The organism is Arthrobacter sp. 147(2020), assembly GCF_013116715.1.
Classification (GTDB): domain Bacteria; phylum Actinomycetota; class Actinomycetes; order Actinomycetales; family Micrococcaceae; genus Arthrobacter_D.
The window spans coordinates 1-56,762 of the sequence record NZ_JABFOM010000024.1; the positions used below are offsets into that span (position 1 = coordinate 1).

Sequence of the window (56,762 nt, forward strand, 5' to 3'; positions counted from 1 at the left end):
CCAATCAATAAAACAATCGGTATCAACAAACATGGCACACTATTGAGTTCTCAAACAACAGACACACCCGGCACCAAACAGAACCAAACAGTTCCATCATCGCTCCGGAGCAACTTTTCAAACTTACCGGCTAATCATCTTCGGGTCAAATCGGCTGATCCTTCCAATCTCTGAGCTGTACTGCACTCTGAGACGAACCGAAGTTCTGGGGGTTGTCAGCCGGTCAATTCCCTCGACCAGCGCGGATATAAACTCTAGCACCCTTCGGCCGAGGTTGTAAATCGGCATCGGGGCCGGGCTGAAAAAGCCCGGCCCCACGCGGATCTAGGCCCTTTTCGGTGCCAGGTAGACGACACCGAGAGGTGGGACACGGAGATCGGCGTAAGCCGGCTGGCCGCTCCACGGTCCTTCGACGGAAGTCACTCCGCCGAAGTTGGTCACACCCGAACCACCGAATTCCTCGGAGTCGGTGTTGAGCACTTCCTCCCAATCGCCGGACCATGGGAGTCCCACCCTGAATCCTTCGTGCGGCGCACCGGCAAAGTTCGCGATACAGACCAACGGATTGCCCTGGCCATCCCAACGGATGAAGGACAGCGTGTTGCGTGCGCCGTCGTTCTCGTCAATCCACTGGAAGCCGGACGGATCATTATCCCGCAGGTAAAGCGCCGGCGTATTCCGGTAGATGCCGTTCAGCGACCGCACCAAATGCTGCACGCCCTTGTGGGCGGGAGTGTCGGAGAGCCACCAATCAAGACCGTGCTGCTCCGACCATTCGGATTCCTGCGCATACTCGGTGCCCATGAAGATCAGCTGCTTGCCGGGGTGCGCCCACTGGAACGCCAGGTAGGCGCGCACGCTTGCGAGCTGCTGCCACCGGTCGCCCGGCATCTTGCGCAACAGGGACCCCTTGCCGTGCACAACCTCGTCGTGGCTGATTGGCAGGAGGAAGTTCTCCGTGTAGGCGTAGACCATCGAGAACGTGGCCTTGCCGTGGTGGTAGCCACGGTTGATCGGATCTTCAGCCATGTACTCGAGCGAGTCGTGCATCCAGCCCATGTTCCACTTCAACCCGAATCCGAGCCCGCCGCCGCTGGTGGCACGGGTGACTCCGGGGAACGAGGTGGATTCCTCAGCGATCATCACAATGCCCGGTACCCGCTTGTAGGCTGTCGCGTTGACCTCCTGCAGGAAACCGATTGCCTCAAGGTTTTCCCTCCCGCCGAGGCGGTTCGGGGTCCACTGGCCCTCCTCACGGGAGTAGTCCAGGTAGAGCATCGAGGCGACAGCGTCCACGCGCAACCCGTCGATATGGAATTCTTCCAGCCAGTACAGCGCGTTGGCGACGAGGAAGTTCCTCACTTCACGACGACCAAAGTCGAAGATCAGCGTTCCCCAGTCGGGGTGTTCCCCAAGGAAGGGGTCGCCGTGCTCGTAGAGGGTACCGCCGTCGAACTTGGCCAAGGCGAAGTCGTCCTTGGGGAAGTGGGCTGGCACCCAGTCCATGATGACGCCGATGCCCGCCTGGTGCAGCTTGTCCACCAGATACTTGAAGTCATCCGGGTGACCGAACCGCGAGGTGGGGGCGTAGTACGAGGTCACCTGGTAACCCCAGGAGCCACCGAAGGGATGTTCAGCGACAGGCATCAACTCGACGTGGGTGAAGCCCTGCCACTGGACGTACTCGGTGAGCTGCTCGGCAAGCTCCCTGTAGTTCAGTCCAAGCCGCCAGGAGCCGAGGTGCACCTCGTAGACGCTCATGGGCCCGTTGTGGGGATCGGCGGCAGCGCGCGCCGTCATCCACTCGTCGTCCTGGAACGTGTATCGGGATTCGACGACGCGCGAACCGGTGAGCGGTGGGATCTCGGTCCCACGCGCCATCGGGTCGGCCTTCTCGCGCCACTGGCCGTCGCTGCCGAGGATCTCGAACTTGTAGCGGGATCCTGCCTCGGCGCCGGGAATGAAGATTTCCCAGAAACCTGAACTGCCCAGCGCGCGCATCGCGTTGATCGAGCCGTCCCAGCCGTTGAAATCCGCCTTGACGCGCACAGCCTGGGCGTTGGGCGCCCAGACAGCGAAGCTGACGCCGTCGATATCGCCGAGCACTGATGCGTAGTGACGGACATGGGCGCCGAGAGCCGTCCAGAGGGTCTCGTGCCGCCCTTCCGCCAGCAGGTGCATGTCGATTTCACCCAGGGTGGGCAGGAACCGGTACGGGTCGTCGACCAGCTGTGGGCTGCCGTCATAGGTCACTTCAAGCCGGTAGTCGGGCACGTGCCCGGGGGTCTCCGCTTCGACGGTTCCCACCCAGATGCCGTTGTGTTCATGCTCCAGCTCGACCCGGCCACTGGCGGTCACCACTGTGACCCGTTGTGCCAGACGTCGCAGGGTCCGGATCGTCACCTGGGTTTGACCCTCAAGGTGCGCACCCAGGACAGCGTGCGGCTGGTGGTAGCGCCCTTCGGAAACAGCCTGGAGGACATCCTCCGGGTGGTTGATCCGGCCGCTGACGGCCGAACCACCACTGGTCGCTGCGACTGCTGCTGAGGTTGCCACGGGGTCGACGGCGATCACCGGATCGATCGGGCCCGCGGACGCGGGAACAGCAGCCGGAGTCTCAGTTGAGGCGGACTCCGCCTGCCCGGTGAGGGCACGGCGCACATCCCTGACGGGGATGTCCACCCACTCCGGACGATTGCGCAGCTCGTACACGACTTCATACAGCGCCTTGTCCAGCCAGAGGGCAAGGAACAGGGGGTCCGCCCGGTCGATGGGGGTGCCGGTCTGCTCCTGGTAGCCGGCAGCGAAGGCGGCGGCGGACGCTGCTGTCCACTGGTCGGCAGCCGGGATGGCTGCGTCGTTGCCGTGGGCTGCCGCCGCGCCGGCGTACTCGAGCGAACGGGTCATGCCGACGACGTCGCGCAGCACCACATCGGGCACAGAGCGCTCGGCCGCTGGGCGTAGTGGCTCACCCTCGAAGTCCAGGACCAGCCACGATCCGTCAGGCGCGTTGAGGACCTGCCCCAGGTGGTAATCGGAGTGGATGCGCTGTAGCTCGGGCAGAGTCGTGACGGCGCGGACGCGCTCCACCACTGTCGCCACTTCGGCTTCAAGCGGTCCGACGACTCCGCGGGCTTCTTCCCAGGCCCACTCGATGCGCTGGACGAGGGTTTCGATGAACTCGGCACGTTCGGCGTCGCTTGCCGCACGGCTGCCGAAGGCCTCCCCCAGCTGGGAGTGGATGCGTCCAGTCACCCGGCCCAGCTCGGCTGCCTCGGCAGTGAAATCGGTGTTGCTTGCCGCCGCGGCTGAGGCGGTCCGCCAGGCGTCGGTGCTGTCGTCGATGAAGTCGCGCAGCACACTGAGGTGGCCGGTCAGCCACTTCCCCTTGGCGGTGGTGTCTTCCCAGCTGCCGGTGACCCAGCCATATGTGGCCGGGACATCAACGGATCCAGCGTCGGCCAGCTTGGCGCTGACCTGGACGTCGGGGCTCTCGCCCGGGGCCAGCACGCGGAAGAACTTGACGATCATTGATCCGGCTGGGGTCTTGACTACCACTGAGGTGTTGGACTGCTCACCCTTGAGGACCGTCAACTTGAGAGACCTGACAAACCGCTTCTGATCGCCGAAGGACCCTTGCGGAACACCATGCGTGCGTCCGTCCTCGGTCACCCCTCCGGAGCGCATCAACTCCACCCACGCGGTGACAAACACCGGGTCGTGGGTGGCGTCGTAGATCCAGCGGTGACCAAGTTCGGAGTGCTCGGCCTCACCGATCAGTGCGGCCTTGGCACCCCGCAGGGGCGCCTTCCGGTAGCTCAGCGGAACCTGCACAATGTCCTGGCGGGTGCCAGTGTCGACGGCGATCAGGTGGACATCGAGCCCTACCTCGCCTTTAGGGTCCTCCAGCCGGATGCCACCGACCCGGCGAAGTTCAAACTCGCGGCCTGTGGCGGGGAACCACCGCTGACCAGGAAGCCAGGTTTCAAGAAGTTCTGGAAAGGTCGGCGTCATTTTGGGCATTACTTTGCGGCCTCCGGGGCTTGGATGACGGGCAGTGCTTCGGTGTGCGGCGAAGCCGTGTTTGAGCTGGCCGAGCGCAGGCGCAGCCAGTAGAAGTCGTGGCTGCCCAGTGTCAGGGTAAGGGAACCGTCGCTACCGAACGCGGGGAAGGGAGTACCGCCGAAGAGGTCCCGCAGACCCCGGTCGGCGTATTCGGGCAGGTGGAGTTCGGCGGCCACCGGGTGCTGCGAGAGGTTGAACACGCAGAGCACCACCTCGGGCTGCTCGCCCTCGTCATTGCCGGGCGCCACTTCGCGGATGAAGGCCAGGACCGATTCCGCCTCGGTGGGTACGTTGCGGTAGGACCCCAGGCCGAACGCGGGGTGAGTACGCCGGACGGCGAGCATCTGCCGCATCCAGTGCAGCAGGGAGCTGGAGCTGGCCAACTGGGCTTCCACGTTGACGTGGTTGTAGTGGTAGACCAGCGACTGCACAACCGGCAGATACAGCTTTCCCGGGTCGGCCGTGGAGAAGCCGGCGTTGCGATCAGGGTTCCACTGCATCGGGGTACGCGACGCGTCGCGGTCGTCGAGCCAGATGTTGTCACCCATCCCGATTTCGTCCCCGTAGTACAGGAACGGGCTGCCCGGCAGGGAGAGCAGCAGGGCGTGGATGAGTTCCACTTCGGCACGTGAGTTATCGAGCAGCGGGGACAGCCGCCGGCGGATACCCACATTGGCGCGCATCCTCGAATCCGGGGCGTACCAGCCGAGCATCGCTTCGCGTTCCTCGTTGGTGACCATTTCGAGGGTGAGCTCATCGTGGTTCCTGAGGAAGGTGCCCCACTGGGCGCCCGCGGGAATGTCGGGAGTTTCGGCCATCGTTTCGATGATCGGACCGGCCTTCTGGTCACGCAGTGCGTAGAAGAGCTTCGGCATGATCGGGAAGTGGAAGCACATGTGGCATTCAGGGCCGTCGGCGTCGCCGAAGTATTCGACCACCTCGTCCGGGAGCTGGTTGGCTTCCGCGACGATGATGCGGCCGGGGTAGTTCTCGTCCACCATGGTGCGCAGGTCCTTGAGGAACGCGTGCGTCTGGGGAAGGTTCTCGCTGTTGGTCCCTTCCTCTTCGAACAGGTAGGGGATGGCGTCCGCACGGAAACCGTCGATGCCCTGGTCGAGCCAGAATTTCACGACGTCGAACAATGCCTCGATCACCTTGGGGTTCTCGAAGTTCAGGTCCGGCTGGTGGGAGAAGAAGCGGTGCCAGAAGAACTGCCGGCGGACCGGGTCGAAGGTCCAGTTGGACTCCTCGGTGTCAACGAAGATAATCCGGGCGTCCTCGTACTTCTCGTCGGTGTCGCTCCAGACGTAGAAATCGCCGTAGGGACCGTCGGGATCGTTACGGGATTCCTCGAACCAGTGGTGCTTGTCCGATGTGTGGTTCAACGGCAGGTCGATGATGACCCGCACGCCGCGGGCGTGCGCCTCGGCGACCAGCCGCTTGAAGTCACTGATGGTGCCGAACTCGTCGAGGACGTTGTAGTAGTCGGCGATGTCGTAGCCGCCGTCGCGCAGCGGCGACTTGAAGAAGGGCGGCAGCCACAGGCAGTCCACCCCGAGCCACTGCAGGTAGTCCAGTTTGTCGATCAGGCCGGAGAAATCGCCTGAGCCATCGCCGTTCGCGTCTGCGAATCCGCGCACCAGAACTTCGTAGAATACGGCCTTGCGGTACCAGTGTGGGTCATGCGCGAGACCTGGTGCGTTGAGTTGAAACGGGTTGGCCACTAGGGCTTCCTCCTGAGGTAAAGGATGTGTGCTGGTTCCACATGCGGGTCCAGCCTGACGTAGTTGTGGGTGCCCCAGACCCAGCTCTGGCCGGTAATGAGATCGTCCACCCAGAAGGTGCCGTCCTCATTGCAGTCCTCGGGGTCAAGGGCGAGGGCATCGAGGTTCAGCGAAACGGTGCTTTCCCTGGCCCCGTGCGGATCGAGGTTGACCACCACGATGATCGTGTCCTTGGCGGAGCTGTCACCGCCGACGTTGTCCTTGTGCTTGGAGAACACGAGGGTTTCCGAGTCGGAGCTGTGGTGCAGGGTCAGGTTTTCCAGATCGCCCAGCGCCGGGTGGTCCCGGCGGATGTGGTTGAGCCTGGTCAGGTACGGCGCCAGGCTGCGCCCCTCGGCCTCGGCACGCTTGAAGTCACGGGGACGATACTCGAACTTCTCGTTGTCGATCGATTCCTCGGCGCCGGGGCGGGCGACGTGCTCGTACAGCTCGTAGCCCGAATAGACTCCCCAGAGCGGGCTGGCCATGGCGGCGAGCACCGCCCGGATCTTGAATCCCGCCGGTCCACCGTACTGGAGGAACTCGGTGAGAATGTCGGGGGTGTTGACGAAGAAGTTGGGGCGGAAGTAGGGCGCGCTGACCTTGCTGACCTCGGTGAAGTACTCCTCGAGCTCGGTCTTGGTGTTGCGCCAGGTGAAGTAGGTGTAGGACTGCTGGAATCCGGCACGGCCCAGCGCGTGCATCATCGGCGGCCTGGTGAAAGCTTCGGCCAGGAAGACCACCTCGGGGTGTTTGCGGTTGACCTCGCGGATGAGCCATTCCCAGAACACCACCGGTTTGGTGTGCGGGTTATCCACCCGGAAAATCTTCACCCCGTGGCTGATCCACAGCAGAACGATGCGCAGTACCTCGTTCGAGAGGCCGTCGGGATCGTTGTCGAAGTTGATCGGGTAAATGTCCTGGTACTTCTTCGGCGGATTCTCCGCGTAGGCGATGGACCCGTCCACCCGGGTGGTGAACCACTCGGGATGGGAAGTGACCCAGGGGTGGTCCGGGGACGCCTGCAGGGCGAGGTCCAGGGCGATTTCCAGGTTCAGCTCGTTGGCGCGGGCCACGAAGGCGTCGAAGTCGTCGAAGGTGCCCAAGTCGGGGTGGATCGCGTCATGGCCACCCTCCGCAGCGCCGATGGCCCAGGGTGATCCGGGATCGCCGGGGCCGGCGATGAGCGTGTTGTTGGGTCCCTTGCGATGGGTGCGCCCGATCGGGTGGATCGGCGGGAGGTAGACGACGTCGAACGCCATATCCGCGACGGCGGGCAGCCGCTCGGCGGCGGTAACAAAGGTACCCGAGGTCCACTGCGCGGCGGCCGGGTCGTAGGTAGCCCCCTCGGAGCGGGGGAAGAACTCGTACCAGGCCGCACGCCCGGCGAGCTCGCGTTCCACCAGGATGCGGTAGGGCTGGGATACGGTCACCAGGTCGCGCAGCGGTTCGCGGTCGATGGCGGCCAGGATGTCGGCTGACTCGCCGGCGGCCAACCGCTCACCGACTGGGAGTTCAGTGTCGGCGAGGATGCTGGCGGCAGCGATGAAGGCCTCTGCGTCCTGGCCCGGGCGGGACTTCGCCGCATTGGTGAACAGGGCTGCGCCTTCCGCGAGCATCAATTCAACGTCCACCCCGGCGGCGATCTTCACTTCGGCGTTGTGGTGCCAGGTCCCGTACAGGTCCCCCCACCCTTCGATGACGAAGGTGTAGTTACCGACCGACGGCGGGCGTAGCTGCCCCTCGTACCGGTCGAGGCCCAGGCCCACCGGTTTCAGGCGCACCCGCTGAACCTCAACCCCTGCCCCGGAGAGCAGGACCGCTGAGACGCCCAGCTGGTCGTGCCCCTCACGGAACACCGTCGCGCCGACCGTGATGTCCGATCCGGGGATCGCTTTGGACGGGAAGGCACCGCAGTCCACCACTGGCGCAATGTTGGTAATTGGAATTCGTCCGAACCGCAGATCTTTGCCGTCTATCGGCTTCCTGGCGGTACGTCCCTTACGTGGTGGCTCTATTGAAGTCGTCACAGGTTAGACGTTAGCGAGTATTTGCCGAGATTGCTAAGGCGCGCGGACGTAACATGGGCGCATTTAACTGTTGAGTAGACCGATAACGCAAACGTTTACTCCCAGTTGCTCTCATCGGCGGTCACACGCCCACCTACGCCCGGGAAAGTACGCTAGCCTTTCCCGGGTGAAGGCAATCCGCAGATTTACAGTCCGTACCGTTCTCCCCGAAAGCATCGCCCCGCTGGGCAAGCTGGCAGGCAACCTGCGGTGGTCGTGGCATTTGCCGACCACCCGTCTGTTCCGGGACCTCGACCCTGTGGCGTGGGAGGCGAGCGGTCAGGACCCCGTCGCATTCCTCGGCTCGGTCACCCGCGAGCAGCTCAGCCAGCTCGCCGATAACGAGCGCTTGGTCGCCCGGATCGCTGAACTGGGCAGCGACCTGGACCGGTACCTGACCGAACCCCGCTGGTACCAGTCCCTTGGCGACGACGCACCTCGCTCCATTGCCTACTTCTCCCCTGAATACGGCATCAGCGCCGTCCTCCCCCAGTACTCGGGCGGCCTCGGCATCCTTGCCGGCGACCACCTCAAGGCGGCTTCCGATCTGGGTGTCCCGCTTATCGGTGTCGGCCTGCTCTACCAGGCCGGGTACTTTAAGCAGTCGCTCTCCCGTGACGCCTGGCAGCAGGAAACCTACCCGGTCCTCGATCCTGACGGCCTGCCCCTGACGCTCCTCCGCGAGGAGGACGGCAGCCCAGCGAAGGTGGTCCTCCCCCTGCCCGCCGGACGGCAGCTGATCGCACACATCTGGCGCGCCGACGTCGGCCGTGTCCCCCTCCTGCTCCTGGACTCCAACGTGGCCGGCAACGACGAGGCCGCCCGCAACGTGACCGACCGCCTCTACGGCGGCGGCGGCGACCAGCGCCTGCAGCAGGAGCTGCTGCTGGGCATGGGCGGCGTGAAGGCGCTACGCATCTTCGAACGGCTGACCGGCACCCCGGCACCCGAGGTGTTCCACACCAACGAGGGTCACGCCGGATTCCTCGGCATCGAACGGATCCGGGAACTGATGGACCCGTCCAACCCGTCCCCGATGAGCTGGGAAGAGGCGCTGACCGCGGGGCGCTCCTGCACCGTGTTCACCACCCACACCCCTGTGCCTGCAGGGATCGACCGGTTCGAAAAGTCCCAGATCGAGCACTTCTTCGACGCCGGTCTGGCCCCGTCGGTCCCGACGGCGAAGATTCTCACCCTCGGCGCCGAGAACTACGAGGGCGGCGACCCCAACAAGTTCAACATGGCGGTGATGGGCCTGCGCCTGGCCCAGCGTGCGAACGGTGTGGCCAAGCTGCACGGCGTGGTGTCCCGCGGTATGTTCTCCGGGCTGTGGCCGGGCTTCGACACCAGCGAGGTCCCCATCTCCTCGGTCACCAACGGCGTCCATGTCCCCACCTGGGTTGACCCGCTGATCGCCGACTTCGCCCGGGAACGCTTCGGCGCCGAGTCGGTGCTCGACCCGCAGTGGTCCAACGTGTACGACGTCGAGGACTCGGACATCTGGGCCCTGCGCCGCCGGATGCGGTCCAACCTGATCGACGACGTCCGGCAGCGCCTGCGGTCCTCGTGGAAGAAGCGGGGCGCGGCTGACGCCGAGCTGGCGTGGACGAACAACGTCCTTGACCCGGACATCCTCACCATCGGGTTCGCCCGCCGGGTGCCCACCTACAAGCGGCTGACCCTCATGCTCAGGGATCCAGCCCGCCTGAAGGCGCTGCTGCTGCACCCCGACAACCCGATCCAGCTGGTCATTGCCGGCAAGTCGCACCCGGCCGACGAGCAGGGCAAGCGGATGATCCAGGACCTGGTCCGGTTCACCGACGACCCGGAGGTACGCCACCGGATCGTGTTCCTGCCGAACTACGACATCGCCATGGCGCGTACCCTGTTCCCCGGCTGCGATGTCTGGCTGAACAACCCGCTGCGCCCCCTCGAGGCCTGCGGCACGTCGGGCATGAAGTCGGCCATCAACGGCGGACTCAACCTGTCGGTGCTCGACGGCTGGTGGGACGAAATGTACGACGGCGACAACGGCTGGGCCATCCCGACGGCGAACAATGACGCCTCCCCCGAGGAGCGCGACGACATTGAGGCCTCGGCGCTGTATGACCTGCTCGAGGAGCAGGTGGCACCACGGTTCTACAGCACTGTGCGCTCGGAAGGCGCCGGCGCTGCCGGACCGTCGGAGCTCTCCCACGACGGCGTCCCGCACCAGTGGGTCGCCATGATCAAGCACACCATGGCGAACCTGGGGCCGGCGGTGTCCGCCGAGCGGATGCTGCAGGACTACGTCAGCCACCTGTACCAGCCCGCCTGGCGGGCCGGTCGCCTGGCCGCCGAGTCGGACTACACGGCAGCAAAGCACACCGCCGCCTGGCGTTCGCGCATCAACGACGGCTGGTCAGCCGTCCAGGTGGAACACGTGGACTCGATCGGCGTCGCCGAGGATCCCCAGATCGGTGACTCGCTGACCGTCAACGCGTACGTGTCACTCGGGGCCCTGTCCCCGGACGACGTCGCCGTTGAGGTGGCCTACGGACGGGCTTCCGAGAACGACGAGCTCAGCGAGGTGGCCCTGGCCAACCTCGAGGTCTCCGAGAACCTCGGCGCGGGCCGGTACCTGTTCTCCGGAAGTATCAGGATCGACCACTCAGGGTCCTTCGGGTACACCGTCCGGGTGCTGCCGAAGCACGTCAGCCTGGCCTCGAAGTCCGAACTCGGACTGGTCGCCAACGCGTAGGACACTAACTTGCAGGCCCAGCGCCTGTTCAGCATGAGCGGCAGTCGCGCCAGAGTTTCCTGGTGTTGCTGCCGCTTTTGCGTGCCCGCGAAACCGCACGCCAGCGAGGGCAGCGCACCAACAGGGGACTGAGCCTTATGAAGGGGCTGCGCACGGGGAAGCTCCTGCGCGGCCGAAAGCCCGGGGACCGTTGAGGTGCCGGGCTTAGACCCGGTACACGCTGATGGAGTTGGCGGGGACGACGTCGGTCTCGCCCGAGCCCACCCTCGCACCGCGGCGGCGGTCCTGGTCGCCAGCAGTGGTGTAGCGCAGCTCGAACCGTTTGATCGACGGCAGGCCACTGTCTTCCAGCGCGGTGCGGGCGGGCAGCGTGATCCGGGCGTCGTCCATGCTGCCGTTGATGACCACCAGCCCGTCGAGGATGCCGTCCGGGGAGCCGAGGAGCAGCTGCACCGTCCGCGATCCGGGGTCGGTCCACTGCTCCTGCGTCATGGCGGTGCCGGCCGGGTTGAACCAGTGCAGGTAGGAACTGTCGTCCCGCGCCGGATAGCCGTGCGGCTGGTGCGCCAGGAACTCCCGCCGGATCCGCAGCAGGGAGCGGGTGTGCTCCAGGAGGTGGCGGGCGTCGTCGTCGTGATCCCAGTGCAGCCAGGCGAGCTCGTTGTCCTGGCAGTAGGCGTTGTTGTTGCCGCGCTGCGACCTGCCGAACTCGTCCCCGGCGGTGAGCATGGGAACGCCGAGGGAGAGCAGCAAGGTAGCCATCAGGTTGCGGGCGGTCTGGGACCGCGCCGCGGAGATGGCCTCCTGGTCGGTGGGGCCCTCCATGCCGTGGTTGTAGCTGCGGTTGTCGTTGTGACCATCACGGTTCTGCTCGCCGTTGTTCTCGTTGTGCTTGCGGCTGTAGGAGGTCAGGTCGGCGAGCGTGAACCCGTCGTGGGCGGTGATGAGGTTGATGCTCGCGACTGAGGTCCTCCCCGAGGGGGCGAAAAGGTCGGTGGAACCGCTCAGGCACCCCGCCAGCCGGGCCACTGACCCCGCACCGCCGCCCGCTGCGAGGCTCGCCTGATCGGTCAGCCAGAAGTCGCGCACGGTGTCGCGGAAGCGGTCGTTCCAGTCTGCCCAGCCCTGCGGGAAGTTACCGGTCTGCCAGCCGCCCATCCCGATATCCCAGGGTTCGGCGATCATTTTGACGCCGCGCAGGGCGCGGTCGGCTCCGGCGGCAACCAGGAAAGGGTGGCGCGGTGTGAAGGTGTTGGTCTCGTCCCTGGCCATTGACACGGCGAGGTCGAAGCGGAAGCCGTCGATGTGGAATTCCTCCACCCAGTACCGCAGGGAATCCAGGGCAAGGGCGACGACGCGGGGGTGGGCAAAGTTCAGGGTGTTACCGCAGCCGGTGGTGTCCAGGTAGCGTCCGTTGTCACCGTGCCGGTAGTACTGCTGCTCGGCCAGCCCGCGCCAGCTCAGCGCGGGCAGATCCGGTGGACCCTCGGCGGTGTGGTTGTACACCACATCCAGGATCACCTCGAGGCCCGCCTCGTGGAGGAGTTTCACCATCCCCTTGAATTCGTCCTGCACGGCCCGGGGCCCCGCGGCGCGGGCGGCCTCGGTGGCGTAGCCGGGGTGCGGGGCGAAGTACCCGAGGGTGTTGTAGCCCCAGTAGTTGGTCAGTCCCAGCGGCCCGAGGTGCGGTTCGTCGATGTGGAAGTGGACCGGCAACAGTTCCACCGCCGTGACACCCAGCTCCTTGAGGTACCGGATCATGACCGGGTGCGCGAGCCCTGCGTAGGTGCCCCGCAGGTCCGCCGGGATGTCCGGATGCAGCTGGGTGAGTCCCTTGACGTGCGCCTCGTAGACCACTGTGTCGCGCCAGTGGGTCCGGGGTGGTGCGGAGGTTCCCCAGTCGAAGCCGCCGTCCTCCACGTAGACCGACCAGTAGACCGGCCCGGATTCGGTATCTACCGTGTCGATGGCCCGCGCATACGGGTCGAGCAGCAGCTGGGAGGTGTCCGGCAGGGTGGTTTCGACCGGCCAGAACGCGTAGCGCACCGAGTCGGCGAGCCCCTCCACCACGCCGTGGTGCACCCCGTGGGTGTAGTCAGCCAGGGCGGTGGAGTGCCAGGAGCCGTCCCGCCCCTGATAGTGCACGGCCAGGGCCGACACTCCTGGCGCATAGACGGCGACGTTCACGCCGTCCGCCGCGGTGGTGCGCGCGTGGGAGCGGTGCACTCCCAGCGGGAATTCGCTGGAGGGAGGGCTCAGTTCGAGGGAGACGCTCATGGCTGGTGGTCGGCTGCGGTCAGGCGGAACGCTGGCGCGAGATCTCGTACAGGCTGATCCCTACTGCCATCGACGCGTTCAACGACTCCATCGCTGAGTCGATGGGGATCGAGACGATCTGGTCGCAGTTCTCGCGGACCAGGCGGGACAGGCCCTTTCCTTCGGAACCCACGACCAGGCAGACAGGTTCGCGGCCGAGCGTCAGGTCAGGGAGGGATACGTCGCCGTCGCCGTCGAGGCCCAGCACAAAGATGCCCTTGTCCTTGAAGGCTTTCAGGGTGGAGTTCAGGTTGCCGGCCTTGGCGACGGGGACCCGCACGGCAGCGCCGGCACTGGTCTTCCACGCCGAGGCGGTCATCCCGACGGACCGTCGCTCGGGAACGATGACGCCGTGGCCGCTGAACGCGGACAGTGACCTGATGATGGCGCCGAGGTTGCGCGGGTCGGTGATGCCGTCCAGGGCGACGAACAACGGTGCGTTGTTGATGTGGCCCTTCTTCCATTTCTGGATGGTCTCGGTGGCGAGGTCCACGGCGTCGACGTACTCGTAGGGCGGGATCTGCAGCATGATGCCCTGGTGCACCGAGCCGTCCGCCATCCGGTCCAGCTCGGTCTTGCCGGTTTCCATCAGCGGGATGCCCCGCTCGGTGGCGAGCTTCAGCGATTCGCGGATCCGCTCGTCCATTTCGATCCGGATGGCCACGTGCAGCGCCTTCGCGGGGATGCCAGCCCTGAGGGACTCGACGACCGCGTTGCGGCCGGTGACCATTTCTTCGGTGCCCTTGCCGCGCGTGTTGCGGGACGACCCGGGGTTGCGGTTGCCTGAGTGCTTGGCCGCCGACCGTTCGGCGAGCTGCTTGCTCTTGTGGGCCTTGTGGTACGGGCGGTCCTCGGCCTTCGGGGTGGGACCCTTGCCTTCCAGCGCCTTGCGTCCAAGGCCTCCGGTTCCGCCCGAGGGGCCCTTTTTGCTCTTGCGCACAGCGCCGGGACGTCCGTGAGTGGCCATGGGGAAAACACCTTTGGGTAGAAGATTGGTCACCCCAGTTTACGCGGGTAACGCAGCAGACTTCACCGGAGTCTGCTGTATGGCGGCATTGGTCAGCTTTTCAGGGTCCAGGAGGCACCGTCGGCAGTGTCCTCGATGACGATTCCGGCAGCGGTGAGGGCATCACGGATGGCGTCGGCCTGCGCCCAGTCTTTCGTTTCCCGGGCGGTCGTGCGCTGCTGCAGCTGGGATTTGATCAGCGCATCCAGGGCGATGTACTCGGGGCCGCGGGGACCCTTGCCGGGGTCCTGGACGTCGTCGAGTCCGAGCACCATTGTCATTTTCATGACGTCGATGAAGGCCTTCTTGGTGGCCTCGCTGTCTCCAGCGGCCAGGGCGGTATTCCCCGCCCGGACCGTGTCGTGCAGGACGGCCAGCGCCTGGGGCACGTTGAGGTCATCATTCATCGCTTCGATGAATGCCTGCGGTGCGGGACCGGCAACGAAGCCGTACCCGTCGGGGAATTCCCGGGCGGCGGCTTTGGAGAGGAACCCGTCGATGCGTTCGACGGCAGCAGCTGCCTCCTGCAGGGAGGTGGGCCGGTAGTCGAGTACCGACCGGTAGTGCGCCTGCCCGAGGTAGTACCGCACGACGCGGGGGCTGGCGAGGTCGAGCATCTCGGTGGGGCTGACCGTGTTGCCGATCGACTTGGACATCTTTTCACCCTCGAAGGTGACCATCCCGTTGTGCATCCAGTACCGGGCGAAGGGGTGCCCCGCGGCCTGCGACTGGGCCATTTCGTTCTCGTGGTGCGGGAACCTCAGGTCCAGGCCGCCGCCGTGGATGTCGAACTCGGTGCCGAGGTACTTGGTGACCATTGCCGAGCACTCGAGGTGCCAGCCCGGCCGGCCGGGTCCCCACGGGCTGGGCCAGGCGGCGGTGTCCGGCTCGCCTTCTTTCCACCCTTTCCAGAGAGCGAAGTCTCGCGGATCGCGCTTCCGGTTGATGAATTCGGGTTCGACGTCGGTGGCGCTCTGCATGTCGTCGATGTTCTGCCGGGTGAGGGAGCCGTACCCCTTCCATGAACGCACATCGAAATAGACGTCACCGGAGTCGTCGTTGGCCGGGTAGGCATGCCCCCGGTCGATGAGGAGCTGGATCAGGGAGTGCATTTCTGGAATGTGGCCGGTCGCGCGCGGCTCGTAGGTGGGCCTGCGCACGCCCAAGGTGTCGTATGCCCGCTGGAATTCCAGTTCGTAGCGGTAGGCCAGCGCCCACCACTGTTCGCCGCGCAGCTCGCGGGGCAGGGCGTCGTCGTGCTCCGATTCCTTGGCGCGGGCCAAGATTTTGTCGTCGATGTCGGTGACGTTGCGGACCGTGGTGACCTTGTAACCGCTGGCGCTCAGCCAGCGGGTGAGCTGGTCGAACGCGATTGCGGAGCGGATGTGCCCCACGTGCGGCATCCCCTGCACAGTGGCACCGCAGTAGTACAGTCCCACTTCACCCTGCTTGAGGGGAACGAAGTCGCGGATCTGGGCGGTCGCGGTGTCATAGAATCTCAGGCTCACCGCTCCAGATTAGCCGGTCGCGGTGGGCTGCTTCATCCGGCGTCGCCGGAGCTGGGGTCAGCGGCAGGGGGTGTGACGCTGACGACGACGGCAGTCGCCACCGCCGCGATGCCCTCCCCCCGTCCGGTGAAGCCCAACCCGTCGGTGGTAGTCGCTGACACGCTGACGGGTGCGCCCGCAGCGAGGGTCAGGACCGCTTCAGCTTCCGCCCGGCGCGGCGCGAACTTGGGGCGGTTGCCGACCAGCTGCACCGCGATGTTGCCGATTTCAAAGCCTGCAGCACGCACGATCCGGGCGGCCTCGGCCAGCAGGCTGACCCCGGAGGCGCCAGCGAATTCCGGGCGGTCAGTGCCGAAGTGGGTGCCGAGGTCGCCCACGCCTGCGGCGGAGAACAGTGCGTCAGCTGCGGCATGGGCCACCGCGTCGCCGTCGGAGTGTCCGCTCAGGCCGCGTTCGCCATCCCAGAGCAGCCCGGCCACCCACAGCGGGCGGGGAGCGTCCTCGGGGGCGAACGCGTGCACGTCGACGCCGACGCCGGTGCGGGGCAGGTTCATGGTTGTGTCTTTCCGGTGGGGGTAGGAGCGAGGATGGCCGCGAGGCGGAGGTCCTGGGCGGTGGTGACCTTGAAGGCGGCGTCGTCGCCGTCGACCACCTGGACGGGAATGCCGAGGCGTTCCAGCAGCATGGCGTCGTCGGTGACTGCGGCGCCGGGGGTCTGGTGGGCGAGGCGGAGGGTGTCGACGTTAAATCCCTGGGGTGTCTGGACCGCCCGGAGGGTGTCGCGCGGCGGTGTGCCGGTGACCAGACCGCCGTCGACGGTCTTGATGGTGTCGACCACGGGAATCACGGGAATCACCGCTTCGGCGCCGGCCCGCAGTGCTGCAACGACCCGTTGGAAGACGTCGGGTGGGGTGAGTGCGCGGGCGGCGTCGTGCACCAGGACATGACTGATGCCTGGAGACAGTGCGGCCAGACCGGCGTTGACGGAGTCCGGGCGGGTGGCACCCCCGGCGACCAGCAGTACCGGGATATCAGTGACCACCTCAGCGACGGCCGCACGGAGGGCGGTGTCGGCGGCGGGGACCACCACGCAGATCTCATGGGCGACGCCGGCGTCCAGCACCCCCTGGAGGGCATGATCGAGGATGCTGCGGCCTGCCACCTGGACCTGGGCCTTCGGAATGCCAAGCCCCAACCGTTGCCCTGCCCCACCGGCCACGATGATGACGCCGACCCGCACCCCGGCATCGGGCGTGGGGCTGGTCTGGGATGCGGGGTAGGTTCGCGACACCTGATTACCCTACGTCAGGGCAAGAAAAAGGGACCGCCCACCCGGGCGATCCCTTATCAAACTCGATGTCCTTCAGGAAGCGTTCCTGAAGAGCTAGGAAGCCAGTACCTCGTCGAGAACGCTCGCGGCCTTCTCTTCATCGGTCTTCTCTGCGAGTGCCAGTTCCGAGATCAGAATCTGCCGCGCCTTGGCGAGCATCCTCTTCTCCCCTGCTGACAACCCACGGTCATGATCACGGCGCCACAGGTCGCGGACTACTTCCGCAACCTTGATCACGTCACCCGAGGCAAGTTTTTCCAGATTTGCCTTGTAGCGTCGTGACCAGTTGGTGGGCTCTTCAGTGAACTCGGCCCGCAACACATCAAAGACGTGCTGGAGACCTTCCTTGCCCACTACATCGCGCACCCCAACGAGGTCAACGTTCTCTGCTGGAACTTCAATGGTTAGATCACCCTGAGCCACCTTGAGCTTGAGATACATTTTCTCTTCGCCCTTGACGACGCGCATCTTGATCTCTTCGATCTTCGCTGCGCCGTGGTGAGGATAAACTACTGTTTCGCCGACCTCAAAAACCATGTGGACTTTCCCCTTTCCCGCAGATCAGTTTATCACGAATTCGACACGCCGAAGGCGTGTTTACGCAGGTCAGCAGGGACATGTGAAGGGGATTGGCTATGATTCGCCCCTTGACGGATTTGGGTTTTAGTGATCCACGTCGCGTCGAAAGTGTTGCGTGTGAGCCGCAGCGCTCCCTCACCGGGTAACTTTTCCCGATAGGCTGTAGGGAAAGTTTGAACTGGCAGTTCCCCACCAGATGATCGACCACCGTAGGAGTTTGCGCTGTGAAGAGTGACCGAATCAACCCCCTGCAGCACACCCGGGCGACGCGGAGCCTGGCTGCCGGTGCAGCACTGGTCGCTCTCCTCGGTGCCACCGGTTGCAGTGTGACCAGTGAGCAGGCCACCACGATCCAGTACGCGGCCTCGGACGGAATCGTCGACGAGGTTGGTCCCCTGGAACTGCGCAACATCCTGATCATCACCTCGGAGGAGGGCGAGCCGGGCACCATCCTCGGCACGGTGTTCAACCCCACCGACTCGGCAGTGCAGTTGACCATTGAGGGCGAGAACTCAACGGTGGACATCACCGTTCCTGCCGAAGGGAAGTGGGTCTTCGAGGACGAGACCACCGACGACGGCGTACTTGAGGGTGTCAGCGAGATCCCCGGTGCCCTGGTCGACCTGAACTTCCTGGTGAACTCCGAGACCGTCGAACTGCGGGTTCCCGTGCTGGACGGCACCCTGGCCGAGTACCGCGAATACGTTCCCGGCGGCTACACCCCCGAGCCCACCCCGACGCCCGTAGAAACAGGCGAAGAGGAAGAGTAACCTTCAGGACTCGTACTTGTAGCCCAGGCCGCGCACCGTCACCAGGTGGCTGGGGTTGGACGGGTCCGCCTCGATCTTCCCGCGGAGCCGTTTCACGTGCACGTCAAGGGTCTTGGTATCACCGACGTAGTCCGAACCCCAGACCCGGTCTATCAGCTGACCCCGGGTCAGCACCCGGCCAGCGTTGCGCAGCAGCATCTCGAGCAGCTCGAACTCCTTCAGCGGCATCACGACCGGGGCGCCATTCACGCTGACCGTGTGCCGTTCGATGTCCATCCGCACCGGCCCTGACTGCACAGTGTTCGAAATCAATTCCTCGGGTTCGGCCTGCCGCCGCAGCACCGCGCGGATTCTTGCCACCAGCTCCCGTGAGGAGTAGGGCTTCGTGACGTAGTCATCGGCTCCCAGCTCCAGACCGACCACCTTGTCGATCTCGGAGTCCTTGGCGGTGAGCATGATGACCGGCACACTGGAGCGCTGGCGCAGCTGCCGGCAGACCTCGGTCCCCGACTGGCCGGGCAGCTGCAGGTCCAGCAGCACCAGGTCGGCGCCAGCGCGGTCAAACTCGACGATCGCCTCGTTGCCGTCGCCCACTACTGACACCTCGAACCCCTCCTTGCCCAGCAGATAGGACAGCGGGTCACTGAAGGATTCTTCGTCCTCCACCATCAGGATGCGGGTCAAACGCTCACTCCTTGTTCGTGGGCGGACGGTCCGCCCTGTTTCTCGCCGGACGGACCGGATTTCCCGGACTTCCCGGTCGACGCTTCAACGCGCCGGTCGGTGCGCTTCTCGGTGGCCGCGAGCCCGTCCGCGGCATCGCTGTCCGCCTCCATCTCCGGCAGCCGCACGGTGAAGGTACTCCCCTGGCCGAACTGGGACCAGACGGTCACCTCGCCACCATGGTTGGAGACCACATGCTTGACGATGCTCAGGCCCAGCCCGGTGCCACCGGTCTGGCGCGAGCGGGCCGCATCGATCCGATAGAACCGCTCGAAGACCCGTTCCTGTTCCTCGGGGGTGATCCCGATGCCCTGGTCGGTGACGGAGATCTGGGCGAGACCATCCCGGGAGCGCAGCCCCACCCCCACCCGGGTGCCCTCGGGCGAATAGCGGATGGCGTTGTCGATCAGGTTCCTGAACGCCGTCATCAGCAGGTCGGGGTCACCGTAGACCGGTTCGTCAATCCGCCCACCGACTACGATGTCGATCTGCTTACTCTCCGCGGGAAGCCGGTTGCGGTCCACCGCCTCCGCGATGACCGTGTTGATGTCCACGGGGCGCCCGCGGCGCACCACGTCGGCACCCTGCAGCCGCGACAGTTCAATGATGTCCTGCACCAGGGCTGACAGGCGTGCCGACTCCTTGTGCATCCGGCGGGCGAACCGGCGGACGGCTTCCTCGTCCTCCGCGGCGTCGTCGAGCGCCTCAGCGAGCAGGGAGATGGCACCCACTGGGGTTTTGAGCTCGTGGGACACGTTCGCCACGAAGTCGTTGCGGATTTCCTCGGTGCGGGTGATTTCTGTCCGGTCATCGGCGAGGATCAGGACGTATTCCTCCCCCAGGGACGCCACCCGGGCGAGCACGATGATCGTCCCCTGGCCCAGGGGGCCACGCGGCAACTCCAGCTGCTTCTGTTCAATCACACCGTCACGGCGCACCCTGGCGGTGAGCTCAAGCAGTTCCGAGTGCACCACCGTGTGGCCGCGGACCAGGCCGAAGGCATACGCGGCGGGGCTGGCCCGCACCACGCCGTCGATCGCGTCGACCACCACGTAGGCGCGGCCAATGATGGAGAGCACCTCGGCCGCCCCCTCGGGCAGGGTTGGCTCATCGACGAAGAGGAGCGAACGGCGCTGGATTTCGCTCAGCCGGAAAGCGGCCATGCCGGCGGTGCCCAGGGCGACGCCGACCAGCCCGGCAATGAGAATGAGAAGGACGGGATCCACATGCCTAGCTTATGCGTACCAACGGTGCCGGGAAGGGTGTTCCGGTGGCAATAGGGAAGTGGTTCAACTAACGTTCACTCAAAGGTGCATAACAGTTCATCACCAACTGAGAATGTGCTGTGTGGGACTGTGCATAGACGTACGCAGTCATCTCTATGGAAAGGATGCCTCCCGTGCGGAAGGTTTTTCAGGCAGAGCTTCACCAGATCGGTGAACAGCTCATCGAAATCTCGCAGCTGGTCGCGGAGGCGCTGGGCAAAGCCACCACCGCGTTCGAGACCGCTGACACCGAACTTGCCCAGGATGTGATCGCCGCCGACGCACGCATCGATTTCCTCCAGAATGATCTGGACGAGCGTGCCATCGACATTCTGGCCCTCCAGGGCCCTGTCGCCAGCGACCTGCGGATGATCGTGGGTGCGCTTCGGATGAGCGCCTCGCTGGAGCGGATGGGCGATCTGGCCCGCCATGTGGCCCAGCTGGCACGGTTGCGGTACCCCGAACACGTGATCCCGGCGGCCATCCGCCCCACCTTCGAGGAAATGGCCGAGCTGGATCAGCAGATCGCCAAGAAGGTGAACGAACTGCTCGAAACCCGGAACCTGCAGCTCAGCAACGAGATCTACGCGCACAACGCACGGATCAACGAGTTGCATGCAGGGGTCTTCAAGGCAATCGCCGCCCCGGACTGGGATGTGTCAGCACCCATCACCGTGGACGTGACGCTGGCCAGCCGCTACTTCGAGCGGTTCGCCGACCATGGCGTCTCCGTCGCCCGCAAGGTCACCTACCTGGTCACCGGCGAATGGCAGCCCAGCGCTCCGCTGAACTAACCCCGGTTGGTAACACACACCACCGACGACGACGGCCGGTCCCCTGAGGGGGCCGGCCGTCGTCGTTCGTGGGGTGGTGAGCTGGTGACTCTGAGGGCTAGTGCTTGCCCTGGTTGGCGACGGCTTCGATCGCTGCCGCAGCGGCGTCAGGGTCCAGGTAGGTGCCGCCAGCCTTGACCGGAACAAGGTTCTCATCCAGTTCATAGATCAGGGGGATGCCGGTCGGGATGTTCAGGGAGGCGATGTCGCCGTCGCTGATGCCGTCCAGGTGCTTCACCAATGCGCGCAAGGAGTTGCCATGCGCTGCGATGAGTACCGTCTTGCCCTCCTTGATGTCCGGTGCGATGTCGGATTCCCAGTACGGGAGGAACCGGTCCAGGACGTCCTTGAGGCACTCGGTGCGGGGGATGGCATCGCCGAGGTCCGCGTACCGCGGATCGTTGGCCTGGGAGAATTCGCTGTCGTCCTCGATGGGAGGTGGCGGGGTGTCGTAGGAGCGGCGCCACTCCATGAACTGGGCCTCGCCGAACTCCGCGAGGGTCTGCGCCTTGTCCTTGCCCTGCAGGGCGCCGTAGTGGCGCTCGTTGAGCCGCCAGTGGCGTTTGACGTCAATCCAGCTGCGGTCAGCAGCCTCAAGGGCCAGGTTCGCGGTGATGATGGCCCGCTTCTGCCGGGACGTGTACACGATGTCGGGGAGCAGGCCGGCCTCGACCAGCAGTTCCCCGCCGCGGATGGCTTCGGCTCGGCCCTGTTCGGTCAGCGGGACATCGACCCAGCCGGTGAACAGGTTCTTCTCGTTCCACTCACTTTGGCCGTGGCGGAGCAGGATCACTTTGTAGGAAGTCATAGGTTCAGTCTGCCGCATGAGCGCCGCAGGTTCACCTGTGGCGGTTCTGTTACCGGTGGACGGTTACCAGGGTCCGTATGGACCGCTGCCGCCACGGACCTCTGAGACGGCAGGCTTCACGTCGGCCAGGTAGACGCAGGCGGCGATCACGGCGACGATCTGCAGCAGCCCGAAGAGCCCAGTAGACGTCACGAGCACGGTGAGCGCGCCGACGGCGGCAGCGCCACCGGTCATCGCCGTCCAAAAGCCCTTGGTGCGCTTCATCGTGGCCTCGAAGTTGGCCGCGGGACGCTTCACACAGTCGATGAGGGCCCAGATCTCGATGCCCAGCGCCACCAGACCGAGCGCCAGGTACAGATAGTTCCGAATGTCATATGCAATGTCCACGGTTCAAGCTTATCGGGTGGAGTCGCCGCCTGGTCGCAGGGCGTCGAGGGCCTGCTCCAAATCCGCCCATAGGTCCTCAGGATTCTCGATCCCGACCGAGAGCCGGACCAGCGCCTCCGGGACGGTGACTGGCTCGCCCGTCTGCCGCCGTCGTCGTTCAATCAGGGACTCGACGCCGCCCAGGGAGGTGGCCGGCAGCCACAGGCACACGGCGTCAACGAGGGCTTCGGCAGCGGCAACGTCAGCCAGTTCGATGCTGATGATCGAGCCGAAGCCGTTCAGCTGGTCGGCGGCGCGCTGGTGCCCGGGGTCGGTCGCGAGCCCGGGGAAGCGGACCTTGGTGAGGGCGGGATGCTGCTCAAGTTTGTGCGCCAGGTAGAGAGCGTTCGCCTGGGACCGTTCCACCCGCAGCGCCAGCGTGCGTAGCCCCCGGAGTGCCAGCCACACCTCGAACGGGCCGGCGATGGCACCGTGCAGGGTGCGGTGCTTGAGCAGATCCGTCCGGACTGCGGCATCGGAGGTGGCGAGGGCGCCGAGGACGACGTCGGAATGGCCCGCCAGGTATTTGGTGACCGAGTGCAGCACGACGTCGGCGCCGAAGTCCAGTGGCTTGCACACCAGCGGCGTGTTGAAGGTGTTGTCGACCACCACCGTCACTCCGGCGGCCTTCGCGGCGGCGATGAGGGCGCGCAGGTCAGCGACCTCAAGCATCGGGTTGGTGGGGCTTTCCAGCCAGAGCAGGTCGGCCTGCTCCAGCGTGGCGAGCACCTGCTCGGTATCGGCGACGGCCACCCGGACGAGGGTGAACCGGCCGCGCGCCGCCTCGTCGTCGGCGAGGCTGAGGGAACCGGCGTAGGCATGGCGGGGCATGACGACGACGCCACCGGTCGGCACCAGTGACAGTGCGGCCGCCGCGGCGCCGAGACCGGAGCTGAACACCAGGGCGGGCAGGGCAGCACCCTCCAGCGTGCCAAGAGCCTCCTCGAACGGGTCCCAGGTGGGGTTGGACATGCGGCCGTAGATCCGGTCCCCCGCAGTCGGGTCGACTGCCTCGTGGAAGGTGGAGGACAGGATGATCGGCGGATTCACCGGGGCGTCATGCTCCCTCGGGGGGCGTCCGGAGGCCACCACGATGGTGTCCTGGGCGAGCTCGTGGTCAGCGTGGTGGGTCATGGATTCAGGGTAGTTGGCTGTGGCAACCGGGTGAAATGTGACCGCTCGCCCCGGCCGCCCCGGATCGGGGCGCCGAGATGCTGCCCGGGAGGTCGGTGAGACTCGATAGGCTGGGCAGGTGACTACACCTTCCCCGCGCCGCACGTCCGGGCTGTTCATTGCCTTTGAGGGCGGCGACGGCGCCGGCAAGTCGACCCAGGCCGGCCTCCTCGCTGCTGCCCTGCAGGAGCATGGCCTGGAGGTGCTGCGCACCCGCGAGCCCGGTGGCACCACCATCGGCGAGAAGCTCCGGTCCCTGGTCCTCGACCATGGGCAGGGTGAGATCGACCCCCGCACGGAGGCCCTGATCTTCGCCGCGTCCCGGGCCGCCCACGTCCATCAGGCGATCCTTCCCGCCCTGTCCCGTGGCGCCGTCGTCGTCTGCGACAGGTACATCGACTCTTCGGTCGCGTATCAGGGGGCCGGCCGGGGGCTGGGCACCGACAGCGTCCTTGAGGTGAACCTGTGGGCCGTCGAGGGGCTGCAGCCGGACCTCACGGTGCTGCTCGACGTCGAGCCGGTCGAGGGCCGGGGTCGTCGCATCCAGAACGGCGCTGAGGACCGGCTGGAGTCCGAGCCCGATGCTTTCCACTCCCTGATCCGGGGCGCGTTCCTGGACCGGGCCGAGGCGAACCCGGCACAGTATCTGGTGCTGCCCGCCCGGCAGCCCGTCGAGGAGCTGGCGACGGCGATCCTCGCGGCCGTCCAGGAGCGTCTCGGATGAGCGTGTGGACCTTCCTGATGGGTCAGGAACCGGTGGTCGAGCAGCTGCGCCGCGCGGCGTCCGCCGACCAGCCGAACCACGCCTGGCTGTTCACGGGCCCGCCCGGATCGGGCCGCTCCAACGCCGCCCGCGCGTTCGCTGCGGCACTGTTGTGCGAGCGGGAATCCCTGGACGAGCGGGGCTGCGGGGAGTGCCGGGCCTGCCGGACAGCGCTCGCTGGCTCCCACGCGGACATCACCAACGTCACCACGGAGAAGGTGACTATCAGCATCGACGAGGCGCGGGAACTGGTCCGCAAGGCCCAGGACAAGCCCTCCACCGGACGCTGGCGGGTCATCATCGTTGAGGACGCCGACCGGATGCAGGAGCGCAGCACCAACGTGCTGCTCAAGGCGATCGAGGAGCCACCGCCCCGGACCATCTGGCTATTGTGCGCGCCGAGCCCCGGCGACGTGCTGGTGACCATCAGGTCCCGGTGCCGCGCCGTGAACCTGCGGCTGCCCCCGGTACAGGATGTTGCCGACCTGTTGGTGCGCCGCGACGGGATCGACCCGGCGACTGCGGAGGCCGCAGCGCGGGCGGCGCAGAGCCATATCGGCGTCGCAAAACGGTTGGCCACGGACGACGGCGCACGGGACCGGCGGAACCAGATCGTCCGGCTGCCCCTGGACCTGAAGAGTGTGGCGGGCGCGATGAAGGCCGCAGCGGACCTGGTGAAGCTCGCCGAGGCGGAGGCGCAGAGCTCCTTCGAACAGCGGGATGCCCAGGAGAAGGCTGCCCTGCTGGCCACCCTGGGCGCACCCGAGAGCGGGACGCTTCCGCCCGCCATCCGTGGGCAGGTCAAACGGCTTGAGGATGACCAGACCCGCCGGGCAAAACGGTCCAAGAACGACTATTTTGACCGTGCGCTGACCGATTTGACCTCGTTCTACCGGGATGTGCTGATGCTGCAGGTTTCCAGCGGCAGGGACCTCGTGAATGAGCCGCTTCGCCCCGAGCTGGAAGCGTTTGCCCGCGGCGGCACCCCCGAAGGGACGCTGACGAGGATCGAGTCGATCAACAAAGTGCGCGACCGGATCGTTAACACCAACGTTGCCCCGCTTCTGGCCATCGAGGCGATGGCCGTCAGTCTCCTGCCCGAAAAGGATTACACCGCGTGAGAAGCTTTTCACCCCGCCGCCTGGCCACTGCCGCCGTCGTCCTCTCCGGTGCACTGGTGCTCTCGGGCTGTCAGCTGCTCTCCCCCGGGTCCGGTGACTCCCCGGAGGTCGGGGTGGAGTCAGCCGCCCCGGAGGTGGTGGGCGAGGTCCCCGCGGATCTTGAGAGCTTCTACACCCAGGAAGTCGAATGGGAACTGTGCGAGGAGACGTTCGCGTGCGCCACGGTTGAGATGCCGTTGGACTACGCCGACCCGTCGCGTGAGTCGATCGACGTCGCAGTCATCCGCAGCGACGCTACGGGTGACGCGCAGGGCACCGTCCTGGTGAACCCGGGCGGCCCGGGCGGGTCAGGCGTCAACATCGTCAGGGATGCCCTGCCGTTTATCACCAGCGACCGGCTGCGTGAGCACTACGACGTCGTCGGCTTCGACCCCCGCGGCGTGGGACAGTCCAGCGCCGTCGACTGCCTGACCGATGAGGAACGCGAAGCAGACCGGCTGGAGTTCCTGGAGCCGGGAATCTCCGACGCCGAGGCCTATGAGACGCTCGCCGCGGAGGCGGAGGACTTCGCCGCGCAGTGCGCAGAGCGGACCGGCGAGCTGCTGGGCTACATCGACACCGACAGTGCAGCCCGCGACCTGGACATCCTGCGGGCCGTGGTGGGTGACGAGCAGCTGAACTATCTGGGCTTCTCCTACGGCAGTGCGCTCGGCACCGCGTACGCCGAACTGTTCCCCACCAACACCGGCCGGCTGGTCCTTGATGGTGCCGTGGATCCGTCGCTGAGCAACGAGGAGATCACCCTGGGTCAGGCCCGCGGCTTCGAAGCGGCCCTGCGCACCTTTGTCGCCGACTGCCAGCTGTCCAGCGAGTGTCCCCTGCCCTCCGGGGTGGACCAGGGCGTCGCGGTGATCCAGAACCTGTTCCGTTCGGTGGAGGAAAGCCCGATGACGGCGTCGGACGGGCGCCTCGTCACTATCGGCACCTTCTTCTCCGGCTTCATCCTGCCGCTCTACGAGAACAACAACTGGCCGCTGCTGTCCGCCGCGATCGACCAGGCGCTGCAGGGCGACCCCACGGCCATGCTGGAACTCGCTGACCTCGCCGCCGATCGCGGGCCCGACGGCGTCTACGCCACCAACAGCAATTCAGCCTTCATTGCCATCAACTGCCTCGACTACCCCATGACCACTGACTTCGACGAGCTCAACGCCGACGCCGAGGAACTGGAGGAGGTCTCCCCCACGTTTGGCCCGTACCTGGCCTACGGCGGCGTCACCTGCACCGCCTGGGAGTACGGTCCGGTGCTCGAGCCCGCGGCGGCGTCGGCGCCTGATGCCGCACCGATCGTCGTCATCGGGACCACCGGTGACCCCGCGACGCCGTACGACTGGTCGCTGGCGCTGGCCGACCAGCTGGAGACCGCGGTGCACGTCACCTGGGAGGGCGAGGGGCACACCGCCTACGGCCGGGCAGGCGACTGCATCGGGGACCTGGTGGATTCCTACTTCATCGACGGGACAGTGCCCGACGACGGCGTCACCTGCGGCTAGCCCGCGACGGGCTGTCTCCGTTGTGAGGGAGCACAACTCGCGGAGGGTGCGCTTTTGACCTTCCGAGTGCTGCTCTTATAGAGTTGACGCTTGTGGATTGGGCCGCGCTGAAGCGTGTCCCGTGAAGCTTTAGCCTCCTTAGCTCAGTCGGTAGAGCGTCTCACTCGTAATGAGAAGGTCGCCAGTTCGACTCTGGCAGGAGGCTCCACTCTTTTAACCGGGAAACCGTGAGCAAGCTGGACACGCGTCAGCAAGGTGGACATTCGTGAGTGAAATGCATCTAACCGATGTCCAGGTTCCTCACCAAAACGGGTTTTAGGCGGACTCGCCCGGTTTCGGTGCGTCTTTCGGGTCAGACTTCGCCTCGGTTCGCTCAGCATCGGCCGGCTCAGCCCCAGTCTCGGCAGGCTTCGCCCGGGCCTGCTCGGCGTCATTCGGCGCCGCGGGTGCAGCAGTCATCCCCAGCAGGGCCTTGATCCGCGCTTCGGCCTCGGGATCGGGCTGGGCGGCGGCAAGGTTGGCCTCGACGACGGCGCGCAGCACTTCCTCCCGCTGGATCTTCACTCCCCGGGGCGCATCGATGCCGATCCGGATTCCTTCGCCGCGCGAATCGAGCACGGTGACAACAATGTCGTCCCCGATCAGGATCTGCTCCCCTATTTTGCGTGTTAGCACCAGCACCCTTGTACTCTATCCCAGCACGGTCACAGCACCGGCGAGCTGGCGCGCCGCCCGTCCACCCAGCCCACCGGAATTCCGAGCGTGTTCACGCTCTCCGGGGACGATGTTGCCGCGGTAGCCACCACCGCCAGAGCGGTCACGCTGACCTCGTCGGCCACCTCGGTCACCCAGGCCGCCGTGTCCAGGGGCTTGCGGCTGGCGTCCACCACAATCCACACCTGATCGGCGCCCAACGCTGCGACGGTCGCCAGGCTCGCACCATGTTTCCCACTGGCTCCCTGCCCCACCGCTTCCAGCCCGACGGCGACGAACACCGGGAAGCCACCCTCCACTCCCGCGGCACGCAACGCCGCAGCTGCCATCCGGTCGGTCACCTGGCCGCCACGGGAACCCCCGAGGGCGTCGTCGGCTCCGCTGTCCCCAGCGGCGCGGCGTCCACGGGACTCAAACCCGGCCGACGCAGTCGCGCCAGCGCCGCCGAACCCCGAACCGGCCCCCGGGTCGCCCAGTGCCCGCACCGCAGACCGGCGATGACGGTCTGCCACCAGTTCCTCAGCCATCGACCGGGCCACCCCCAGGGGATCAGCACCCAGCCCGACGACGACCGTCAGGTCCCCCGGCCGGGTCGCCGGAGACGGGATCGGGACCGGCGACGGCTGCTTCGCCGTGACCTTTGTTGCCGCGTCAGTGTTGAAGATGAGATCGTCCATCAGGGCGGCGAAGAGATTGCTGTCGGTCGACACCAGCGGCTCCGGCATCTGGACACCGTGCAGGGAGGCTTCGGCATCGTCGGCCTCCGCCAGCAGTGCGGCGATCCCCGACTCCCTGCGCGGCGCGGGGGCGGGGCGGCCGGCGCTGCGCCGCCCGGTGCGAGGAGGAACCTGAAGCATCGGGGGTACCTCGACCGTCACCTCGTAGTGCCGCTGGGCGAAGAAGCCGCGGATCCCGCCGATGGTAACCAGTTCGGCCGAGGTAATGCGCGCCTCCGGGCCGTGCTCGGCGAACGCCTGCGAGCGCAGTGCCTCCAGGGAAGGTCCTCTAAGACGAAATCGTTGCGTTTCCACGCACCACACCCACTGTCTCGATATTCACGTTGGCGCTGGTGACTTCCTGGTAGGAGAGGACAGGTAGCCCGCCCGACGGCGCGGACACCATCCGGCGGATCGCTGGGCGCAAGGCGGGTGCGCATACCAGCACGGCCGAGTGGCCGTTGGCTTCGGCTGCAGCGACGGCGTCCTTCACCGAGGTGAGCACCGCTTCGGTGCGCGCTGCGTCCAGCAGGATCTGGCTGCCCTGGTCGGAGGGCCGCAGCCCCTCCAGCATCGACTGTTCCAGCAGCGGGTCGATCATGATCACCCGCAGCAGGTTCCCGTCCTGGTACTGAGCGGTCAGCGCCGGGCCCAGAGCGTGGCGGGCTGCTTCGATCAGCCCCTCGGGTTCCGCCGACACCTTGGCCCGCAGGGTAAGGGACTCGTAGATCCGTGGGAGGTCGTTGATGGGGATCTGTTCGGCGAGCAGGCCCTGGAGGACCCGCTGTACCTCGGCGAGGGAGAGCATCCCCGGGATGAGTTCTTCCACTGCGGAGGGGCTGACCTCGCGGACCCCGTCGGTCAGCACCCGCACGTCCTCGCGGGTCAGCAGCCGCGCGGCGTTCCCCGTGATGATCGAGGACAGGTGCGTGACCAGAACCGACACCCGGTCGATCACCGTTGCGCCGGTCATCTCAGCGTTGTGCCGCAGCTCGGCGGGGATCCACTTGCCGGCCAGCCCGAAGACCGGCTCCACAGTAGTCGTACCCGGCAGGGAGGCAAGGTTGTCGCCCAGCGCGAGGACCTTCCCCCGGGGAGCCTCACCACGTCCCGCCTCGACGCCAGCGATTCGGATGACATAGGTGGCCGGCGGCAGGTCAAGGCTGTCCCGGGTGCGGACCGGCGGAACCACCACGCCCAGGTCCAGCGCGATCTTTCGGCGGAGCGCCCTGACGCGACCCAGCAGGTCGTCCGAGGATCCGGTCACCACGTCCACAAGATCCGGGGCAAGGAGGATTTCGAGGGCGTGGACCCGCATCTGTTCGATGAGCTCCTCGGTGGTGTCCGTCCCGCTGGGAGCCGCGAGCGCGGCTGCGGCGGCGTCGTCGCTCTCCCGTTTGGCGTCGTCGTCCTTCTTGATCCGCTGGGCGATGAAGATCAGCCCCGCACCCACCAGCACGAACGGCATCACCGGCATCCCGGGGATCAGGGCCATCACCACTGCTGCACCGCCAGCGATCCGCAGGGCAGTGCGTGACTGGCCGAGCTGGGCGGAGGCGGTGGATCCCAAGTCGGACTCGGCGTTGGATCGGGTGACGATCATGCCGGTGGAGACCGCCATCAGCAGGGCCGGGATCTGGGTGACCAGACCGTCGCCGATGGTGAGGAGGCTGTAGGTGTTGACGGCGTCGCCGATGGCCATGCCTCGCTGCAGCATGCCGATCGCGATGCCACCGATGACGTTGATGATGATGATGATCAGGCCTGCGATCGCGTCGCCCTTGACGAACTTGGAGGCACCGTCCATCGCGCCGTAGAAGTCGGCCTCGGCGGAGACCTCGGCGCGGCGTTCCCGTGCTTGGATGTCGGTGATCAATCCTGCGTTCAGGTCAGCGTCGATGGCCATCTGCTTGCCGGGCATCGCGTCGAGGGTGAACCGTGCGCCCACTTCCGCCACCCGTTCGGCACCCTTGGTGACCACCACAAACTGGATAACGATGAGGATCAGGAAGATCACCGCGCCAATGATCAGTGAACCGCCCACCGCCACGTGGCCGAACGCCTCGATCACCTGACCGGCGTACCCGTCACCGAGCACCAAGCGGGTGGAGGCGACGTTCAGGCCGAGCCGGAACAGCGTGGCGACGAGCAGCAGCGACGGGAAGACTGAGAAGTCCAGCGGCTTGCGCACGAACATGGTGGTCAGCAGGATCACCAGGGCGAGCAGGATGTTAACGATGATCAGCACATCGAGCATCGGTGCCGGGATCGGCACCACCAGCAGCATGATGATGCCGACCACACCGATGGGCACAAAGAGTTTCGACAGTGACCGGTTCATCAGTACGCTCCGCTGGAGGTGGAAGTGGCTACGGGTGGCAGTGTGTGGTGGCCCCTGATGGAACCACGGGTCTTCAGTGACATGACAAAGGCGAGGACGCGGGCGACGGCGTTGTAGTGGTCGGCGGGAATCTCCTGCCCCAGCTCGCAGGCGGCGTGCAGGGCACGGGTCAGGGGCACGTCCTTGACCAGCGGCACCCGGCGGGTTTCGGCTTCCTCGCGGATCCGGGCCGCCATGATCCCCGCCCCCTTCGCGACGACGCGGGGTGCCGACTTCCCCGGCTCGTATTTCAGGGCCACCGCGAAGTGGGTGGGGTTGACCAGCACCACGTCGGAGTCGCCGACGGCGGCGATCATCCGGTTCCTGCTCATGGCCAACTGGCGGGACCGGCGCTGGGATTTGATCAGCGGGTCACCCTCGGCGCTCTTGTTCTCGTCCCTGACCTCTTTCTTGGTCATGCGGGTCTTCTTGCGGTTCCGCCGCTGCACCACGAGGACGTCCAGGGCCGCCAGGGCAAGACCGGCGACGACGGCTGACTGCAGCAGCGTGACCGCGCCGCCCGACCCTGCGGCGAGGAGCGCGGAGACGGGCATCCCGCCCGAGGACATCAGGACGGGCAGCAGCGATTGCACCACCAGCCACAGGACGGTGCCGACCACCGCCGTCTTCAGTAGCGCCTTGACTCCCTGCCAGAGGGCCTGGCCCCCGAAGGTCCTTTTTACGCCGGCCAGCAGGTTGAACTGTTCGAACTTCCCACGGAACTTCTTGAAGTTGATACCGCCCTGCAGCGCGGCGGTCCCGAGCACTGCCACCACCACCACGGTAAGGAAGGGGATGAGGATGTCCGCGAGGGAACCCAGCCCGTCGACCAGCGCCTGGACGGCCCGGGCGGGCTCGGGGTTCGCGATGATGGCCCGAAAGGTGAACACCTGGTCCGTGCCGGCGTCGGCGGCCCGCGCGATGGTGGACGGGATCATCACCGCTGCTGCCCCCACCCCGATCCAGGCCGTGAAGTCCTCCGACTTAGAGAGCTGGCCCTTGGACCGGACCTCCTTCATCCGTTTCGGGGTGGCGTCCTCGGTCTTTTCCTCGGCACTGTCAGCCATTACCCCACCCCCATCACCAGGCGTACCGCGTTATCGACCAGGGTCGAAACGATCCGCGGCAGTGCGACGAACAACGTGGCTGCGAGCAGCAGGGTGACCAGGATCTTCAGCGGGAACCCCAGGGCAAACGCGTTGAGCGCGGGCGCCACCCTGGTCAGGAGCCCCAGTCCGACGTCGGCCAGGAACAGGATGACGATCAGTGGACCGGCGATCTGCACGGCGGCGAGGAACATGTTCGTCACGGACCCGGTGATGGCCTCGACCGGTGAGGACAGGTCGATCCCCCCGCCGATCGGCAGCGCACTGAAGGTGCGGGTGAGCCCGGCGATGATCAGCTGGTAGCCGTCGGAGGCGAACAGCAGGGCGAGGGCTGTCATCTGGAAGAGCCGGGTGAACTGGGCCCCGTTCACCATCGACTGTGGGTCGAACCCCTGGGCCAGCGAAAACCCGCCGAAGAGGTCAATGAGGCTGCCTGCTGCCTGGATGGCCGAAAACACCACGAGCACCAGGAATCCCAGGGCGGCTCCGACCACCAGTTCGAGAATGAGCGCGGTGATGTAGCCGGCGGTGCCTGGGGACTCGTAGCCTTCCGAGACCTGCGCGGACACCGCCAGGGCCAGTCCGATCGCGAGCATGGCCTTGATGCGCGCAGGGATGCCGTTGTAGGAGAACGGCGGGGCGATCACCAGGAACGCGATCATCCGCACCCCGGCGAGCATTGTCGCTTCGATGCGGCCCTGGTCCAGGACCACCTCCACGTCAGCCGCCCATCAGGAGGCCGGGGATCTTTTCGAACATCTCCTGGGTGAAGGAGACCATCTCCGAGATCATCCAGTGCCCACAGACCAGCAGGGCGACCGCCACCGCCGCTGCCTTCGGCACGAACGAGAGGGTGACCTCCTGAATCTGGGTGATCGACTGGAGCAGTGAAATGGCGAAACCGACCACCAGCGCGGTGATCAGAATCGGCGCGGAAAGCTTGGCGGCGAGCCAGATCGCCTGGAGCCCGATGTCGAGGACGGCGCTCGTGTTCATCCGACCACCTGGTAACTGCCGATCAGCGAAGTGATGATCAGCCCCCACCCGTCAACAAGGACGAACAGCAGGATCTTGAACGGGAGGGAGATCATCACCGGCGGGAGCATCATCATGCCCATGGACATCAGGGCCGCGGAGACCACCAGGTCGATGACCAGGAACGGCACGAAGATCACGAACCCGATGATGAACGCAGCGCGCAGCTCCGAGATCATGAAGGCCGGGATCAGGGTGGACAAAGGCACTGCCGTCGGATCATCGGGGTTCTCCTGGCCTGCGGCGCGGGTCATCAGGGCCAGATCCTCTTCGCGGGTGTTGCCAAGCATGAACGTGCGGAGGGGGTCCGAGCCGACGTCGGCCGCCTCGCCGAGCAGCAGGTCACCGTTCAGGAACGGCTGGACCGCGAGGTTGTTGATCTCGGTCAGCACCGGGGCCATGATGAACAGCGACAGGAACAGCGCCAGCCCGGCGAGCACCTGGTTCGGCGGGATGGACGGCAGGGACAGGGCGTTGCGGGTCATGGCGAGCACCACGAAGATCTTGGTGAACGAGGTCATCATCAGCAGCAGGGCAGGAGCCACCGAGAGCAGGGTGATGCCCAACAGGGTGACGATCGCCCCGCTGGGACCACCGTTGACCCCGTTGATCTCCACCGACAGGCCATCGGAGTCCTCGGGTGCCACGGGGTCCACCGGGTCAACGGGCGGCAGCGGGTCGATCGGGGTGGCATACGCAGCAATCGAGGTCAGCAACGGGATCAGGACGACCAGCAGGGCCGTGAGCACGACGACGACTGCCACGCGGGCAGCGCCGGACTGCTGACGCGCCGGGACTCCTGGACCGGTGCTGTGGGGAGACCGTCCGGTGGGGACGGCGTGGTTCACCCGGTCCGTCCCTGCCGGAGCGCAGCGGCGGTTTGCTTCCAGGTATCGGGCGACAGGATGGAACCGGCCAGCGGCGACGCGGGGCGGGGTGTAGAAGTGTGGGCGGCGACCGGACGGGCGGCACGTCGGCCGGACCGTTTCAGGTCGGCGCGGGTGGTCGGTCCCTGTCCCAGGGGCACCGTCTCGGCGATGGGGTGGGTGCCAGCACGACGCCGGGCCGCCCGGTCGGTGCCCTTGTCAGCGCTGGCGGTGGCGAGGCTCAACACCCGGGCGAACGTGGCGCCGCCGACGTCGGTACTCTCGACGGTCTGCCGGTCGCTGCGATGTGTGCGGCCGTCGTCGTCGGTGTCGCTATCGGCCAGCGGGGGCACAGAGACGAGCCCCGGTGCTGTGCTGGTGTGCAGGACGTTCACCGACTGGTCGGTCACGCCGAGCAGGAAGCGCTTGCCCTCGGCCTCGATCATCACGACCGAGGCCTTGGGGCTGATGCCCTGCCGGGTCACCACGGTTACCGGATCAGCTTTGTTCCCTGTCCGGTTGTACCGGGACACCTTGCGGTGCAGGTACCAGAGCAGTCCAAGCACGACGGTGAGGGACAGCAGGACCCTCAGCCCGAGGACCACGGCGTCCATCTAGAAGGATCCCTCAGCGACGTCGAGGATCCGGGTGATCCGGACTGCGTAGTCCTGGTCGACGACCACTACTTCGCCGTGGGCGATGAGGCGGCCGTTGAGGAGCACATCGGCGGGGGCGCCGGCGGAACGGTCGAGTTCGATCACTCCGCCGGGCTCCAGGTCGAGGACGTCGCGGACTGACATCCGGGTGCGGCCGATCTCGACAGTCATCGACATTTCCACGTTGTTGATCCGACCCAGCTTCCCGGCAGCGGTGCTGCCCGCAAAGGGACCACCGGCGGACTTGGCGGCACCGGTCCGGACCCGAATCGCGAACCAGCCCTGCGGCCGGCCGTTGGCGGTGAGCTCGAAGACGGTAGCCTCCGGGTCGGCGAACAGCGCCGTCGCATCGTCGGTGCGGGTGTCCCCGAGGACACCGGCACCGAGAACTGCGGTCGCTGCTTCAAGGGCGGGGCGGAGAACCTCGGCCGCGGACACCAGCGGCGAGTCGGTTCCTGCGGCCTCCACCGGGACACTGCCCGCGGGGAGGACCAGCGCAACGTCGGCCGAGGTTGCCCCGACAAAGGACCCCGAGGTTGCCGCCGTGGCAAGGCCTGCCGGCATCTGGTGGACGCTGCTCTTGACAGCCCGGACCGGCACCGAGGTCGGCAGCAGTTCGGCGAGCGCGTCGGCTGCGGCCTGGGAAGGGTTGGTGGTGATCATGATGATTTCTCCTCGGTGTTCACAACGACGCAGGCCAGGCGTGAGCCGTTGACCCCTGCCGCGGCGTGGGCCAGCCAGTTGCCGTTGACCATGACGTTCAGCGGCCGGTGTTGCGGGTGGGGCAGGGGCAGAACATCTCCGACGGCAAGGTCCAGGATCCTGCCGGGTTTGACCGTGACGGGGGCAAGTTGCAGCGCCACCTCTACCGGCACGTTGGCCAGTTGTGCCTGGATCAACTCGCCCGCGTCGTCGCTGTTCGAGGCGGGGTTCGCCTCACCGAGCTGGGGAATCAGGAGGTCAGCGGGGATGGCCACCGTGGCACGGCAACTGCTCTCCCCGACCCGGATCTCGAAGCCCGCCACGATCATCAGGTCGGCGGTGGGCGCCGCCTGGGCGAACTGGGAGTTGTAGTGGATGGCGTCGACGGTCATGTGCCGGGTGAGCAGTGACCCCAACGAGTAGTGCAGCCCTTCCAGCCCGTCGTCCATGAGGCGGTGCACCAGCGACTGCTCAATCTGCGTGAACTTGCGATCCTGGGCTGCGGAAGTGCCGTGGCCGCCGAGCATGTGGTCGATCCAGTACAGGGCGGCCGACGTCGGGAACTGGATCACCGCCTTGGCCACGAGGTCCTCGATCGAGCAGAGCACCATTGCGGTGGTGTGCGGGAGGGAGGCAGCGTACTCGTTGTAGGACTGCATCATCACGTGCTCGGACGTGACCTGGCAGATGACCCTCACCTTGGCGGTCAGCTGGGTGGCCCACTGCCGCGCGAAGGTCTCGAAAGCCAGTTCGAGCACCCGGGAATGCTCACGGGCCAGCGTGGTGGGGCGGCGGAAGTCATAGACATCCACCTGGCGTCCCGCCGCTGCGGGCACGCCAATTACAAGGTGTTCCTGGACCGTCACAGCAGCAACTATCGGCACCTGATGGCGTCCCGTTAGGAAGACTTAGGTCACGACTCGGAAACCTTCGGCCAGACGGCGGATTCAGCCCTGGTCCGGCCCTCACCCGCGGGCCCCAGCGCAGAAACGGCCCCTGCGGCAAGACCCGCCGGTTGCACGCGGCGGGTCTTGCTGCGGGGGCCGTTTCTGGCTCCACGGGACCCCGGGTGAAGCCGGGGTGCCCCAGCGCGGTCGGTCAGGTGCCGGCCGCGACCTCGGGGATCAGCTCCCGGACGGCCTCGGACTCATCCGAGAGCACCACGATGTCGACCCGCCGGTTCAGCTTCAAGTCCTCCTCGGTGACACCCGGAGCGAGCGGACGGGTCTCGCCGTAGCCCACGGCGGCGATGCTCGGGCCAGGGACTCCCCCCTGTTCCACCAGGTGCCGCAGGACGTTCACCGACCGTTCAGTGGACAGCTCCCAGTCACGCGGTGCGAGGAAGGTTTCGGGCAGTTTGGCGGTGTGGCCCTCCACTGAGACGCCGCGGTCGATGCTGGCCAACACCGGCCCGATCGAGTCGAGGACCTGACCGGTCCGTTCGGTGAGTTCGGCCCGGTCCGGCAGGAAGAATGTCTCGGAGCTGATCAACCGGATGGTCAGACCCCGCTCATCCAGTTCGAACCGCACTGACTCCTGCAGCTCGTTCTCCCGCAGTCCCTCATCGATCCGGCGCTGGATCTCGCGCAGGTCGTCGACCTCCTGGGCAGCCAGCTCAAGGTCGGACAAGCCCTCCAGGTCCTGGTTGACCAGCTCTGCGGGGACTACTACCCCCTCGGCAGTGTCGATTGACCCAACCTCGACCTGCCCGAAACCGGTGGCGAGTGAATTGCGCAGCTGCTCGAACTTTGCCTGGTCCACTGTGGACATGGCGAAGAGCACGATGAACAGGCACATCAGGACGGTGACCATGTCGGCGTAGGAGACGGCCCAGCGTTCGTCGACGTGGAACTCCTCAGGCGGTTCGGCCTTCCTTCGGGGCCTGCTCATGCTGCTTTTTTCTCGGTCTTCTCTTTGCTTGCCTTGGCCGCCTTGCCCGGGGGAACCAGGGCGGTGAGGCGTTCAGTGAGCAGCATTGGCTGGGCACCTTCCTGGATGGCCATGATTCCTTCGAGCTGAAGGTTCATCTTGTCGACCTCCAGTTCGTTCAGGCGACCGATGCGGCTGCTGATCGGTAGCCAGATGAAGTTCGACGACAGTAGGCCCCAGAGGGTGGCGACGAAGGCGGCCGCGATCATGTGGCCGAGCTCGTCCGGTTTGTTGAGGTTTTCCAGGACATGGGTCAGGGACACCACGGTGCCAACGATGCCGACCGTCGGTGCATATCCACCCAGTGCGGCGAAGAACTTTGAGTTGCCCCGGCCCGTCTTGTTCTTGGTGGCGATCTCGTCTTCCATCATGGTCCGGAGGTCATCTCCGTCGGTACCGTCTGCAATGTTCTGCAGTGCCTTCTTCAGGAACGGGTCCTTGGCCTCGTTGGCCTTCTGCTCGAGGGAGAGCAGACCTTCGGACCGGGCAGTCTCGGCGTACCCAACCAACTCCTGGACCGTCTCATCAAGGTTGATCTTGCTGCCTTTGATGGCGGGTCCGACGGCTTTGAACGACGAGATGGTGTCCCTCATGGTGAACGAGGCCAGGCCGATGGCAATGGTGGCACCGAACACAAGGATCATGGGGGCGGGCAGCAGGACCGACTGGACGTGGGCGCCCTCCAGGAAGATCATCGCGTAGAGGGAGCCAAACGCGAGCAGAATGCCGATAATTGTTGCCGGATCCATGGGTTACTTTCCTGTTGGACGAGGAGGGACGGCGGCGAGCTTGGCGACCGGTTGCGGGGGATCCGGCAGATCCCGGGCCATGCGGAGTACAGAAGCGCGGTACCCGCGGATGATCTCGATCACTTCTTCGAGCGGCTCGCGCACGATCACGAAGGACCCGTCCACCATGGACAGGGTGGTGTCCGGGTTGGCGTGGATCTTCTCGATCAGATCGGGGTTGATCGCGAACTGCGACCCATTCAGGTGCGTGACGACGATCATCGGCCGGTTCCTCAAGATTGGGGCCGTCACCGGCCGTTTGTAGTACATATCGACGGCCCCGGCCCTTTCGTAAGGGTTCGGGGCCGCCGTTGGTGTTATTCAGTTCAGTGGAGCGGAAAATCTAGCGCTTCAGGTTGGACAGTTCCTGGAGCACTTCGTCCGAGGTGGTGATGATCCGGGCGTTGGCTTGGAACCCACGCTGGGCGACGATCAGGTTGGTGAATTCCTGGGAAAGGTCGACGTTGGACATTTCCAGCATCCCTCCCGCCACTTCCCCGAGGCCGTCGGCGCCGGGGGCGCCCACTGCTGGTTCACCGGAGTTCACTGTTGCGCGGTAGGACGATCCACCAGCCTTCTCCAGTCCGCCGGGGTTCACGAAGTTGGCGAGGGCAATCCGGCCGAGGGGCTCCCGGCCGCCGTTGGTGAAGGAGCCGATCAGGGTGCCGTCGGGCGCGAGGCTGAACGATTCGAGGGTGCCGGCGGACCGGCCGTTCTGCTCGGCCAGGGAAATGGTCGACAGTTCGGCCACACCCGTGACCGCTGCCAGGTCGACGGTGATGCCACCGACCTGCAGGGCTCCGCCTCCGGTCACGTTGCCGTTGGCGTCGAAGGTCAGGGTGCCGTTTCCGGTCGCCGGGACCCCGGCTTCACCCTCGTCCTGCCCGACGACGTTCCAGGCGTCCCCGTTCTTGGTGAACGTGAGCGACAGGGTGCGTTCCTCGCCCGCCGCGTTGAAGACCGACACGTCCTGGACGACCTCGGTGCCGTCAACGGCGTCGGAGGGAAGGTTGCCGGTGGCGCTGGCCGTCGTCGTCCGGACGGGAGCGGAGATGGCCTCCCGCGGCACGGTAATGTCGCCGATGCCGCCTCCGGCGACCTGGCCGTTGACCGCTCCCCAGCCCTGGACGATGGCCCCGTCCGGTGAGACCAACCGGCCGTCGGCATCGAAGTCGAAGGAACCGGCACGGGTGTAGGTGGTTTCGCCACCGGACTGGGTGACAAAGAAGCCCTCACCGGCGACCATCATGTCGGTGGCCCGCCCGGTTGCCTGGGCTGACCCCTGGGCGAAGTTGGTGGAGATTCCCGCCACCTGCACCCCGAGGCCGATCTGGGCCGGGTTGGTTCCGCCCACCGCCTGCTGGGGTCCGCCGGCACCCTGGGTGAGCTGCGACAGGGTGTCCTGGAACTGGGCGGAGGATGCCTTGAACCCGGTGGTGTTGACGTTGGCGATGTTGTTGCCGGTGACGTCGAGCATGGTCTGGTGGGAGCGGAGACCGGAGATTCCGGAGTAGAGCGAACGCAGCATGGGAGGGCCTTTCGAGAGGAGGGTGGGTCAGAAGGTTGCGGTTGGCGGGGTGACAACCCCGGAAATCTGGTCGAGCGGGATGGATGCGGTCCCAATCGTGACGGTGGGTACCGGGCCGGCGAAGGAGACGGCGCTGGCCATACCAGTGGCCGTCGAACCGGCGTCGTCGGTGTAGCTGACCTCTTTGCCGAGCAGCGTCGCAGCCGACGTGCGCATCTCCAGGAAAAAGTTCTCCTCGATGGTGCCGGTCATTTCGGTGATTTTCTCCATCATGGCCAGCTGGGTGGTTTGGGAGATCATCTGGTTGGTGTCCATGGGCGAGCTGGGGTCCTGGTTCTGGAGCTGGCTGACCAGGAGCGACATGAAGACCTCGCTGTCCATGGCCTGTTTGGGGGCGCGCTGAACCTGATCACCCTGGAAGGAGGGTAGTGCGGCTTCGACCGCTTCAATTGGCACGGGGTGGGTCCTTTGGTTGGCTGGGCGGGTACGAGACGGGTCTTGGCGGGTGTGCCGGTCGGTGCTTAGGCGAGCAGGTCCAGGGTGGACCGGTTCCAGGAGGTTCCGCCGGGGAGACCGGACTCCTCGGGTGAGGGGTCGTTTCTGGGAGGGCCGGGCGGGGCAGGAGGCTCCCGGGTGCGGTCCGGTCGGCCGTGGTCCTGTCTGGCTGGCCCCTGGCCGTCCGCGTCGCCGCGGGCGGAATCCCCGCCTCCGGGCTGGTCCTTGGTGGAGACATCCAGGCTGGCGTGCAGGCCGGGGGCGGCAAGGTCGCGGCGCAGATCCGGAAGCATCCCGCGGAGTGCTTCCCGTGCGGCTTCGGTGGGAGCGAACAGCTCGACGCGCATGCCCTCCGCGGTGACGAGGGCCCGGACGGTCACCGGACCGAACTCATCGGGTGCCACCCGTACGGTGATCAGATGTTCCCCCTTCGAGGCGCTGGCCAGGCTGAATACTGGCTTGTACAGCTGGGTGGCCAGCGGGACCGGAGGCGCGGGTGGGGCGGGTGGCGCGGACACTGCAGTCTGGGCCGCTGCGGACTGCATTGCCGGCGGTTGCGCTGCTGGTGCGACCGGTTGCAGCGTGCCGGCGGCCGACGGCTCGGCGGCCGGGATAGCCGAACGCGGTGATCCAGCACCTAGGACAGCCAGCGCGGGTGGCATCCCCTGCGGACCAGCACCCGGCGCACCCTGCGGGGCACCCGGTACTGGGACGGCCTGTGCTGCACCAGCCGGTGAAGCGGCGGTCAGGGGAGCAGTGCCCAGTGGGGGCTGGGTCGGTGTGGTCTGGGCGGGCCCGGGCACAGCGGACGCGGCCGGAGCGGACCCGGGCACAGCGGACGCGGCCGGAGACCCGGCCACTGGCGTGACAGCCGTCGCGGACCCTGACGAAGTGACGGCTGGCGGCAGGGCTGGCTCCCCACCGGCGGGTGGCAACCCTGTCGGCACATGCGCGGCCGACTCCTCAACCCGCGCACCCTGAGCCGCCCGGCTCAGGAAGGTGGCACGGTTGTCCGGCAGACCCAGGGAGAGCGCGGATCCCGAGGGGATGGTGCCGGCTTCCGCCTGGTTCGCGGGGTCAGCCCCGTCCAGAGTGCCTCTCGCGCCGGTGACGGACAGGCCGATAGGTGTGGCGGCAAGCGATGAACCAGGGACCGGGCCCGGCACGACCCCAAGAGCCGCAAGCGCGGTCTCTCCCGCGGCGGTTGCGGTCGCCGCCGGGTCGACCGGCAGAGCCGGGCCGGGGGTGGCCCGCGATCCTGCACCTGGCCTCACGGCTGGAGGGTCCAGCAGCCCGCGCGCCAGTGTGAGCGCTGGGCCAAAGGCTCCCCCGCCGTCGGACGCTCCCTTCGCCGTCATCGACGGCGCACCCTTGGGCGCCGGGGCGCCGACGGCGGCGAGCGAACTCATCAGGGCCGTCCCGACACGAAGGCAGCCTGTGCTGCAGCGACCAGATCCGCGAGCGCGGCGCCGTTGGCGGCAGCACCCTCAGTCAGGGCTGACATTTCGGATGCTTCGGAGTCAGTGGGCACGATTCGGCGGATGGAGTCCAGGTTGCCATCGTTCTCCCAGGCGTCACGGACCGCGATGTTCTGGCCGGGCTGCGGCGCGTCGATGACTTTGTTATTTCCGAGGTAGATGGACACATGTCCCCCGTCCAGGCTGAACAGCAGGTCACCCGGCTGGGCCTCCGCGAGGGATGACACCTCGGTGCCCATTTTCATCTGGTCCCAGGTCACGCGGGGCAGTTCGATGCCAAGGTCCCGGTACACCCGCTGGGTGAAGCCCGAGCAGTCCATTCCGACGGCGGGATCGGTACCGCCCCAGACATAGGGCACTCCCACGTACCGGTTGGCTGCGGCGACGACGTCGGAGCTGGTAGCTTCTCCGGTGGCCATCGGCTGGGCGGGTGCGACCGCCGCGGTGCTGACGGTGGCGGGGACGGAGGCGGCAGGTGGCGTACCGGCCGCCGCAGCCGCCAGGGCGTCCGCGAATGCACGGGTGGGCCCCTCGGATCCGGTGGATGCCGACGAGGACGACGACGTCGACGTGGGCGCGGGCGCCGGGGTGGTAGCGGCAGCCGCGACAGGCGTGGAAAGCCGGGTCAGGGTGGACTGGATCTGCTGGATCCGGCCTACTGTGTCAACGATTGTCATCTCTGATTCCCCCTCAGGTGCCGGGCATTGGCAGCAATTTCATCGAGCACCAGTTGCTCGGCCGACAAATCCTCCGCCTGCACCGCGGCGACGTGCTTTTCCTCGAGTTTCTCCAGGCTGATGGTCCGCGCCCGCGCAGCACCGAAGTTCGCCTGCGCGCGTTCCAGGTCCATCCGGCTCCGAGTTTCGAGTGCTTCGAGCTCGCGCAGCATGCTGCGCGAGGAAGCGCGGGCGGCCGCGACAGCGGCGAGCGCCTGCGCGGAGTCGACGCGGCTGCCCGACCGGTCGAGGGAGGTCAGCGCCGTCCCCCGGTCCTGAGCCCGTGCGCGCACTGCAGCGTTCGCCGCAGCGAGCTGACCTTTCGCCTGGTCCTGGTGGATCTGGCGGAGCCGGAGCAGACCAGCGAGCGGGAAGGTCCGGGCCATCATGGCGCCCCGAGCAATCTGACCAGCTTCTCGAGCTGCGCCCAGGTCTGCTCAATGGGGGTCTGCTGGCTCATGGACTGCTGCAGAAAGGTGTTGACGGCGGTTTCGTGCTGGATGGCCGCGTCGACCAGCGGGTTGGAACCGGGCTGATAGGCGCCCACGTCCAGCAGGTCCTGGACCGCCCGGCGTGCCGAGAGGACCTTCCGCAGGAACGCTGCTGCCCTGCTGTGTTCGGCGGTGTTGACTCGCGAAGCAACCCGAGAGATGGACGCCAGCGCATCCACTGACGGGAAATGGCCGGCGACAGCGAGCTTCCGGTCCAGGACGACGTGACCGTCCAGGAAGGACCGGGCCGAATCGGCGATCGGTTCGTTGTGGTCGTCCCCGTCCACCAGCACTGTGTACATGCCAGTCACCGACCCGCGCTCGCCGGTGCCGGCGCGTTCCAGGAGTTGGGCGAGCAGGGAGAAGGTCGACGGCGGGTACCCACGGGTGGCGGGGGGCTCCCCGACCGACAGGCCGATCTCCCGCTGCGCCATCGCGACGCGGGTGAGGGAGTCCATCATCAGCATCACGTCGGTCCCCTCGTCCCGGAACGCCTCGGCGATGCGGGTGGCGACGAAGGCAGCGCGCAGCCGCATCAGCGCGGGTTCGTCGGAGGTGGACACCACCACAATTGACCGTTTCAGGCCCTCGGGTCCGAGATCGTCCTCCAGGAACTCCCTGACCTCGCGACCACGCTCGCCGACGAGGGCGATTACCGAGACGGCGGCATCAGTTCCCCGGGCGATCATCGAGAGCAGCGAGGACTTTCCGACGCCGCTGCCAGCGAACAGGCCCATGCGTTGGCCTTTGCCAACCGTGGTCAGGCTGTCCATCACCCGGACGCCCAACTGCAGGGGCTCAGTGATCCGGGTGCGGCTCATCGACGGAGGCGTCGGATGGTCCAGGGGGACCATCCGGGCGGACTGCAGTGGACCCAGGTTGTCGATGGGCCGGCCCAGACCGTCGAGGACCCGTCCCAGGAGCCCGGCGCCGGTGGGTACCAGGAGTGGTTTCCCGGCGGAACTGACGGGGGTTCCAGCGTTGACCCCGACCAGCCGGCCCAGCGGCATGCAGTGCACGGAGGAACGGGAGGCTGCCACCACTTCGGCGTCGACCCCCGGGTTTTCACCAATGGTGACAAGGTCGCCGATCCCGCAGTCAAGACCCGCGACTTCGACGCCGAGACCCACCACCGAGGAGACCATCCCCAGCCGGACCGGGGCGGCCGCCAACACGGCGGCCCTGAGGCGATCGGCAGGCTGGGTGAGGACGGCGTTCACGCGGGGTCCTGCAAAGCCTGCCGCGCCCGTGACAGGGCGGATCCGATCCGGGCGTCGAGGTAGCCGTCGGCCAGATCGACCATCGCGTCACCGTTCGCCAGCGTCGGGTCTGCCACCAGGGTGACACCGGCGGACGTACGGGTCTGCTCGTCGAGGCTGGACCAGTCGGCGGTTGACAGCCGCACGCGCTGAACGTCGTCGGGGTCCACGTCCCGCAGTGCCCGCCCCAATGCGAGCCGCGCGGGATCCTCGGAGCGCAGCTGTGCGCCAATGATCGCCTCGGCAAGGTCCAGCGCGGCCGCGTGCACCAACTGCTGGGAGGCGCCGTCGATCATCGCCACCCTCGCGGTAAAGGCCCGCGCGGCAGCTTCCAGGCTTCGCACCGCCTGATCGGTGCGGGCCCGCTGATCCTGCTGGAAGGCGGCAAGCTCGGCCTCCTGGGCAGCCGCAACACGGCTCACCTCGACCGCCGCTGCACGCATTCCCGCCGCATACCCGGCCGCGTGGCCCTGGGCATGGCTGCGGTCCGCGTTGCCGTGCGTCGGCAGGGCGAGGGAGGGGAAGGCATGCGCAAACACGGGTGCGTCAGTAGACATACTCGTCCTCGTCGCGCTGGATGGTGATGGTTCCCTGCGCCTCCAGGTCGCGAATGGCCCGGACCACCAGGGCACGCGCCTCCTCGACCAGTGAAATGCGCACCGGTCCTGCCGCCTTGATTTCGTCGTCCAGGATCTCGCGGTTGCGTTCGGACACGTTGCTGCGGATCATGTCGATGACCTGGGTGGAGGCACCCTTCATGGCGCAGGCGAGGACCGCCGAATCAAGGCCGCGCAGCACCTGCTGCACATCCTTGCGGTCGAGGTTCACGATGTCCGCGAAGGTGAGCATCCGTGCGCGCACCTCATCGGCCAGTTCCGGGTCCCGGTCGTCGAGTCCGGCGAGGAGGGCGCGTTCGGTGGAGACGTCGGCGCGGTTGATGATGTCGACGAGGGGCTGGATCCCGCCGATTACAGCAATGGTCTGGTGGGGGGTGCCGATCGCGCCGGAGCGAACCTTGAGGGTTTCGGCGACGACTCCCACAGCCTCGGGGGTGGCAGTTCCCATGGTGGCGATGCACTGAGCGACGTCGGTCCGCAACGGATCGTCGAGGACCGACACCACCGCCGAGGCGTGCTCCGGGCGCAGGTGCGCCAGGACCAGCGCCACCGTCTGCGGAAGTTCGCCGTCGAGCAGGGTCTGGATCTGCCGGGGATCAACCGTGTCCAGGAACTCGAAGGCTTTGCCGGCCATGGAGGAGGCCAGGCGATCCATCACGCCGGCTGCCCGATCGGCCCCGAAGGAAGCTTCGAGCAGGCCAGCGGCGACGTCGCGGCCACCGCGCGGCCGGCGACGCCCGCTGCTGCTGAGTTCGTGGAATTCCGACAGCGCCTCATCGGCCATCGATGCGTCGACCCGGCGCAGCCGGACAATCTCGGAGACGATCTCCTCGGCTTCGCTGTCCGAGAACTGGCGGAGCACTATCGCAGCGTGATCGGGATCGAGCTGCATCAGCACCATCGCGGCCTTCTGCGTTCCGGTCAGCGTCTCGGCCGTGGGGTGGGCGGGGGTGGCGACGAGCTCGCTCATACCGGCTGCCTGTCATCCATGAGGCTCCGCAGGTAGTCGGCGGTCTTCGCCGGGTCCCTGACGGCCATGGCCTCGATGTCGGCCCGCTTCCGGCTCATCGCGTCTTCGTGACCCAACTCGGCGATGGCGCTCAGGTCAATCGAGGTGGTATCGGGGGCCGGTTCGACCATCCGGGTGGGGCCCAGATCACCGATCGCCGGGCCACCGATGACCGGGATGACCTCCTGAAGCTCACCCAGGTCAACGGGTTCGCGCCGCTGACGGCGGGACTTCCGTGCGTACACCACGAGGGCGATGATGATGGCCAGCAGCACCAGCGCGGCGATCACGCCGACCTGCATCATCAACTGGGCCCGCGCCTCAGCCGCCGCGGCCTCATCGGCGGCGGCGAGCGCCTCGGCGGCCTCCGCTGCACCTGCGTTGTTGAACGGGAGCACTTCGACGGTAACCAGGTCGCCACGGTCCTCGTTGATCCCGGCCGCGGCGGTGACCAGGCCGGTCAGACCGGCCAGGTCGAGAGCGCCGGCGGCTTCCTCGTCGAGGGCCACTGAAACGGTTTGACGGTTGATGGCGCCCGCGGGAATGGTGGTGGATTCGGTGATCTTGTTGACCGCGTTGTTGCGGGTGCTGGTCTCCGAGTTGAAGTTGCCTTCGCCCCCGGTGTCGTCGGGACCGGCAATGTTGTCCGGCCCGAGCACTCCTGCAGCGGCTCCCCCAGCTCCCTCGTACTCTTCGGTGGTGGTGGATTCGTTGAGGGCCGGGTCGCCGTCGGGTGTGGTGAAGGATTCCTCCACCCGTTCAGCGAACTCCGTGTTCATGTCGGCTGCGACCACTACCGACGCGTTGCCCGGCCCGACTACCCGGTCGAGCATGCTCTGCACCGAGGCGCGCACTGTCTCCTCGTAGTCGGAGGACTGCTGGTTGACACTGCCGGTGGCACCGACGCCCACAGCGGAGAGCACGTTGCCGTCGGCGTCGATCACTGCCACGTTCTCGGGAACCATTCCGTCGATGGAGGCCGAGGTGAGGTGGGCGACCGCCTGGACCTGCTCGGAGGAGAGCGTCACTCCACTGTCCGTTTCGATGAACACGGAAGCGGTGGGGGTGCCTGCCTCGGAGACGAAAACCGATTCTTCGGGGATGGCCAGCCGGACCGAGGCGTTCTTCACGCCGCTCAGCGCGGAGACGGTCGCCGCGAGCTCGCCCTCAAGGGCACGCTTGTAGGTCACCGACTCCTGGAATTCGGAGGAGGTGACTCCCATGTCGTCGAGGAGTGAATAGCCGGCGGTGGACGACGACGGCAGCCCGGCCGCTGCAGCCTTCAGCCGCTGGTCGTAGACGCTCTCCTCAGGGACCAGGATGGTGCCACCGCCCCCGGAGATCTCGTAGGGGATGTTGTCGGTGCGCAGCTGCTCGACAATGATCGAGGCGTCCTCGCCGTTCAGACCGGAGAAGAGTGGCGTGTAGCTGGGCTTCATGGACCAGGTGACGAGGGCGGCAACGCCGAGGGCGAGGACCGCCACACCAATGATCGCGATGGTGCGCTGGGCGATGGTGAACGCTTTCACCGCATCGCCCAGGCGGGTCATGACTGAACTGAATGACTGGGGCATCAGGCCTGCATCCTCATGATCTCGTTGAAGGCGTCGACGCCCTTGTTGCGGACCGCGGCGACAAGTTCAAGCGTCACCTGGGCGCGGGTGGACGCGAGGGTGGCGTTGTGGATGTCACTCAGGTCTCCGGTGACCGCCTGGACGGCCAGCGCGCTCGACGTCGACTGGAGGGACTGGAGGTTCTCCACCGCACCGGTGAGGGCGGTGGTGAAGCCGGCACCCTGGTCCGAGGCGACCGCCTGGGTCTGGGGCAGGTATCCGGTGCCGGTGACCTGTTGGACGGAGCCCACTGAGGGAAGGGCGGAAATGGGCATCAGGAGCGTCCGATCTGGAGTGCAGCTTCGTAGGTGGCCTTGGCGCGGTCGACGACGGCGGCATTCGCCTGGTAGCCGCGCTGGGCGAGGATGAGGTGGCCCATCTGGGCCCCCATGTCGATGTCCGGATACCTGACGTTGCCGTCGGCATCGGCCAGGGGGTGGTTCGGTTCGTGGACCACACGGCCTTCGGCATCACCGAACTGGGCTCCCGCCACGTACACGCCGCTGACGCCCTGCCCTTCCTGGGCGGTGACGTAGCGCTGCTGGAAGGCGGCGCCGTCGGTGGACGTGACGGTGTTGGCGTTGGCCATGTTGTCGGCGACGGTATCCAGCCATTTGCGGTGCACGGTGAGACCCGTACCGGCGATCCCGATGGCGTCGAAGGTCATCAGTTGCTCCTCATCGCGGTGCGCACACTGGTGAACTGGCCCTCGACGGCGCGGGCAGCGAACTGGTACCGGAGCACGGTGTCAATGTTGGACAGCGTTTCGGTATCCAGGTTGACGTTGCTGCCGTTGAGACGGGTGGGTTCAAGGGACCGGTCGGTGGAGCTGACCACGCGGCCGTCACCGTTCGCCACCGATCGCTTCAACGCGTCCTCGAAGCTCACCCGCTGGGCATGGTAGCCGGGGGTGTTGACGTTGGCGATGTTGTTGGCGGTCACGCGCTGTCGCAGGGACAGCCCGTCCAAAGCGCTGCCCAGTGCAACCGAGGTCACGGAATCGAACACGGCGGAAACCCTCTTCATCAAGATGAGGCGAATGCGGCCGGTCCATGGCCTGGTGGGTGAGCGATCCATGCTCATTTGCCACTATCGGCAGGACGAATCCAGTTGGTTAGGGGAACGGGAGGTTAAAGTTTTTGGCCGGTTATCCGGCAACGTCGAGGTAGACCGCTCCGGGACGTGCGGTGGACGCATTCACTGCGCCCAGCAGGGCGTGGTGCTGCCGGTTCTCCCGGACCGCGGAGCGCAGCTGGTCGACGATGCTGCGTTGGGCTGCCTGGATTCGGCGGGCCCTGCCCACGAGGTCCGCCGGGAGCGGGCCCGGGTCCGACGGCGGGTGCCATCCGGGTGAGGCGTCCACGGCGTCGTCGTGCTGGGCGTTCGCCGCCGTGGCGATGCCCCGCTCCAGCGTGTCAAGGACAGCCTCCCACTCGTTGTGGGTGAGGTCAGGCAAAACCGAGGGTTCCCGTCCCGGCGGCGGGTGCGGGTACCGGCAGCTGCGCGGCGGCCTCATGCCAGGCCTGCCGGACCGGCTCCAGCAGCGCAATGCACTCGCGGGTCCGGGAAACGTCGCGGCTGATGTTGGCCTCGACGAGGGTGGTCATGACGTAGGAGTACAGGGACTTCAGCCCGTGGGCGCCGTCCCATTTGCCGGTGTCGAGGGAGAGGTTGAGCTCGGTAATGATCGCCTGCGCGTGGATCAGGTTCTCCGACGCGACGGACCAGTCCTGCTCCAACTGGGCCGTTTCGGTCCGGGCCAGGTCCAGCATCAGGCGGTCGTAGAGCATGGTCAGCAGGCGGGCGGGCGACGCCGACAGGACGGCATCCCGGTTGTAGGCTGCCCGTTGTGCCGAGGCGCTGGTTAGGGTGATCACGATTTCGAGCTCTCCATCCGTGGCAGGTTTGCAAGCTGTGAGGTCAGCCAGTCACCCTGTGACTGCAGCTGGGATAGCTGAACCTCAAGGTTGGTGTAGGTGCGTTCGAGGGTTGACCGCCGGGTCTCGAGCCGGCGGTCCCATTCAGCAACCTGGGTGTTCAGTTCCTTGACCTCGGATTCCTGGCCCTGGATCCGCAAGGTGATGGCGCCGTCGAACTTGTCTGAGGTTTCCTTCGCGACACCGGCCACCCGGGAGGCGATCTCCGAGAGCATGCCCTGCACCGCGGCAGGATCCTCGGCCAGTGCCTTCCCGAACTTGTCAGCGTCGAACTCGACGCTTCCGGTACGGGTCAGCGTGATACCGAATTCCGAGGGCGACCGCCCGTCGACCGGCGCGGTGGCGGCCGATAGGATCCGCGCGGAAATGCCGCGGACCCCGCTGTCGCCGGTGAACAGGCCCGCCCGGGCCACCGAACTGCCGGTGGATTCGGAAGTGGTCACCGACGAGTTCGTGGCAATGTAGCCCAGCACCCCCGCCAGCGAATCCACTAGATCCTTGGCGGTTTTGGTGGTGGCCGCCTGGTCCTTGCCGACCGTGATGGTGACCGGGTCGGTGGAAACCTTGGCCGCCGTCACGTCCACACCGGGCAGGAGGTTGCTGAACGTGTTCGACGACGACGTCACGGCCTGAGCCGCGGCCGTCCCCGCCCAGAGGGTGACCTGCGCGTCCTGCGCCGCCCTGACTTCTGCCGCCCCAGTCACGGTGAGCAGATTCGTGGCGGTGCCTGCCGCGGTGTCGGCGGCTGTGCCCCGGTGCACGGTGAACGCGCCGCTGGCTCCGGCGTCAACCGAGGACAGCTGGAGCCGGTACTGCGGCTCGTTGTTGGCGTCCACCCCTGATGCGACCTTCAGGGCGGTAACCCCCGACTCCGAGGAGTTGATGGCCGCGACCATGTCGTCCAGTGAAGAGGTGGCAGCGGTGATTTCTGTGGCCGTGCCGTCTGCGCCGGTGACAGTGATGACCGGTGGGGAATCCGGCCAGGCTGTCATCGCCGCGGTGACGGAGACCTGGTTCTGCGCGAGCCGGTCCACTGTGATGTCCATGGATCCGGCACTCGCCGTGCTGCCCGCCGTCGTCGTGACGTCGGTGGAGCTGCTGGTGGCTTTGAAAACGTTGAATGCTGCGGGAAGGGCTGCCTTCTCCGCGGCGGAACCGAGTGTTGCCACCCGGGTGTTCAGTTGCTGCAGCGCCGAGACGAGGGTCTGCGATTCGCTGACCTTGTTCTTCAGGAGGGCCTGGGGTCGGGCCTCCAGCTGCATGAGCTGATTGATCAGGGTGGTGGTGTCCAGGCCGCTGGCGAGGCCGTCAATGCCGAGTGCCATGGTCTAGTCCTCCCTTGGACGTGCAGTTGGTGATGGTTTCTGTGAGCGGGTCTCTACGTGGTGAAGAGGGCGCAGGCAAAGGAATGCAGGGCGGTGGGAGGGTGTGAGGTCCAAGTCGTTCCCTCTCACCGCCCGGCACCTTTAGCCTTTAGCGCTGCGGACTAGCCGAGCAGCTGCAGGACACCCTGGTTCATCTGGTTGGCCTGGGCCAGCATCGCGGTACCGGCCTGAGACAGGATGCTGGACCGGGTGTAGTCGGCCATTTCCTTCGCCATATCGGTGTCGCGGATGCGGGACTCGGCCGCAGAGAGGTTTTCGATCGAGACGTTGACGTTCTTGATCGTGGATTCGAAACGGTTCTGCACAGCACCGAGCTCGGAGCGGGCGGAGGAGATGTCCTTGATCTGGGCATCGATGGCGCCAATGGCTGCGCGCGCTCCTTCTGCGGTGGAGAAATCGAGGCCGGCCGCTCCCGTAGCAATGGCAGTACCTGCACCGAGTCCGCCACCAGCTGGATCGGTCACATCGACATCTCCACCGTCATTTGCCTTGACCAGAATGCCGGTACCGGTGCCGTTCTCGTTCTTCACAACCGATGCGGTGAAGTTGGAGGCGAAATCGCTATCCGCGTTCAATGCTGCAGCGAACTCCTCGACGCTGGTGAAGGCGTTATCCGTGCCGCCGTCCGGGGTAACCGCAACTGTGGTGGTTACACCGTCCTTGACTGAACTGAAGCTGTACTCAGCCTCGGCCAGATCGGTTGGAGCACCAGTCGTTCCGTCAAAAGCGGCAATATCGAACCGGGTACCGCCGCCGCCTACTGCGCCAAGGGTGTCAGCAACAGCCTTCACATTGGCGCCGGACAGGTTGACCGAGATCTGGCTGCTTTCATCCCCACCAGCACCCACCTGGAAGCTCATGGTCTGGGTCGAGCCGTTGAGCAGCTTGTTGCCGTTGAAGTTGGTGTTCTCAGCAATGCGGCCCAGTTCAGCGGTCAGCCCCTCGACCTCGGTCGCGATCGCTCCACGCGACTCAGCGTTGTTCGAGTCGTTGCCGGCCTGAACTGCCAGGTCACGCATACGCTGCAGGATCGAGTGGACCTCGGTCAGCGCACCTTCAGCGGTCTGAACAACGCCGATGCCGTCCTGTGCGTTGCGGGATGCAACGGTCAGGCCACCCACCTGCGACTTCAGGCCTTCAGCGAGAGCCAACCCGGCGGCGTCGTCAGCTGCCCGGTTGATGCGCAGGCCGCTGGACAGCTTCTCCAACGACTTGGACATGTCATTCTGTGTCATCGACAGGTTGCGGTAGGCATTCATTGCCGAGACGTTGGTGTTGATCTGAAAACCCATGATGTATTCCTCCGTGAGTGGGTATAAAGCGCCGGCCCATCCATGGGCTGGCAACCTTAGCTATCGGAAGATGAAACGGGGGCGTTAGAGAAAATCCCGCAGAACTTGAGACTTTCTGCACTGCACTTTATGAGGCGGCGGAATCCAGGAGGGGCGCCGGGTGATGGGCCCGGGTAATCCCGCCCGCTGTCTGGTCCGCGAGAGTCGCAAGGTAGGCGGTCCGACGGTTGGGTGAGATACGGGACCGGGGTACGTGGCGGACGGCTGGCTCGTCCGCGTAGTGGGTGCTCAAGCCGTCCTGCAGCAACCGCACGGCTTCCGACCGCTGCTGCGAAACTGCCGAATGGGTGGAGCCGAGTTCCTCGGCAATATCCTTCACTGAGCGATCCTCGAAGTAGATCTGCTCGATCACCCAGCGCATCCGTTCCGGAAGGGAAGCCACCGCTGCCCGCAGGTAGACCAGGCGCTCGGACGCCAGCAGGGTGGCCTCCGGAGAGGAGCTGTTGGCGACCAGCAGGTCGACCATGCTGTCATCCAGGGCGGATACGGTGCGTGAGGCGTCGCTCAGGGCGGCGTCAGCGACGCTGCGCTCGACCCCGAGGACGGACGCGATCTCATCCACCGTGGGAGTCCGCGCGAGGGACGCGGTGAGCGTCTCCTGCACCGCGAGGGTCTCCCGGATCCGGCGGCGCGCCGACCTAGGCGCCCAGTCGATGGAGCGCAGCTCGTCGGCGAAGGCGCCAGTGATCCGGCGTCGTGCGTAGGCACCAAAAGGTACACCCAGTGACGGATCAAAGGATTCTGCTGAAGTGATCAGTGCAATAGCACCGACGGAAGCCAAATCGTCCCTGGACAGGTGAGTTGCTTTAGCACACAACTCAGAAACGAGGTAGCCTACAAGTGGTAAATTGTCCACGACAATCTTATTTCGGTCAGACCGATTCATGGCGAGTTCCCCAACTCTTTTCGTGCGAGAGTCGCCAACGCACTTTGACTGGGGCAATGAAACCTGTTACCCATGCGCTGACGGTTACAAGATGAAAGATACCACTAACATTGCGTTTGGCAATGCCGATAGTTAAAGGCGACCACGCTGGACGCGTGATTCGGATGGAAAGGCGGCAGTGTGGGAGCGCATGAGTTGTCCGCACTGCTCTGGCAAGAACGCGAATTGCTGGAGTTATTGGTCTTTAAGTTGGAGGAAGAACAGTTACTTCTGACAACCGGTAAGACCAGGTGGCTGCAGCACGCTACCCGCGAGGTGGAGTCGGTATTGGAGCGTCTTCGCGCAGCCGGTCTGGCCCGCACCGTCGAGGTTGCCGCTCTTGCAGGCGAATGGGGAACCCAGCCTGATGCGACCCTCCGCGAGCTCGCTGCCCAGGCACCCGAGGGGCCCTGGGGCGATATCTTCACCTCCCACCTTTCGGCCATGACCGAGCTGACCGTCGAAATCCGGACCCTGCGCGATGCCAACCAGCAGTTCCTGCGCGCCGCTGCACGATCCACCCAGGAAACACTGTCGCGGCTCAACCCGGATGCCGGACTCTACGACTCACGTGGCACTTCCAATACGCCGTCCGACAACGCCCACCTCTTTGACAAGGACCTGTGAGGCAACCCCATGAGCACCTTTAGCGGCCTGAACACCGCCTTCAGCGGCCTTACCGCTGCACGCCGCGGCCTCGACGTCGTCGGCCAGAACATTTCCAACGCCAACACCGACGGATACACCCGCCAGCGGGTTGCTACCAGCTCGGTCGGGGCACCGGCAGTTGGGCTGTTCTCGACCGGCGTCCGTGCCGGCCAGGGAGTGGTGGTGAACGGCATCGCCCGGCTCGGCGACGCCCACCTCGATGCGCAGGTGCGCATCGCTGTTGCCGGATCCGGGTTCTCGTCGGTGCAGGCTGCAACACTCTCCACCCTCGAAGGATCGCTGTCCGAGCCGGGCGACAATGGGCTCTCGGCGCGGTTACAGGGCTTCTGGTCCGCTTGGCAGGGCCTGTCCAACGACGCCGGAGGCGGCGCTCCGACCGCTGTCCTGCTGCACGAAGCGACCGACCTCGCGTCCCGGCTGGCCCAGGGTTACAAGGCCGTCGAGGGGCAGTGGTCACAGCTTCGCCAGGACGCCACCACGCTGGTCGCGGAAGTGAATACTGCTGCCACCCAGGTCGCTGAGCTGAACAACCAGGTGCGGAAGGTCCTCGCAGCAGGCGGTTCTGCCAACGAGCTCATCGACCAGCGCAACACCCTGGTGGCGGGCATATCGGCGCTCACCGGGGCCAGCATGCGCCAGCAGGGCGACGGCACCGTCGACGTCCTGATCAGCGGCAACCCGCTGGTCTCCGGGGACACCGTGCGCACCCTTGCGGTCTCCGGTCCGAACCGGCTGGACCTGGCGAGCGCCGACGCCGTGCAAGTTGAATTCAGTCACCGGCCTGGCTCCCCCGCAGGACTCGACGGCGGGGAGATCGCCGGTGCCCTTGCGGCGCTGGCTCCCGCCACCAGCGGTGGCGCCCTCGCCGAGGCAGCCACCTTCTACAACGACTTTGCTGCAGACCTGGCAGCCAAGGTGAATGCGGTCCATTCCCAGGGTTCCACCGTGGACGGGACCACCGGTCTGGACTTCTTCAGAGTGAGCGGAGATCCCGCCGCACTGAACCTCACAGTCGTACCGGTGGACGCATCGGGCATTGCCGCGGGAACGCCGGGGGCCGGCGGTCTTAACGGAGCGAACGCCGACGCGATCTCCCAGCTGGGTGCTGGCGCCGACGCGCCCGACACCGCCTGGGCCGGGTTCGTCACCCAGCTCGGTGTGGAGACGAAAGCGGCTTTGCAGACCTCGGTCCTCGCCGACCTGGCGTCGTCGTCGTCAATTGGCCGCCAGCAAGCCAACGCATCAGTGGACATGGATGAGGAAAACCTGAGCCTTCTCGCCTACCAGCATGCCTACCAGGGGGCGGCACGCGTCATCACTGCAATAGACGAAATGCTCGATACCCTGATCAACCGCACCGGCGTAGTGGGAAGGTAACCAATGATCACCCGCGTCACCAACCAGACCATGATGCAGACTGCCCAGCGCAACCTGCAGACCAACCTCGCCCGGATGGCCGAGTTGCAGGACAAGGCATCGGGACAGAAGTCCTTCACCCGTGCGTCGGACAATCCTGCTGCGGCAGCCGAGTCTCTCCGGGTGCGCGCGGAACTCCGCGCCGTCGACCAGTACGGCAGGAACATCGCCGACGGCGACGAGTGGCTCACCGCCGTCGATGCATCGCTGTCCATGGCGGGTGCCACCCTGAACAAGGTCCGCGACCTCACCGTGCAGGGATCCAACGGATCATTGTCGGCATCGGGTCGCGAGGCACTCGCCATTGAGGTGTCGGCCCTGAGGGACCAGCTGCTGGCCCAGGCCAACACCAAACATCAGGGGCGGACCATTTTTGCGGGCAACTCCGATGCCGGGGTCGCTTTCACCGATAACCTGGACCACACGGGTGGCAGCGCGGTTGAGCGCCGGATCGACGCAGACGTGACGGTGCGCGTGGATGCTGATGGTGCGGCGATTTTCGGTACCGGCGACGCCTCGGTGTTCAAGCTTCTGGATACCATTGAAGCTGATCTGCGGTCGGGAGCCGAGGTATCGCGCCATCTGGGAGCACTGGACACCCGGCTCACGGCGATCCGCTCCCACCAGGCCGAAGCGGGTACCCGCCACGCCCAGATCCTGCGTTCCGAGGAGGTCAATGTGGAGAAATCAGTGTCGCTCGGGGCGCAGCGCGCCCGGGTGGAGGACGTTGACCTGGCAGCGGTCATCCTGGAGATGAAGCTGCAGGAGGTCACCTACCAGTCGGCGCTTGCCGTCACGGCCCGGGTCCTGCAGCCCACCCTGATGGATTTCTTGAGGTGAGTGCGGCACTGACCTTTACTTCGCCGCCGCCCGGACTGGATCCGTTGGTGGATTTCTCGCTGGACAAGATCGACGGAGCGGACGGGCTGTACGCGTTGCAGGCCAGCCATGACGCGTCGCTGCGGCTGTATGTGCTCGATACGGCCGTTTACCTGCCGGACTACCATCCGGCCATTCCCGCCTCTCACACCGACGCCCTTGACCTGCCGGAAGAGCAGGAGCTGACGTTCCTGGTCGTCGCCAACCCGGGTGACGGCGGAACCACCGTGAACCTGATGGCTCCGATCGTCGTCAATCAGGACACCGGGCGGTGCACCCAGGTGATTCTTGAACGGGGCGGTTGGCCGGTCCGGGCCGAGCTGGCCGACTACGCCCAGCAGTAGCGGGCCCGCCGCCACAGTGGTTGCGGCTGACCCCACGACTTAAACAGAACAACCGGGTGGAAACTTTCCCACCCGGTTGTTCTTTTCTGCTGATGATTCTGTGACTAGGCGAAGTCGGCAGTTGCCGGGTCCGCGCCGATCCGGCCTTCGGCACCCTTGTCGAGTGCGCTGATGGCGTCGAGGTCGCCCGCGTCGAGGGTGACATCCAATGCGTTCCAGTTCTCGACGATCCGCGATTCGGTCACTGACTTCGGGATGACGACGTTGCCGAGTGCAAGGTGCCAGGCCAGAACAACCTGCGCCGGGGTGGCGTCATGCTTGGCGGCGATCTCCACCAGCGTGGGGTCCTCAAGGAGTCCCTTGCCGGAACCCAGGGGAGACCAGGACTCGTGCAGGATGCCCTTGTCCTCGTGGAATGCCCGCAGCTGGGCCTGGTTGAAGAACGGGTGGGTTTCCACCTGGTTGATGACCGGGACCACGCCTGTCGCGTCAATGATCTCCTGCAGCGCCTCAACGGTGAAGTTCGAGACACCGATCGAGGTCACCCGCCCCTGCTTCTGCAGCTCGATGAGAGCCTTCCAGGTATCGAGGTACTTGCCCTGCTTGGGCTGCAGCCAGTGGATCAGGTACAGATCCAGCTTCTCCAGACCGAGCTTCTCCATCGAAGTGTCGAAGGCCTTCAGGGTGCTTTCATAGCCCTGGTCGGCGTTCCACAGCTTCGTGGTGATGAAGAGTTCGCTCCGGTCGAGGCCCGAGTTGGCGATGGCCCGGCCTACACCTGCCTCATTCTGGTAGGCGGCAGCCGTGTCGATGTGCCGGTAGCCAGCCTTGAAGGCCCGTCCGACGACGTCCTCGGCGGTGTTGTCGTCAACCTGCCACACCCCGTAACCCAGCTGGGGAATGGTGACGCCGTCATGGAAGGTGAGGTTTGGTGAGGTAGTCATGT

General features: G+C 66.1%; 55 protein-coding genes and 1 tRNA gene. 11 read left to right on the forward strand and 45 right to left on the reverse strand.

Going from position 1 to position 56,762, the window contains the following annotated elements; all coding sequences use genetic code 11:
• Positions 1 to 324 precede the first annotated feature (324 nt).
• From glgB to HMI58_RS13815, 3 genes are read right to left on the reverse strand one after another with little or no spacing between them, the layout of a single operon-like run.
• Positions 325 to 4,023, reverse strand: coding sequence for a 1,4-alpha-glucan branching protein GlgB (gene glgB, locus HMI58_RS13805; RefSeq protein WP_171620562.1), 3,699 nt, complete (start codon positions 4,021 to 4,023; stop codon positions 325 to 327).
• Positions 4,023 to 5,789: a maltose alpha-D-glucosyltransferase gene (gene treS / locus HMI58_RS13810; RefSeq protein WP_171586109.1), complete on the reverse strand. Its 1,767-nt coding sequence runs from the start codon at positions 5,787 to 5,789 to the stop codon at positions 4,023 to 4,025. Before treS ends, glgB begins: the two co-directional genes overlap by 1 nt.
• On the reverse strand, positions 5,789 to 7,858 hold the full coding sequence (locus HMI58_RS13815) for an alpha-1,4-glucan--maltose-1-phosphate maltosyltransferase (RefSeq protein WP_318779230.1): 2,070 nt from the start codon (positions 7,856 to 7,858) through the stop codon (positions 5,789 to 5,791). The genes treS and HMI58_RS13815 overlap by 1 nt, the downstream gene beginning before the upstream one ends.
• A 166-nt stretch (positions 7,859 to 8,024) precedes the next feature.
• Between HMI58_RS13815 and glgP the strand changes: the two genes are divergently transcribed.
• A complete protein-coding gene (gene glgP, locus HMI58_RS13820; RefSeq protein WP_171620564.1) occupies positions 8,025 to 10,637 on the forward strand; it encodes an alpha-glucan family phosphorylase in 2,613 nt (870 codons plus the stop codon).
• A 204-nt stretch (positions 10,638 to 10,841) separates the two neighbouring features.
• Here the strand turns inward: glgP and glgX are convergent, their stop codons facing one another.
• The 6 genes from glgX to HMI58_RS13850 all read right to left on the reverse strand — a co-directional run bounded on the left by glgX (position 10,842) and on the right by HMI58_RS13850 (position 17,334).
• Complete coding sequence (gene glgX, locus HMI58_RS13825) at positions 10,842 to 12,914, reverse strand: glycogen debranching protein GlgX (RefSeq protein WP_171620566.1); 2,073 nt, start codon at positions 12,912 to 12,914, stop codon at positions 10,842 to 10,844.
• Between the two features lie 19 nt (positions 12,915 to 12,933).
• Positions 12,934 to 13,920 carry a 23S rRNA (guanosine(2251)-2'-O)-methyltransferase RlmB gene (gene rlmB / locus HMI58_RS13830; RefSeq protein WP_171586112.1) on the reverse strand — a complete coding sequence of 329 codons (987 nt, stop codon included), beginning with the start codon at positions 13,918 to 13,920 and terminating at the stop codon, positions 12,934 to 12,936.
• Positions 13,921 to 14,012: 92 nt separating this feature from the next.
• Positions 14,013 to 15,467: a cysteine--tRNA ligase gene (gene cysS, locus HMI58_RS13835; RefSeq protein WP_171620568.1), complete on the reverse strand. Its 1,455-nt coding sequence runs from the start codon at positions 15,465 to 15,467 to the stop codon at positions 14,013 to 14,015.
• A gap of 32 nt (positions 15,468 to 15,499) precedes the next feature.
• Positions 15,500 to 16,021, reverse strand: a complete 522-nt coding sequence (gene ispF / locus HMI58_RS13840) for a 2-C-methyl-D-erythritol 2,4-cyclodiphosphate synthase (RefSeq protein ID WP_171620570.1) — start codon at positions 16,019 to 16,021, stop codon at positions 15,500 to 15,502.
• Entirely contained in the window at positions 16,018 to 16,758 is a 741-nt protein-coding gene (gene ispD, locus HMI58_RS13845; protein ID WP_318779229.1) for a 2-C-methyl-D-erythritol 4-phosphate cytidylyltransferase, read from the reverse strand. Before ispD ends, ispF begins: the two co-directional genes overlap by 4 nt.
• Positions 16,759 to 16,851: 93 nt before the next feature.
• Positions 16,852 to 17,334, reverse strand: a complete 483-nt coding sequence (locus tag HMI58_RS13850; RefSeq protein WP_026551934.1) for a CarD family transcriptional regulator — start codon at positions 17,332 to 17,334, stop codon at positions 16,852 to 16,854.
• A gap of 266 nt (positions 17,335 to 17,600) precedes the next feature.
• Here HMI58_RS13850 and HMI58_RS13855 point away from each other — a divergent pair, with 266 nt between their 5' ends.
• Positions 17,601 to 18,146 (forward strand): hypothetical protein, encoded by a 546-nt coding sequence (locus HMI58_RS13855; protein WP_171620572.1) that lies wholly within the window; start codon positions 17,601 to 17,603, stop codon positions 18,144 to 18,146.
• A gap of 3 nt (positions 18,147 to 18,149) precedes the next feature.
• Here the strand turns inward: HMI58_RS13855 and HMI58_RS13860 are convergent, their stop codons facing one another.
• Both HMI58_RS13860 and HMI58_RS13865 read right to left on the reverse strand, forming a co-directional pair.
• Positions 18,150 to 18,830 carry a response regulator transcription factor gene (locus tag HMI58_RS13860; protein ID WP_171620574.1) on the reverse strand — a complete coding sequence of 227 codons (681 nt, stop codon included), beginning with the start codon at positions 18,828 to 18,830 and terminating at the stop codon, positions 18,150 to 18,152.
• The gene (locus HMI58_RS13865) at positions 18,827 to 20,095 is read right to left on the reverse strand and encodes an ATP-binding protein (protein ID WP_171620576.1); all 1,269 of its coding nucleotides are present in this window, start codon (positions 20,093 to 20,095) and stop codon (positions 18,827 to 18,829) included. Before HMI58_RS13865 ends, HMI58_RS13860 begins: the two co-directional genes overlap by 4 nt.
• Positions 20,096 to 20,268: 173 nt before the next feature.
• Between HMI58_RS13865 and phoU the strand changes: the two genes are divergently transcribed.
• Positions 20,269 to 20,928 carry a phosphate signaling complex protein PhoU gene (phoU, locus tag HMI58_RS13870; RefSeq protein ID WP_171586118.1) on the forward strand — a complete coding sequence of 220 codons (660 nt, stop codon included), beginning with the start codon at positions 20,269 to 20,271 and terminating at the stop codon, positions 20,926 to 20,928.
• 97 nt (positions 20,929 to 21,025) lie between these two features.
• Here the strand turns inward: phoU and HMI58_RS13875 are convergent, their stop codons facing one another.
• The 3 genes from HMI58_RS13875 to HMI58_RS13885 all read right to left on the reverse strand — a co-directional run bounded on the left by HMI58_RS13875 (position 21,026) and on the right by HMI58_RS13885 (position 23,335).
• Entirely contained in the window at positions 21,026 to 21,775 is a 750-nt protein-coding gene (locus HMI58_RS13875) for a phosphoglyceromutase (RefSeq protein ID WP_171620578.1), read from the reverse strand.
• 63 nt (positions 21,776 to 21,838) lie between these two features.
• Positions 21,839 to 22,162 carry a DUF2516 family protein gene (locus HMI58_RS13880; protein ID WP_171586120.1) on the reverse strand — a complete coding sequence of 108 codons (324 nt, stop codon included), beginning with the start codon at positions 22,160 to 22,162 and terminating at the stop codon, positions 21,839 to 21,841.
• A 9-nt stretch (positions 22,163 to 22,171) separates the two neighbouring features.
• Positions 22,172 to 23,335 (reverse strand): PLP-dependent aspartate aminotransferase family protein, encoded by a 1,164-nt coding sequence (locus tag HMI58_RS13885; RefSeq protein WP_171620580.1) that lies wholly within the window; start codon positions 23,333 to 23,335, stop codon positions 22,172 to 22,174.
• Between the two features lie 118 nt (positions 23,336 to 23,453).
• Here HMI58_RS13885 and tmk point away from each other — a divergent pair, with 118 nt between their 5' ends.
• From tmk to HMI58_RS13905, 4 genes are all read left to right on the forward strand, one after another.
• Positions 23,454 to 24,098 carry a dTMP kinase gene (gene tmk, locus HMI58_RS13890; RefSeq protein WP_171620582.1) on the forward strand — a complete coding sequence of 215 codons (645 nt, stop codon included), beginning with the start codon at positions 23,454 to 23,456 and terminating at the stop codon, positions 24,096 to 24,098.
• On the forward strand, positions 24,095 to 25,258 hold the full coding sequence (locus HMI58_RS13895; RefSeq protein ID WP_171620584.1) for a DNA polymerase III subunit delta': 1,164 nt from the start codon (positions 24,095 to 24,097) through the stop codon (positions 25,256 to 25,258). The genes tmk and HMI58_RS13895 overlap by 4 nt, the downstream gene beginning before the upstream one ends.
• Positions 25,255 to 26,811, forward strand: coding sequence for an alpha/beta hydrolase (locus HMI58_RS13900; RefSeq protein ID WP_171620586.1), 1,557 nt, complete (start codon positions 25,255 to 25,257; stop codon positions 26,809 to 26,811). The genes HMI58_RS13895 and HMI58_RS13900 overlap by 4 nt, the downstream gene beginning before the upstream one ends.
• Positions 26,812 to 26,943: 132 nt before the next feature.
• Positions 26,944 to 27,019 (forward strand) — tRNA-Thr (locus tag HMI58_RS13905).
• A gap of 107 nt (positions 27,020 to 27,126) precedes the next feature.
• Here the strand turns inward: HMI58_RS13905 and HMI58_RS14985 are convergent.
• From HMI58_RS14985 to HMI58_RS14055, 30 genes are all read right to left on the reverse strand, one after another.
• A complete protein-coding gene (locus HMI58_RS14985; protein ID WP_171586125.1) occupies positions 27,127 to 27,492 on the reverse strand; it encodes a carbon storage regulator in 366 nt (121 codons plus the stop codon).
• A gap of 23 nt (positions 27,493 to 27,515) precedes the next feature.
• Positions 27,516 to 28,556, reverse strand: a complete 1,041-nt coding sequence (locus HMI58_RS13915) for a hypothetical protein (protein WP_171586126.1) — start codon at positions 28,554 to 28,556, stop codon at positions 27,516 to 27,518.
• Positions 28,531 to 30,582 carry a flagellar biosynthesis protein FlhA gene (locus HMI58_RS13920; protein WP_171620588.1) on the reverse strand — a complete coding sequence of 684 codons (2,052 nt, stop codon included), beginning with the start codon at positions 30,580 to 30,582 and terminating at the stop codon, positions 28,531 to 28,533. Before HMI58_RS13920 ends, HMI58_RS13915 begins: the two co-directional genes overlap by 26 nt.
• Complete coding sequence (locus HMI58_RS13925) at positions 30,582 to 31,688, reverse strand: EscU/YscU/HrcU family type III secretion system export apparatus switch protein (RefSeq protein ID WP_171586128.1); 1,107 nt, start codon at positions 31,686 to 31,688, stop codon at positions 30,582 to 30,584. The genes HMI58_RS13920 and HMI58_RS13925 overlap by 1 nt, the downstream gene beginning before the upstream one ends.
• The gene (locus tag HMI58_RS13930) at positions 31,688 to 32,446 is read right to left on the reverse strand and encodes a flagellar biosynthetic protein FliR (protein ID WP_318779228.1); all 759 of its coding nucleotides are present in this window, start codon (positions 32,444 to 32,446) and stop codon (positions 31,688 to 31,690) included. Before HMI58_RS13930 ends, HMI58_RS13925 begins: the two co-directional genes overlap by 1 nt.
• A gap of 1 nt (position 32,447) precedes the next feature.
• A complete protein-coding gene (gene fliQ, locus HMI58_RS13935) occupies positions 32,448 to 32,723 on the reverse strand; it encodes a flagellar biosynthesis protein FliQ (protein WP_026551948.1) in 276 nt (91 codons plus the stop codon).
• A complete protein-coding gene (gene fliP / locus HMI58_RS13940) occupies positions 32,720 to 33,511 on the reverse strand; it encodes a flagellar type III secretion system pore protein FliP (protein ID WP_318779231.1) in 792 nt (263 codons plus the stop codon). The genes fliQ and fliP overlap by 4 nt, the downstream gene beginning before the upstream one ends.
• A gap of 95 nt (positions 33,512 to 33,606) precedes the next feature.
• Entirely contained in the window at positions 33,607 to 34,242 is a 636-nt protein-coding gene (locus HMI58_RS13945) for a flagellar biosynthetic protein FliO (protein WP_171620592.1), read from the reverse strand.
• On the reverse strand, positions 34,243 to 34,947 hold the full coding sequence (gene fliN, locus HMI58_RS13950; RefSeq protein WP_171620594.1) for a flagellar motor switch protein FliN: 705 nt from the start codon (positions 34,945 to 34,947) through the stop codon (positions 34,243 to 34,245).
• Entirely contained in the window at positions 34,944 to 35,852 is a 909-nt protein-coding gene (locus tag HMI58_RS14990; protein ID WP_318779227.1) for a flagellar motor switch protein FliM, read from the reverse strand. The genes fliN and HMI58_RS14990 overlap by 4 nt, the downstream gene beginning before the upstream one ends.
• A 232-nt stretch (positions 35,853 to 36,084) precedes the next feature.
• Complete coding sequence (locus HMI58_RS13960; protein WP_171620596.1) at positions 36,085 to 36,876, reverse strand: flagellar motor protein MotB; 792 nt, start codon at positions 36,874 to 36,876, stop codon at positions 36,085 to 36,087.
• On the reverse strand, positions 36,873 to 37,664 hold the full coding sequence (locus HMI58_RS13965; protein ID WP_171620598.1) for a MotA/TolQ/ExbB proton channel family protein: 792 nt from the start codon (positions 37,662 to 37,664) through the stop codon (positions 36,873 to 36,875). The genes HMI58_RS13960 and HMI58_RS13965 overlap by 4 nt, the downstream gene beginning before the upstream one ends.
• A 3-nt stretch (positions 37,665 to 37,667) precedes the next feature.
• Positions 37,668 to 37,955 carry a flagellar FlbD family protein gene (locus tag HMI58_RS13970; RefSeq protein ID WP_318779226.1) on the reverse strand — a complete coding sequence of 96 codons (288 nt, stop codon included), beginning with the start codon at positions 37,953 to 37,955 and terminating at the stop codon, positions 37,668 to 37,670.
• Positions 37,956 to 38,046: 91 nt separating this feature from the next.
• Positions 38,047 to 39,231 (reverse strand): flagellar hook protein FlgE, encoded by a 1,185-nt coding sequence (locus HMI58_RS13975; protein ID WP_171620600.1) that lies wholly within the window; start codon positions 39,229 to 39,231, stop codon positions 38,047 to 38,049.
• Positions 39,232 to 39,258: 27 nt separating this feature from the next.
• Positions 39,259 to 39,687 (reverse strand): flagellar hook capping FlgD N-terminal domain-containing protein, encoded by a 429-nt coding sequence (locus HMI58_RS14895; RefSeq protein ID WP_171586135.1) that lies wholly within the window; start codon positions 39,685 to 39,687, stop codon positions 39,259 to 39,261.
• 65 nt (positions 39,688 to 39,752) lie between these two features.
• Positions 39,753 to 41,135: a flagellar hook-length control protein FliK gene (locus tag HMI58_RS13985; protein WP_171620602.1), complete on the reverse strand. Its 1,383-nt coding sequence runs from the start codon at positions 41,133 to 41,135 to the stop codon at positions 39,753 to 39,755.
• Positions 41,135 to 41,881, reverse strand: a complete 747-nt coding sequence (locus tag HMI58_RS13990; RefSeq protein WP_171620604.1) for a C40 family peptidase — start codon at positions 41,879 to 41,881, stop codon at positions 41,135 to 41,137. Before HMI58_RS13990 ends, HMI58_RS13985 begins: the two co-directional genes overlap by 1 nt.
• Positions 41,878 to 42,306 (reverse strand): flagellar FliJ family protein, encoded by a 429-nt coding sequence (locus tag HMI58_RS13995; protein WP_171620606.1) that lies wholly within the window; start codon positions 42,304 to 42,306, stop codon positions 41,878 to 41,880. The genes HMI58_RS13990 and HMI58_RS13995 overlap by 4 nt, the downstream gene beginning before the upstream one ends.
• Positions 42,306 to 43,556 (reverse strand): FliI/YscN family ATPase, encoded by a 1,251-nt coding sequence (locus HMI58_RS14000; protein WP_171620634.1) that lies wholly within the window; start codon positions 43,554 to 43,556, stop codon positions 42,306 to 42,308. Before HMI58_RS14000 ends, HMI58_RS13995 begins: the two co-directional genes overlap by 1 nt.
• A gap of 71 nt (positions 43,557 to 43,627) precedes the next feature.
• Positions 43,628 to 44,227, reverse strand: coding sequence for a FliH/SctL family protein (locus tag HMI58_RS14005; protein WP_171586140.1), 600 nt, complete (start codon positions 44,225 to 44,227; stop codon positions 43,628 to 43,630).
• Complete coding sequence (gene fliG / locus HMI58_RS14010) at positions 44,217 to 45,257, reverse strand: flagellar motor switch protein FliG (RefSeq protein ID WP_171586141.1); 1,041 nt, start codon at positions 45,255 to 45,257, stop codon at positions 44,217 to 44,219. Before fliG ends, HMI58_RS14005 begins: the two co-directional genes overlap by 11 nt.
• The gene (gene fliF / locus HMI58_RS14015; RefSeq protein ID WP_171586142.1) at positions 45,254 to 46,870 is read right to left on the reverse strand and encodes a flagellar basal-body MS-ring/collar protein FliF; all 1,617 of its coding nucleotides are present in this window, start codon (positions 46,868 to 46,870) and stop codon (positions 45,254 to 45,256) included. The genes fliG and fliF overlap by 4 nt, the downstream gene beginning before the upstream one ends.
• Positions 46,870 to 47,184 (reverse strand): flagellar hook-basal body complex protein FliE, encoded by a 315-nt coding sequence (gene fliE / locus HMI58_RS14020; protein ID WP_171586143.1) that lies wholly within the window; start codon positions 47,182 to 47,184, stop codon positions 46,870 to 46,872. The genes fliF and fliE overlap by 1 nt, the downstream gene beginning before the upstream one ends.
• A complete protein-coding gene (locus tag HMI58_RS14025; protein ID WP_171586144.1) occupies positions 47,184 to 47,576 on the reverse strand; it encodes a flagellar basal body rod C-terminal domain-containing protein in 393 nt (130 codons plus the stop codon). Before HMI58_RS14025 ends, fliE begins: the two co-directional genes overlap by 1 nt.
• Positions 47,576 to 47,917: a flagellar basal body protein gene (locus tag HMI58_RS14030; protein ID WP_171586259.1), complete on the reverse strand. Its 342-nt coding sequence runs from the start codon at positions 47,915 to 47,917 to the stop codon at positions 47,576 to 47,578. Before HMI58_RS14030 ends, HMI58_RS14025 begins: the two co-directional genes overlap by 1 nt.
• 139 nt (positions 47,918 to 48,056) lie before the next feature.
• Positions 48,057 to 48,365: a hypothetical protein gene (locus tag HMI58_RS14035; protein WP_171620608.1), complete on the reverse strand. Its 309-nt coding sequence runs from the start codon at positions 48,363 to 48,365 to the stop codon at positions 48,057 to 48,059.
• Positions 48,358 to 48,786, reverse strand: a complete 429-nt coding sequence (fliS, locus tag HMI58_RS14040) for a flagellar export chaperone FliS (protein WP_171620610.1) — start codon at positions 48,784 to 48,786, stop codon at positions 48,358 to 48,360. Before fliS ends, HMI58_RS14035 begins: the two co-directional genes overlap by 8 nt.
• Positions 48,783 to 50,171: a flagellar filament capping protein FliD gene (gene fliD, locus HMI58_RS14045; RefSeq protein WP_171620612.1), complete on the reverse strand. Its 1,389-nt coding sequence runs from the start codon at positions 50,169 to 50,171 to the stop codon at positions 48,783 to 48,785. Before fliD ends, fliS begins: the two co-directional genes overlap by 4 nt.
• Positions 50,172 to 50,332: 161 nt before the next feature.
• On the reverse strand, positions 50,333 to 51,523 hold the full coding sequence (locus tag HMI58_RS14050; protein ID WP_171586148.1) for a flagellin: 1,191 nt from the start codon (positions 51,521 to 51,523) through the stop codon (positions 50,333 to 50,335).
• 127 nt (positions 51,524 to 51,650) lie between these two features.
• Complete coding sequence (locus HMI58_RS14055; protein ID WP_171620614.1) at positions 51,651 to 52,469, reverse strand: sigma-70 family RNA polymerase sigma factor; 819 nt, start codon at positions 52,467 to 52,469, stop codon at positions 51,651 to 51,653.
• A gap of 180 nt (positions 52,470 to 52,649) precedes the next feature.
• Here HMI58_RS14055 and HMI58_RS14060 point away from each other — a divergent pair, with 180 nt between their 5' ends.
• The 4 genes from HMI58_RS14060 to HMI58_RS14075 are packed head-to-tail and all read left to right on the forward strand — an operon-like array spanning position 52,650 to position 55,816.
• Entirely contained in the window at positions 52,650 to 53,135 is a 486-nt protein-coding gene (locus HMI58_RS14060) for a flagellar protein FlgN (protein ID WP_171620616.1), read from the forward strand.
• A gap of 9 nt (positions 53,136 to 53,144) precedes the next feature.
• Positions 53,145 to 54,554 (forward strand): flagellar hook-associated protein FlgK, encoded by a 1,410-nt coding sequence (gene flgK / locus HMI58_RS14065; RefSeq protein WP_171620618.1) that lies wholly within the window; start codon positions 53,145 to 53,147, stop codon positions 54,552 to 54,554.
• 3 nt (positions 54,555 to 54,557) lie between these two features.
• Positions 54,558 to 55,433 (forward strand): flagellar hook-associated protein FlgL, encoded by an 876-nt coding sequence (gene flgL / locus HMI58_RS14070; protein WP_171620620.1) that lies wholly within the window; start codon positions 54,558 to 54,560, stop codon positions 55,431 to 55,433.
• Complete coding sequence (locus HMI58_RS14075) at positions 55,430 to 55,816, forward strand: flagellar assembly protein FliW (RefSeq protein WP_171620622.1); 387 nt, start codon at positions 55,430 to 55,432, stop codon at positions 55,814 to 55,816. The genes flgL and HMI58_RS14075 overlap by 4 nt, the downstream gene beginning before the upstream one ends.
• Before the next feature lie 104 nt (positions 55,817 to 55,920).
• On the opposite strand, the gene HMI58_RS14080 is transcribed toward HMI58_RS14075, so the two are convergent.
• Entirely contained in the window at positions 55,921 to 56,760 is an 840-nt protein-coding gene (locus HMI58_RS14080) for an aldo/keto reductase (protein ID WP_171586154.1), read from the reverse strand.
• Positions 56,761 to 56,762 lie beyond the last annotated feature (2 nt).

What these genes read in the sequence shown, in the direction of transcription:
- fliF (WP_171586142.1), bottom strand. Translation starts at nt 46,870, where the DNA reads ATGCCCCAGTCATTCAGTTCAGTCATGACCCGCCTGGGCGATGCGGTG.
- glgX (WP_171620566.1), bottom strand. Translation starts at nt 12,914, where the DNA reads ATGAGCGTCTCCCTCGAACTGAGCCCTCCCTCCAGCGAATTCCCGCTG.
- flgK (WP_171620618.1), top strand. Translation starts at nt 53,145, where the DNA reads ATGAGCACCTTTAGCGGCCTGAACACCGCCTTCAGCGGCCTTACCGCT.
- HMI58_RS14050 (WP_171586148.1), bottom strand. Translation starts at nt 51,523, where the DNA reads ATGGGTTTTCAGATCAACACCAACGTCTCGGCAATGAATGCCTACCGC.
- HMI58_RS13875 (WP_171620578.1), bottom strand. Translation starts at nt 21,775, where the DNA reads ATGACTTCCTACAAAGTGATCCTGCTCCGCCACGGCCAAAGTGAGTGG.
- HMI58_RS13895 (WP_171620584.1), top strand. Translation starts at nt 24,095, where the DNA reads ATGAGCGTGTGGACCTTCCTGATGGGTCAGGAACCGGTGGTCGAGCAG.
- HMI58_RS13945 (WP_171620592.1), bottom strand. Translation starts at nt 34,242, where the DNA reads ATGGACGCCGTGGTCCTCGGGCTGAGGGTCCTGCTGTCCCTCACCGTC.
- HMI58_RS13975 (WP_171620600.1), bottom strand. Translation starts at nt 39,231, where the DNA reads ATGCTGCGTTCGCTCTACTCCGGAATCTCCGGTCTCCGCTCCCACCAG.
- fliD (WP_171620612.1), bottom strand. Translation starts at nt 50,171, where the DNA reads ATGGCACTCGGCATTGACGGCCTCGCCAGCGGCCTGGACACCACCACC.
- fliG (WP_171586141.1), bottom strand. Translation starts at nt 45,257, where the DNA reads ATGAGCGAGCTCGTCGCCACCCCCGCCCACCCCACGGCCGAGACGCTG.
- ispF (WP_171620570.1), bottom strand. Translation starts at nt 16,021, where the DNA reads ATGAACCTGCCCCGCACCGGCGTCGGCGTCGACGTGCACGCGTTCGCC.
- rlmB (WP_171586112.1), bottom strand. Translation starts at nt 13,920, where the DNA reads ATGGCCACTCACGGACGTCCCGGCGCTGTGCGCAAGAGCAAAAAGGGC.
- HMI58_RS13995 (WP_171620606.1), bottom strand. Translation starts at nt 42,306, where the DNA reads ATGGCCCGGACCTTCCCGCTCGCTGGTCTGCTCCGGCTCCGCCAGATC.
- HMI58_RS13990 (WP_171620604.1), bottom strand. Translation starts at nt 41,881, where the DNA reads ATGACAATCGTTGACACAGTAGGCCGGATCCAGCAGATCCAGTCCACC.
- fliN (WP_171620594.1), bottom strand. Translation starts at nt 34,947, where the DNA reads ATGATCACCACCAACCCTTCCCAGGCCGCAGCCGACGCGCTCGCCGAA.
- HMI58_RS14080 (WP_171586154.1), bottom strand. Translation starts at nt 56,760, where the DNA reads ATGACTACCTCACCAAACCTCACCTTCCATGACGGCGTCACCATTCCC.
- HMI58_RS13885 (WP_171620580.1), bottom strand. Translation starts at nt 23,335, where the DNA reads ATGACCCACCACGCTGACCACGAGCTCGCCCAGGACACCATCGTGGTG.
- fliQ (WP_026551948.1), bottom strand. Translation starts at nt 32,723, where the DNA reads ATGAACACGAGCGCCGTCCTCGACATCGGGCTCCAGGCGATCTGGCTC.
- HMI58_RS13850 (WP_026551934.1), bottom strand. Translation starts at nt 17,334, where the DNA reads ATGGTTTTTGAGGTCGGCGAAACAGTAGTTTATCCTCACCACGGCGCA.
- HMI58_RS14055 (WP_171620614.1), bottom strand. Translation starts at nt 52,469, where the DNA reads ATGAATCGGTCTGACCGAAATAAGATTGTCGTGGACAATTTACCACTT.
- HMI58_RS13920 (WP_171620588.1), bottom strand. Translation starts at nt 30,582, where the DNA reads ATGAACCGGTCACTGTCGAAACTCTTTGTGCCCATCGGTGTGGTCGGC.
- fliE (WP_171586143.1), bottom strand. Translation starts at nt 47,184, where the DNA reads ATGCCCATTTCCGCCCTTCCCTCAGTGGGCTCCGTCCAACAGGTCACC.
- HMI58_RS13985 (WP_171620602.1), bottom strand. Translation starts at nt 41,135, where the DNA reads ATGAGTTCGCTCGCCGCCGTCGGCGCCCCGGCGCCCAAGGGTGCGCCG.
- HMI58_RS14000 (WP_171620634.1), bottom strand. Translation starts at nt 43,556, where the DNA reads ATGGTCTCCTCGGTGGTGGGTCTCGGCGTCGAAGTCGCGGGTCTTGAC.
- HMI58_RS14005 (WP_171586140.1), bottom strand. Translation starts at nt 44,227, where the DNA reads ATGTCTACTGACGCACCCGTGTTTGCGCATGCCTTCCCCTCCCTCGCC.
- glgB (WP_171620562.1), bottom strand. Translation starts at nt 4,023, where the DNA reads ATGCCCAAAATGACGCCGACCTTTCCAGAACTTCTTGAAACCTGGCTT.
- HMI58_RS13960 (WP_171620596.1), bottom strand. Translation starts at nt 36,876, where the DNA reads ATGAGCAGGCCCCGAAGGAAGGCCGAACCGCCTGAGGAGTTCCACGTC.
- HMI58_RS13965 (WP_171620598.1), bottom strand. Translation starts at nt 37,664, where the DNA reads ATGGATCCGGCAACAATTATCGGCATTCTGCTCGCGTTTGGCTCCCTC.
- HMI58_RS14025 (WP_171586144.1), bottom strand. Translation starts at nt 47,576, where the DNA reads ATGACCTTCGACGCCATCGGGATCGCCGGTACGGGTCTCACCGTGCAC.
- HMI58_RS13925 (WP_171586128.1), bottom strand. Translation starts at nt 31,688, where the DNA reads ATGGCTGACAGTGCCGAGGAAAAGACCGAGGACGCCACCCCGAAACGG.
- flgL (WP_171620620.1), top strand. Translation starts at nt 54,558, where the DNA reads ATGATCACCCGCGTCACCAACCAGACCATGATGCAGACTGCCCAGCGC.